This window comes from Arthrobacter sp. ISL-5 (assembly GCF_018613835.1).
Lineage (GTDB): Bacteria > Actinomycetota > Actinomycetes > Actinomycetales > Micrococcaceae > Arthrobacter.
This window is the reverse complement of the sequence record NZ_JAGGPM010000015.1, coordinates 1-56,757: the sequence shown is the minus strand read 5'-3', so window position 1 is coordinate 56,757 and position 56,757 is coordinate 1. Positions and strand designations below refer to the sequence as shown.

At 66.2% G+C, this 56,757-nt stretch carries 52 protein-coding genes and 4 tRNA genes (1 of these 56 only partly in view); 24 read left to right on the top strand and 32 right to left on the bottom strand.

Annotated features, from left to right (window positions below):
- The 3 genes from murA to leuC all read right to left on the bottom strand — a co-directional run.
- Positions 1-751: the 5' portion of a UDP-N-acetylglucosamine 1-carboxyvinyltransferase gene (murA, locus tag J7I89_RS08205; RefSeq protein WP_214968974.1), read on the bottom strand. The gene continues 575 nt to the left of window position 1, outside the view; 751 of the gene's 1,326 nt are visible here — the first part of the coding sequence; its start codon is at positions 749-751; its stop codon lies off the left edge, out of view.
- 191 nt (positions 752-942) lie between these two features.
- Positions 943-1,545, bottom strand: a complete 603-nt coding sequence (gene leuD / locus J7I89_RS08200) for a 3-isopropylmalate dehydratase small subunit (protein ID WP_214968972.1) — start codon at positions 1,543-1,545, stop codon at positions 943-945.
- A gap of 9 nt (positions 1,546-1,554) precedes the next feature.
- On the bottom strand, positions 1,555-3,012 hold the full coding sequence (leuC, locus tag J7I89_RS08195; protein ID WP_214968971.1) for a 3-isopropylmalate dehydratase large subunit: 1,458 nt from the start codon (positions 3,010-3,012) through the stop codon (positions 1,555-1,557).
- A 111-nt stretch (positions 3,013-3,123) separates the two neighbouring features.
- Here leuC and J7I89_RS08190 point away from each other — a divergent pair, with 111 nt between their 5' ends.
- The 4 genes from J7I89_RS08190 (at position 3,124) to J7I89_RS08175 (ending at position 5,509) form a co-directional block, all read left to right on the top strand.
- Positions 3,124-3,843: an IclR family transcriptional regulator gene (locus J7I89_RS08190; protein WP_043420062.1), complete on the top strand. Its 720-nt coding sequence runs from the start codon at positions 3,124-3,126 to the stop codon at positions 3,841-3,843.
- A gap of 435 nt (positions 3,844-4,278) precedes the next feature.
- A complete protein-coding gene (locus J7I89_RS08185) occupies positions 4,279-4,461 on the top strand; it encodes a nuclear transport factor 2 family protein (protein ID WP_214968969.1) in 183 nt (60 codons plus the stop codon).
- A 58-nt stretch (positions 4,462-4,519) separates the two neighbouring features.
- Positions 4,520-4,918 carry a nuclear transport factor 2 family protein gene (locus J7I89_RS08180; protein WP_214968967.1) on the top strand — a complete coding sequence of 133 codons (399 nt, stop codon included), beginning with the start codon at positions 4,520-4,522 and terminating at the stop codon, positions 4,916-4,918.
- Between the two features lie 42 nt (positions 4,919-4,960).
- Complete coding sequence (locus tag J7I89_RS08175; RefSeq protein ID WP_214968965.1) at positions 4,961-5,509, top strand: DUF1697 domain-containing protein; 549 nt, start codon at positions 4,961-4,963, stop codon at positions 5,507-5,509.
- Positions 5,510-5,641: 132 nt separating this feature from the next.
- Here the strand turns inward: J7I89_RS08175 and J7I89_RS08170 are convergent, their stop codons facing one another.
- The 7 genes from J7I89_RS08170 to J7I89_RS08140 form a co-directional block, all read right to left on the bottom strand.
- Positions 5,642-6,040: a DUF805 domain-containing protein gene (locus J7I89_RS08170; protein WP_214968963.1), complete on the bottom strand. Its 399-nt coding sequence runs from the start codon at positions 6,038-6,040 to the stop codon at positions 5,642-5,644.
- A 104-nt stretch (positions 6,041-6,144) separates the two neighbouring features.
- Positions 6,145-6,408, bottom strand: coding sequence for a helix-turn-helix transcriptional regulator (locus J7I89_RS08165; RefSeq protein WP_214968961.1), 264 nt, complete (start codon positions 6,406-6,408; stop codon positions 6,145-6,147).
- The gene (locus tag J7I89_RS08160) at positions 6,408-7,043 is read right to left on the bottom strand and encodes a hypothetical protein (RefSeq protein WP_214968960.1); all 636 of its coding nucleotides are present in this window, start codon (positions 7,041-7,043) and stop codon (positions 6,408-6,410) included. Before J7I89_RS08160 ends, J7I89_RS08165 begins: the two co-directional genes overlap by 1 nt.
- A gap of 114 nt (positions 7,044-7,157) precedes the next feature.
- Complete coding sequence (locus tag J7I89_RS08155) at positions 7,158-8,774, bottom strand: GTPase (RefSeq protein ID WP_214968958.1); 1,617 nt, start codon at positions 8,772-8,774, stop codon at positions 7,158-7,160.
- On the bottom strand, positions 8,771-10,552 hold the full coding sequence (locus J7I89_RS08150) for a dynamin family protein (RefSeq protein ID WP_214968956.1): 1,782 nt from the start codon (positions 10,550-10,552) through the stop codon (positions 8,771-8,773). Before J7I89_RS08150 ends, J7I89_RS08155 begins: the two co-directional genes overlap by 4 nt.
- A 98-nt stretch (positions 10,553-10,650) precedes the next feature.
- Positions 10,651-10,726 (bottom strand) — tRNA-Glu (locus J7I89_RS08145).
- Positions 10,727-10,855: 129 nt separating this feature from the next.
- A tRNA-Gln gene (locus J7I89_RS08140) sits at positions 10,856-10,927 on the bottom strand.
- 478 nt (positions 10,928-11,405) lie between these two features.
- Here J7I89_RS08140 and J7I89_RS08135 point away from each other — a divergent pair.
- On the top strand, positions 11,406-12,779 hold the full coding sequence (locus J7I89_RS08135; protein WP_308159837.1) for a hypothetical protein: 1,374 nt from the start codon (positions 11,406-11,408) through the stop codon (positions 12,777-12,779).
- Positions 12,780-12,864: 85 nt separating this feature from the next.
- Here the strand turns inward: J7I89_RS08135 and J7I89_RS08130 are convergent, their stop codons facing one another.
- The 7 genes from J7I89_RS08130 to J7I89_RS08100 all read right to left on the bottom strand — a co-directional run bounded on the left by J7I89_RS08130 (position 12,865) and on the right by J7I89_RS08100 (position 20,002).
- Positions 12,865-13,623, bottom strand: a complete 759-nt coding sequence (locus J7I89_RS08130) for an HAD family hydrolase (RefSeq protein ID WP_214968952.1) — start codon at positions 13,621-13,623, stop codon at positions 12,865-12,867.
- Positions 13,623-15,158: a glutamate--tRNA ligase gene (gene gltX, locus J7I89_RS08125; protein WP_214968950.1), complete on the bottom strand. Its 1,536-nt coding sequence runs from the start codon at positions 15,156-15,158 to the stop codon at positions 13,623-13,625. The genes J7I89_RS08130 and gltX overlap by 1 nt, the downstream gene beginning before the upstream one ends.
- 115 nt (positions 15,159-15,273) lie before the next feature.
- On the bottom strand, positions 15,274-16,050 hold the full coding sequence (locus tag J7I89_RS08120) for a fumarylacetoacetate hydrolase family protein (protein ID WP_214968947.1): 777 nt from the start codon (positions 16,048-16,050) through the stop codon (positions 15,274-15,276).
- A 45-nt stretch (positions 16,051-16,095) separates the two neighbouring features.
- Positions 16,096-16,893, bottom strand: a complete 798-nt coding sequence (locus J7I89_RS08115) for an MBL fold metallo-hydrolase (RefSeq protein WP_214968945.1) — start codon at positions 16,891-16,893, stop codon at positions 16,096-16,098.
- Positions 16,894-16,996: 103 nt separating this feature from the next.
- A complete protein-coding gene (locus J7I89_RS08110) occupies positions 16,997-18,109 on the bottom strand; it encodes a branched-chain amino acid aminotransferase (protein WP_214968944.1) in 1,113 nt (370 codons plus the stop codon).
- A 100-nt stretch (positions 18,110-18,209) separates the two neighbouring features.
- Complete coding sequence (locus J7I89_RS08105) at positions 18,210-19,262, bottom strand: 3-isopropylmalate dehydrogenase (protein ID WP_214968942.1); 1,053 nt, start codon at positions 19,260-19,262, stop codon at positions 18,210-18,212.
- An 86-nt stretch (positions 19,263-19,348) separates the two neighbouring features.
- Entirely contained in the window at positions 19,349-20,002 is a 654-nt protein-coding gene (locus tag J7I89_RS08100) for a class F sortase (protein WP_374102009.1), read from the bottom strand.
- 75 nt (positions 20,003-20,077) lie between these two features.
- On the opposite strand from J7I89_RS08100, the gene J7I89_RS25915 reads away from it, so the two are divergent.
- Positions 20,078-20,167: a hypothetical protein gene (locus J7I89_RS25915; protein WP_374102008.1), complete on the top strand. Its 90-nt coding sequence runs from the start codon at positions 20,078-20,080 to the stop codon at positions 20,165-20,167.
- Positions 20,168-20,328: 161 nt separating this feature from the next.
- On the opposite strand, the gene J7I89_RS08095 is transcribed toward J7I89_RS25915, so the two are convergent.
- The 10 genes from J7I89_RS08095 to J7I89_RS08050 form a co-directional block, all read right to left on the bottom strand.
- Complete coding sequence (locus J7I89_RS08095; RefSeq protein WP_214968938.1) at positions 20,329-21,006, bottom strand: hypothetical protein; 678 nt, start codon at positions 21,004-21,006, stop codon at positions 20,329-20,331.
- A gap of 367 nt (positions 21,007-21,373) precedes the next feature.
- A complete protein-coding gene (metG, locus tag J7I89_RS08090) occupies positions 21,374-22,933 on the bottom strand; it encodes a methionine--tRNA ligase (RefSeq protein WP_214968936.1) in 1,560 nt (519 codons plus the stop codon).
- 35 nt (positions 22,934-22,968) lie between these two features.
- Positions 22,969-23,724, bottom strand: a complete 756-nt coding sequence (locus J7I89_RS08085; protein WP_214968934.1) for an ABC transporter ATP-binding protein — start codon at positions 23,722-23,724, stop codon at positions 22,969-22,971.
- Positions 23,721-26,516: an ABC transporter permease gene (locus J7I89_RS08080; RefSeq protein ID WP_214968932.1), complete on the bottom strand. Its 2,796-nt coding sequence runs from the start codon at positions 26,514-26,516 to the stop codon at positions 23,721-23,723. The genes J7I89_RS08085 and J7I89_RS08080 overlap by 4 nt, the downstream gene beginning before the upstream one ends.
- Before the next feature lie 206 nt (positions 26,517-26,722).
- Entirely contained in the window at positions 26,723-28,312 is a 1,590-nt protein-coding gene (serA, locus tag J7I89_RS08075) for a phosphoglycerate dehydrogenase (RefSeq protein WP_214968930.1), read from the bottom strand.
- Between the two features lie 141 nt (positions 28,313-28,453).
- Positions 28,454-29,479 (bottom strand): ketol-acid reductoisomerase, encoded by a 1,026-nt coding sequence (gene ilvC, locus J7I89_RS08070; protein ID WP_214968928.1) that lies wholly within the window; start codon positions 29,477-29,479, stop codon positions 28,454-28,456.
- A gap of 85 nt (positions 29,480-29,564) precedes the next feature.
- Positions 29,565-30,077: an acetolactate synthase small subunit gene (ilvN, locus tag J7I89_RS08065; protein WP_055796055.1), complete on the bottom strand. Its 513-nt coding sequence runs from the start codon at positions 30,075-30,077 to the stop codon at positions 29,565-29,567.
- Positions 30,078-30,079: 2 nt separating this feature from the next.
- On the bottom strand, positions 30,080-31,987 hold the full coding sequence (locus J7I89_RS08060) for an acetolactate synthase large subunit (RefSeq protein WP_214968926.1): 1,908 nt from the start codon (positions 31,985-31,987) through the stop codon (positions 30,080-30,082).
- Positions 31,988-32,364: 377 nt separating this feature from the next.
- Positions 32,365-34,086: a dihydroxy-acid dehydratase gene (gene ilvD / locus J7I89_RS08055; RefSeq protein ID WP_214968924.1), complete on the bottom strand. Its 1,722-nt coding sequence runs from the start codon at positions 34,084-34,086 to the stop codon at positions 32,365-32,367.
- Between the two features lie 146 nt (positions 34,087-34,232).
- Positions 34,233-35,153: a LysR family transcriptional regulator gene (locus tag J7I89_RS08050; protein ID WP_214968922.1), complete on the bottom strand. Its 921-nt coding sequence runs from the start codon at positions 35,151-35,153 to the stop codon at positions 34,233-34,235.
- Positions 35,154-35,307: 154 nt separating this feature from the next.
- Between J7I89_RS08050 and J7I89_RS08045 the strand changes: the two genes are divergently transcribed.
- Positions 35,308-36,423 carry a hypothetical protein gene (locus J7I89_RS08045; protein ID WP_214968920.1) on the top strand — a complete coding sequence of 372 codons (1,116 nt, stop codon included), beginning with the start codon at positions 35,308-35,310 and terminating at the stop codon, positions 36,421-36,423.
- Positions 36,424-36,543: 120 nt separating this feature from the next.
- On the opposite strand, the gene J7I89_RS25080 is transcribed toward J7I89_RS08045, so the two are convergent.
- A complete protein-coding gene (locus tag J7I89_RS25080; RefSeq protein WP_251045067.1) occupies positions 36,544-36,855 on the bottom strand; it encodes a hypothetical protein in 312 nt (103 codons plus the stop codon).
- On the opposite strand from J7I89_RS25080, the gene J7I89_RS08040 reads away from it, so the two are divergent.
- The 5 genes from J7I89_RS08040 to J7I89_RS08025 all read left to right on the top strand — a co-directional run bounded on the left by J7I89_RS08040 (position 36,854) and on the right by J7I89_RS08025 (position 40,138).
- The gene (locus J7I89_RS08040; protein WP_251045066.1) at positions 36,854-37,756 is read left to right on the top strand and encodes a sorbosone dehydrogenase family protein; all 903 of its coding nucleotides are present in this window, start codon (positions 36,854-36,856) and stop codon (positions 37,754-37,756) included. The two genes, J7I89_RS25080 and J7I89_RS08040, sit on opposite strands and share 2 nt — an antisense overlap.
- Positions 37,757-37,873: 117 nt before the next feature.
- Positions 37,874-37,946: transfer RNA gene (locus J7I89_RS08035), tRNA-Lys, on the top strand.
- Between the two features lie 193 nt (positions 37,947-38,139).
- Positions 38,140-38,475, top strand: a complete 336-nt coding sequence (locus J7I89_RS08030) for a hypothetical protein (RefSeq protein ID WP_214968918.1) — start codon at positions 38,140-38,142, stop codon at positions 38,473-38,475.
- 245 nt (positions 38,476-38,720) lie between these two features.
- Entirely contained in the window at positions 38,721-38,849 is a 129-nt protein-coding gene (locus tag J7I89_RS25580; RefSeq protein WP_285290193.1) for a hypothetical protein, read from the top strand.
- A 233-nt stretch (positions 38,850-39,082) separates the two neighbouring features.
- On the top strand, positions 39,083-40,138 hold the full coding sequence (locus tag J7I89_RS08025) for a phosphodiester glycosidase family protein (protein WP_308159835.1): 1,056 nt from the start codon (positions 39,083-39,085) through the stop codon (positions 40,136-40,138).
- A gap of 52 nt (positions 40,139-40,190) precedes the next feature.
- Here J7I89_RS08025 and J7I89_RS08020 read toward each other — a convergent pair whose 3' ends face one another.
- Together J7I89_RS08020 and J7I89_RS08015 are read right to left on the bottom strand one after the other, a co-directional pair.
- Positions 40,191-40,712: a hypothetical protein gene (locus tag J7I89_RS08020; protein WP_214968916.1), complete on the bottom strand. Its 522-nt coding sequence runs from the start codon at positions 40,710-40,712 to the stop codon at positions 40,191-40,193.
- A gap of 131 nt (positions 40,713-40,843) precedes the next feature.
- Complete coding sequence (locus J7I89_RS08015) at positions 40,844-41,323, bottom strand: MarR family winged helix-turn-helix transcriptional regulator (protein ID WP_214969012.1); 480 nt, start codon at positions 41,321-41,323, stop codon at positions 40,844-40,846.
- A gap of 95 nt (positions 41,324-41,418) precedes the next feature.
- Between J7I89_RS08015 and bcp the strand changes: the two genes are divergently transcribed.
- The 9 genes from bcp to J7I89_RS07970 all read left to right on the top strand — a co-directional run bounded on the left by bcp (position 41,419) and on the right by J7I89_RS07970 (position 52,797).
- Complete coding sequence (gene bcp / locus J7I89_RS08010) at positions 41,419-41,901, top strand: thioredoxin-dependent thiol peroxidase (RefSeq protein ID WP_214968914.1); 483 nt, start codon at positions 41,419-41,421, stop codon at positions 41,899-41,901.
- Positions 41,902-41,996: 95 nt separating this feature from the next.
- Positions 41,997-42,078, top strand: a tRNA-Leu gene (locus tag J7I89_RS08005).
- A gap of 316 nt (positions 42,079-42,394) precedes the next feature.
- Complete coding sequence (locus tag J7I89_RS08000) at positions 42,395-43,066, top strand: fasciclin domain-containing protein (RefSeq protein ID WP_214968912.1); 672 nt, start codon at positions 42,395-42,397, stop codon at positions 43,064-43,066.
- Between the two features lie 259 nt (positions 43,067-43,325).
- Complete coding sequence (locus J7I89_RS07995) at positions 43,326-44,987, top strand: ABC transporter substrate-binding protein (protein WP_214969010.1); 1,662 nt, start codon at positions 43,326-43,328, stop codon at positions 44,985-44,987.
- A gap of 79 nt (positions 44,988-45,066) precedes the next feature.
- Positions 45,067-46,572, top strand: a complete 1,506-nt coding sequence (locus tag J7I89_RS07990; protein ID WP_214968910.1) for a malate:quinone oxidoreductase — start codon at positions 45,067-45,069, stop codon at positions 46,570-46,572.
- Between the two features lie 66 nt (positions 46,573-46,638).
- Positions 46,639-49,857, top strand: coding sequence for an efflux RND transporter permease subunit (locus tag J7I89_RS07985; protein WP_214968908.1), 3,219 nt, complete (start codon positions 46,639-46,641; stop codon positions 49,855-49,857).
- Positions 49,858-50,049: 192 nt separating this feature from the next.
- Positions 50,050-51,018 (top strand): endonuclease domain-containing protein, encoded by a 969-nt coding sequence (locus J7I89_RS07980; RefSeq protein WP_214968906.1) that lies wholly within the window; start codon positions 50,050-50,052, stop codon positions 51,016-51,018.
- 166 nt (positions 51,019-51,184) lie between these two features.
- On the top strand, positions 51,185-52,330 hold the full coding sequence (locus tag J7I89_RS07975) for an LLM class flavin-dependent oxidoreductase (protein ID WP_214968904.1): 1,146 nt from the start codon (positions 51,185-51,187) through the stop codon (positions 52,328-52,330).
- Positions 52,330-52,797, top strand: a complete 468-nt coding sequence (locus J7I89_RS07970) for a MarR family winged helix-turn-helix transcriptional regulator (protein WP_214968902.1) — start codon at positions 52,330-52,332, stop codon at positions 52,795-52,797. The genes J7I89_RS07975 and J7I89_RS07970 overlap by 1 nt, the downstream gene beginning before the upstream one ends.
- Positions 52,798-52,815: 18 nt before the next feature.
- Here the strand turns inward: J7I89_RS07970 and J7I89_RS07965 are convergent, their stop codons facing one another.
- Positions 52,816-53,622: a transglutaminase family protein gene (locus J7I89_RS07965; protein ID WP_214968901.1), complete on the bottom strand. Its 807-nt coding sequence runs from the start codon at positions 53,620-53,622 to the stop codon at positions 52,816-52,818.
- A 73-nt stretch (positions 53,623-53,695) separates the two neighbouring features.
- Positions 53,696-54,484, bottom strand: coding sequence for a hypothetical protein (locus tag J7I89_RS07960; RefSeq protein ID WP_214968899.1), 789 nt, complete (start codon positions 54,482-54,484; stop codon positions 53,696-53,698).
- Between the two features lie 104 nt (positions 54,485-54,588).
- Between J7I89_RS07960 and J7I89_RS07955 the strand changes: the two genes are divergently transcribed.
- Genes J7I89_RS07955 through J7I89_RS07945 form a run of 3 tightly spaced genes read left to right on the top strand, consistent with a single transcriptional unit; the run spans position 54,589 to position 56,734 of the window.
- On the top strand, positions 54,589-55,251 hold the full coding sequence (locus J7I89_RS07955) for a DUF1684 domain-containing protein (protein ID WP_214968897.1): 663 nt from the start codon (positions 54,589-54,591) through the stop codon (positions 55,249-55,251).
- 45 nt (positions 55,252-55,296) lie between these two features.
- Positions 55,297-56,241 carry a fumarylacetoacetate hydrolase family protein gene (locus tag J7I89_RS07950; RefSeq protein WP_214968895.1) on the top strand — a complete coding sequence of 315 codons (945 nt, stop codon included), beginning with the start codon at positions 55,297-55,299 and terminating at the stop codon, positions 56,239-56,241.
- Positions 56,168-56,734 (top strand): GtrA family protein, encoded by a 567-nt coding sequence (locus tag J7I89_RS07945; RefSeq protein ID WP_214968893.1) that lies wholly within the window; start codon positions 56,168-56,170, stop codon positions 56,732-56,734. The genes J7I89_RS07950 and J7I89_RS07945 overlap by 74 nt, the downstream gene beginning before the upstream one ends.
- Positions 56,735-56,757: the final 23 nt, after the last annotated feature.

Here is a 56,757-nt window from a genome sequence, read left to right as displayed (position 1 = left end):
TCACCAGGGCAGCGGAAGCCCACGACGCCGATTCGTTGCGGTCCGAGAGCGCACGGTGGTTGTAGCCGCCGAGGTCGCGGACGCCCTCGATGCGGATGGTGCGGTCCGTCTGGACGCTGATGATGGCGCCCATTTTCTGCAGCACGGCGATGAGGTCGACGATCTCGGGTTCGGTGGCCGCTCCCGAGAGCTCGGTGATGCCCTCGGCGCGTGTTGCACTGAGCAGGACCTGTTCCGTTGCACCCACAGACGGGTACGGAAGGGAGATCTTCGCGCCGTGCAGGCCGCGCGGGGCCGAGATGTGGATACCGCCCGGCCGCTTTTCCACGACGGCGCCGAACTGGCGGAGCACGTTCAGGTGGTAGTCGATGGGGCGGTCGCCGATTTTGCAGCCGCCTAGATCCGGAATGAACGCTTCGCCGATGGCGTGGATCAGGGGTCCGCACAGCAGGATCGGGATGCGCGAGTCACCGGCGTGGGCATCAATCGCCGTGCTCGGCGCCGTCTTGGCGTCCTTCGGGTCCAGGGTGAGATCGCCGGTCACGGGATCCTTCACCACGGTCACCCCGTGGAGCTGAAGCAGGCTGGTGACAACCTCGACGTCCTTGATTTCCGGAACGTTCCGGAGCACAGAGGGCTCGTTGCCCAGCAGCGCGGCGACCATGGCCTTGGGCACAAGGTTCTTGGCACCACGGACGCTGACACGGCCAGTTAGCGGGACGCCTCCGCGGATTGTCAGAACACTACTCATTTACCGGTTTCCTCACGACTTCTCGCCCCCAAATCCTTACAAAGGCTCCAGCTAAGCATATGAGCTTGCGTTACCGAACCGAAATACGGGCGCTCCGGGCGCGGCCCGGCAGCAGCCTGGAGCGGATTTCCGGTGCAGCAAAAAGGCCCGCCGCAGGTCGCTGCGGCGGGCCTACTGATGGAACTCTGCGGTCAGGACAGCCGGGCGGGCAGCGTTTTGGGCTTGAACGATTGCCGGGTGGCTTCGTAGGCAGTGATGTCTTCCTCATGCTTGAGGGTCAGGCCGATGTCGTCGAGGCCCTCGAGCAGGCGCCAGCGGGTGTAGTCGTCGATCTCGAACGGAGCAACCACGTTGCCGCAGATCACGGTCTTGGACACGAGGTCAACCGTTACCTCGGTGCCGGGCGCGTTCTCCAGCGTCTTCCAGATGAGCTCGATGTCGTCCTGGGCCAGCTCGGCCGCCAGGAGACCCTGCTTGCCCGAGTTGCCGCGGAAGATGTCGGCGAAACGGGACGAGAGCACGGTCTTGAAGCCGTAGTCCTTGAGCGCCCAGACGGCGTGCTCCCGCGAGGAGCCCGTGCCGAAGTCCGGCCCGGCCACCAGAACGGAACCGGCGTTGAACGGTGCCTGGTTCAGGATGAAGGAAGGGTCCTTCCGCCAGGCCGAGAACAGGGCGTCCTCGAAGCCGGTGCGGGTGATCCGCTTGAGGTACACGGCGGGGATGATCTGGTCGGTGTCGACGTTGCTCTGGCGCAGCGGGACGCCGATTCCGGTGTGCGTGGTGAACTTTTCCATGGAGTCTTCCTAGGCTGCGTCGGTCGTCTGGAGGGCTGCGGATTCCGGGGCCGGATCAAGGTCCGACGGCGAGCTGAGCGTTCCGCGCACGGCCGTGGCGGCTGCCACCACCGGCGACACCAGGTGGGTGCGCCCGCCTTTGCCCTGGCGCCCTTCGAAGTTCCGGTTGGACGTCGAGGCGCAGCGCTCCCCCGGCTCCAGCTGGTCCGGGTTCATGCCCAGGCACATGGAGCATCCGGCGAACCGCCATTCCGCGCCGAAGTCCTTGAACACCCGGTCCAGGCCCTCGGCCTCCGCCTCAAGGCGGACGCGGGCGGATCCCGGCACCACCAGCATGCGGACCTTGGGGTCCTTCTGCCGGCCGCGGATGACGTCCGCAGCGGCGCGCAGGTCCTCGATGCGGGAGTTCGTGCAGGAGCCCAGGAAGACGGTGTCCACCCGGATGTCCTTCATCCGCGTTCCGGCCTCGAGGCCCATGTACTGCAGGGCGCGCTCGGCGGCGGCCTTGGCGTTCTCGTCGCCGAAGTCGTTAGGCGAAGGCACCTTGTCGGAGAGCGAGACGCCCTGGCCCGGGTTGGTGCCCCACGTGACGAACGGCTCCAGCGTGTTGGCGTCGAGGTCCACCTGGGCATCAAAGACGGCGTCGTCGTCGCTGCGAAGGGTGTTCCAGTACTCGACGGCGGCATCCCACTCGGCACCCTCCGGCGCGTGCGGGCGTCCGTACATATAGTCGTACGTGGTCTGGTCCGGGGCGACCAGGCCCGCGCGGGCGCCGGCCTCGATGGACATGTTGCAGATGGTCATCCGGGCTTCCATCGACAGGGCGCGGATGGCCGAGCCGCGGTACTCCAGTACATAGCCCTGGCCCCCGCCGGTGCCGATCTTGGCGATGACGGCCAGGATGATGTCTTTGGCAGTGACGCCGGGGCGGAGCGTGCCCTCGACGTTGATGGCCATGGTCTTGAACGGCTTGAGGGACAGCGTCTGGGTGGCCATGACGTGCTCCACCTCGGACGTGCCGATGCCCATGGCCAGCGCGCCGAACGCGCCGTGCGTGGAGGTGTGTGAATCGCCGCAGACCACGGTCATGCCCGGCTGGGTGAGTCCGAGCTGCGGGCCCACCACGTGCACGATGCCCTGCTCGGCGTCGCCCAGGGAGTGCAGGCGGACGCCGAACTCCTGGCAGTTGTTGCGCAGCGTCTGGATCTGCGTCCGGCTGGTGAGATCGGCGATAGGCTTGTCGATGTCCAGCGTCGGAGTGTTGTGGTCCTCGGTGGCGATGGTCAGGTCCGGGCGGCGCAGCTTGCGGCCGGCCAGGCGGAGTCCCTCGAAAGCCTGCGGCGACGTTACCTCGTGGACGAGGTGGAGGTCGATGTAGAGAAGGTCCGGCTGGGCGTTGGCGCCGTCGCCGTCGCCTTTGCGCACCACGTGCGCGTCCCAGACTTTCTCGGCCAATGTGTTCGCCATGGCCATCTCCCTTCACTGCTGTTGACTGTTACTTCCACTGAAACAGCAGAGCCGTGTAATACGCCAGCCAAATGATTTGCATCTCAGATATTGAGACGGCAATATCATTACATGGACAATTCTAGTGGCGTCGGTGTCATTGATAAAGCGGCCCAGGTGCTGGACGCACTCGAGGCGGGGCCCACCACCCTGGCGCAGCTCGTGGCTGCCACCGGACTGGCACGGCCCACGGTGCACAGGCTTGCCCTGGCCCTTGTTCACCACCGGCTCGTGAGCCGTGACATCCAGGGCAGGTTTGTCCTGGGCAGCCGGCTTGTCGAACTCGCTTCTGCCGCGGGTGAGGACAGGCTGATTGCCTCGGCGGGGCCAGTGCTCATGCAGCTCCGCGACGCCACGGGTGAAAGCGCCCAGATCTTCCGGCGCCAGGGCGACTGGCGCGTCTGCGTCGCCTCGGCGGAACGGCCGATCGGCCTCCGCGACACCATCCCCGTGGGGACGCAGCTGTCCATGAAGGCCGGTTCCGCCGCGCAGGTCCTGCTCGCGTGGGAAGACCACGACCGCCTGCTGGAGGGACTGCAGTCCGCGCGCTTCACGCCCACCGTGCTTGCAGGAGTACGACGGCGGGGCTGGGGCCAGAGCCTCGGCGAACGTGAGCCGGGGGTCGCCTCAGTCTCTGCACCCGTGCGCGGACCCTCCGGAAGGGTGATCGCCGCCGTGTCCATTTCCGGGCCCATCGAGCGCCTCACCCGGCAGCCCGGCCGGCTGCATGCCGAAGTTGTCTGCAACGCCGCCCGCGTCCTCACGGAAGCACTCCGCAAGAACAACGACTGACGCTCCCGGAGATCAGAATGGCGGCTCGATCGCGGCTGGGGTTCTGCTCGACGGGTTCTCTCAGTGTGTCGGGAGAGAACTAAAGAACGCCCCGGCGTCCTCCGCCGTGTGCCGCGGCTTGCGAACCGGTGACGGGGGCGAGTTGCGCTGGCACAATCTGTGTTGACAGGCGAAAGGAGCGGGCGATGGGGAATTCAGGATTCGAGGATGCGCTGGCGCAGGCTAGGGCCGCCCTCACCATGATCACCAGAGGTGACCCCAGCGGGTACAAGGAGCTGTACTCCCAGAAGGAGGACATCACCCTCGGGAACCCGTTCGGCGGGTTCGGGCGGGGCAGGGACGCCGTTTACGAGCAGCTTGAGCGGGCGGCTTCCTATTACCGCGACGGAGAGCCATCGACCTGTGAGGCCATCGCGAAGTCGGTGGGCGAGGACCATGGCGTATACGGTCGAGATCGAGAGGCTCCGCGCCAAGGTCGGCGGCCGGGAAGACATGAGCGATGTGGCGCTGCGGGTCACGTGCATCTACCGTCGGGAGTCCGGCGGGTGGAAGCTCTTGCACCGGCACGCTGATCCGGCGGTGGGCAGGCAGACAGCAGATTCGGTGGTCCAGGGCTAGCCGTGCCGGGGAGGTTGGATCTAATGCACAAACCGCGGTGCCAGGAGCATACTGAGGCATGAGCGACCGCGACGACTTCCTCGCCTGGGTCAAGTCCGCGCTTTACCAAGCGGAACTGGCCCTTCACAACGGCGATTCGGCCCCGCGCCGGGCCCTGTGGTCACGCAACGAGCCCGTGAGCATCCTGGGTGCGTGGCGTAACGCCTATGGCCAGCATGAACTGGACGAGGTCTTCGCTGGCCTCGAGAAGAGTTTCTCCGACTGCACGTCGTACGCGTTCGAATTGCAGGCCTATGACGTCGTGGATGACATGGCCTATACCGCCGGCCTTGAGCACACCTCTGCCTCCGTCAACGGTCAGCCGCGAAGTTATACCCTGCGGGCCACTCAGGTGTATCGCCGCGAAGGCGGCGAATGGAAGGTGGCCCATCGGCATGCCGACACCGTGACCGAGTGACGGTGCTCCAGGGCGGGTCACCGTGCACAGTAGGCTGGGCGGATGACGAGCTACGCAGTGTTCCTCCGCGGCATCAACGTGGGCGGCATCAGCATCAAGATGGCGGACCTCAAGGAGGCCCTGAAGTCCCGGCCGTTCGCCGACGTGAAGACGCTCCTGGCCAGCGGCAACGTGGTGCTGGCCAGCGAACTGAAACCGGCAGCGGTCAAGAAGGAATTTGAGGCGTGCCTGCGGGAGACCTTCGGCTACGACGCCTGGGTGGTGGTGCTCACGGCCTCCCGGGTGGCGGAGCTCGTGGAGGCGTGCCACTACCCGGCGGACAACAAGACCACGCATACATACATCACGCTGGCCTCGGACACCGCGGCGCTTGACGAGCTGTTCACCGCCGGGGAGTCGCTCGGCGGGGTGGAGCAGACCCGGCTCGGCCCGGAGGCGTCGGCCTGGCTTGCCCCGGCAGGCTGGACCCTGGACAGCCCCTTCAGCAAGCTCTCGGCCAAGCCGAAGTACAAGGCTTCGACCACGACACGCAACCTGCGGACCATGGTCAAGGTCCGGGACGCCGCGGCGGCCATCGAGTCCGGCGGCTAGTCGCAGCGGCCGGACCAGGCTGAACCGGACACCACCGTCCAACAGAAGGACCCGCCGTCAGTGACGGCGGGTCCTTCTGTTGGTGGTTCGTGCGGTCTCAGTGTAGGTCCGCACTCCGGGCTGCCAATGCGCTTATGCGCCGGGCTGGTCGAACCTCTGACCGGCCGGGTTGGACGGCAAAATCATGAACACCAGCAGTGCAAGTGCGCCCAGGAATGGCACCAGTCCAATAAGCACCAGCCAGCCGCTGAAGTCGCCGTCGTGCAAACGGCGCACGACGAGAGCCAACGACGGAACGATGGTGGCCAGCACCCAGATGACGAGCAGGATGTAGCCGATGGTGGCACCGGGGCCGGGAGCCGGAGCGCTGCTGAGGCTTGAGGCCGTCGTCGTCGCGGCGGCGCCCGCTCCGATGATGATGTTCAGGACGATGCTCACTGCAACGGATACAAGGGTCCACCACCAGTACTCGCTCCGGCTGGCCCGGCCGGAGAACGTGGCGTACTTCTTGAAGAACCGTTTGATGGCCACCGGGAACGGCGCCCCATAATACGGTGCCCAGAGCGGCGGTTCGCCGCCCTGCCAGGACTGCGCTCATTTGGCTGAAACCTTCTGTGACCCGGCTTTCCAGGAAATCAGGGATGCGCTGAAGGACCGTGGACCGGTTGCCCGGACACCGGGCGGGCGGCCACCAGCAGATCCCCCACCTGGCAATCCAGGGCTTCACAGACGGCCGCCAGGGTGGAGAACCGGATGGCCTTCGCCCGGTCATTCTTCAGCACGGACAGGTTCACCAGGCTCACGCCGACGATTCTGCTCAGCTGGGTCAGGGTCATCCCGCGCACGGCCAGCAGTTCATCGAGCCGGCAATGGATTGCCGATGACTCCTCGGCGGGCATCAGACCAGGCCCTCGGTGTCTTTCTGGAGACGCCGCCCGAACTGAAAGACTCCGGCGACAAGCACCAGGACGATGCCGGCCATCAGGGGGCCGACGTTGAAGTCCGCCGAGAAAATGTAGGCCTCATCTGGAGTGCGCTGGTTGGCCCCGATCATCTCTGCCACGCGGCTTCGCGCGATGGAGTCCAGAACCTGCCCGATCGTCCCGGCCAGGGCAAGGACGGCCCCGCAGGCGCCCACAACCCACGCCGACCCGGGGGTGAACAGGTTCTCACCGCGGAGCCGGAAGGCCAGCAGGAACACCAAGGCCAGGACGGCCAGAATGCCCACCTGATTCAGCGCCGTGCCCCACGACAGGAGCGCCCCCGGCCCGGACGGCAGGGAGGGGATGGTCGCCTCAAGAGCCGTGTAGTGACCCCTCGCCCCCAGGTCCAGCCCCGTCGCCGTCAGGTGCGACGTGGCCACCGGAAGGGTGAGCGTCACCGGCTCGGTGAACGATTTGATGATGCCGGATACGGTCAGGACCGTCGTCATGACCGCCGCGGCGGCCGAAGCGATCATGAGCAGGATCGCATCCGTCCTGGAGACAACGTTCTTCGTTCCGGGACCCGGCGGGTTTGTTCTGGTCAGCTTCATCGTTCCCCCAAAATTATCGACAATCGTTAACAACGATACGATAAGCTACCGACGCTGAAGTGGCGTGTCAACGAGGCGGTCGGCATGCCGGCAGGTGCAATAACGAGACACGTCCTAGGCGGCCGCGGCGGCCTTCACGGCAGCGTTGAAGGATTTCAGGCGGCTGATTTCCACCTCCACAGGCTCCACCACAAGCTTCCCGGCGACGTCGGCGACGGCGGACTTGAGCCGTTTCCTCGCCGCCGCGGCCCGCATGCGTGCCGCGGCGGCTGTGATGAACTTCGCGGTGACCGCGAGGAAAATGCCCAGCACCGCTCCCCCGGCAATCATGAGTGTGGGAATCGGCCAGCCCTCCACCCGGGGCACCTCGGGGACCGGAAGCTGAAGGTAGCCGAGGACAGCCAGCACGCCCAGCCACCCGAGCCCGCCCACGGCGGTGAGCAGCGCCAGCCACTGGATCACATTGAACACTCCCCACCACCAGGACTTCTTCCCGGCCTTCAGGTCGGCACCGGCAATGGCTTGGTCCAAAGCGTCCGGCAGGCGCTCTCTACCCTCGCGGGCGGCACCACGGATGGACGCCCGCCACGGGCCGGGAGCGCCGTCGCTCGCGGCATCGGCGAAGTCCCGGACCGCAGCATCGGTCCGGGCCCGCTCCGGCGCTCCGGCGGGAGGCAGCGAGGTCCGGTTGACTTCGGCATTGGAACTGCTGCGCAGATTGAGCCGGCGGAGCGGATCCGGCCGGAAGCGAACGAGCCATCTGGTGACGGGCCAGCCCGTGCGCCGGGTGGACTCGTGCTTGTACGACCGCGCCACGGCCTCAACCACCAGCGGCACGTTGGCCGCACGGGAGAGTTCCTCCGCGAGCCGCGCCCCGGTTCCGCTCTTTACGCCGGCGGGCTCGCCGGCCCCCGAGGCGTCCAGCAGCCGCCCGGCCGCCTGGGACACATCGGCCGATAGCCGCAGGGACAAGGCTTCCCGCTGCGCAACCACCTGGCGGATGGCTGCCCAGACCTTGTCCACCCCGGCCCCGGTCAGCGCCGAGGCCGCCAAGACCTGCACTTTGCCCAGTCCGTCCCGGGCCAGGATGCCCCTGAGCGATTCCATGACAGGCTTCACGTCGGCTTCGGGGAGCCGGTCGATCTGGTTTAGCACCACCAGCGTCACGGCGCCGTGGGATGCCAGCGGCGCCAGGAAGTCATTGTGGACGGCGGCGTCGGCATACTTCTGCGGATCCAGCACCCACACCAGAACGTCCACCATGCCCACGAGGCGCTGCACGGTCTCGCGGTTGGCAGCCCGCGTCGAATCAAAGTCGGGCAGGTCCAGGAGGATGAGGCCGCTGGATTCGTCGGCGAATCCGTCCACGGTGCCGGCATGATGGCGCTGGCGCACGTCCAGCCAGTCCAGCAGCGCTTCGCTGCCGTCCGCTCCCCAGACGCTCGCCAGAGGTTCCGACGTGGTGGGCCGGCGGGCGGCCGCCGTCGCGATTTCGGCTCCGTTGACCGCGTTGAACAGGGTGGATTTGCCGCTTCCCGTGGCGCCGAAAAAGCCCACCACTGTGTGATCCGCGGACAGGGACCGCCGTGAACTGGCCCGCTCCAGCACCTTGAGGACCTCGTCAAGGGTCGCGTCCGGCAGGACGCCTTCGGCAAGCTCCCGGGCGTCATTCAGTGCCTCGAGGCGGAGCTGCAGCCGGGATGCCTCCCTGGCTCCGCCGTGACGGCTCACGCGGCGCCCGCCAGCCTCTTCAGCGCCTCTGCGTGCCCTGCGAGGACTTCCGCCCCGGCGCCCGTGTCCGGGTCCAGCCGGTCCAGGAAGCGCAGCTGCTCGGCCTGCAACAGGTTCTGGCAACGGGTGTGCAGGTCTTCACGGGCCGTCCGCGCAAGCCGCCGCACGGCGTCTTCGCCGAAGACCGCCTCCAGCAGTTTTTGGCCGACGACGGCGGTGCCTCCTGCGACTCCGATCTCAAGACCCGTCAGGCCGGCAGTCATCGAGAACACCACGATCATGAGTGCGGCACCGAGGCCGTTGATACCGAAGGACAGCCACCTTGCCTGCGCCCGTTTGCCCTGCCCCTCCGTCCGGATGAGCTCCATGAGGCTCCCCTGCCAGACGCGGATCTCCGCGGCTACGGCCTCGGCGAACCCCGGGCTGGTTCCTGAAAGGTCCTCGGTGCCCAGGAGTTGGCGGCCTGCGGGGTCCGAGCGCCAGCGCTGGTCCGCGTCCTCCGCCGCGTTGGCGGCTTCGTCGACGATGACTGCCTGCAGTCCCGTTTCAATGGCAGTTTCCACCCTGATCGCCGGCGTTGGTTCGCCGCGGAAGAAGGCGCCTACGCGGTCCCGAAAACGGCCGATGTTCTGCTCCAGGCTCCGGAAGAACTCCCCGGTGCCGACGAAATCCTGCCAGCGGGCCAGCACCTCACCGCGCAGCAGGGCGCCGTCCTTGGTGGCATTGAGGATCCTGGCGACGGCGTCCTGATAGGCGTTCCGTGCGTCCTCACCCAGGAGCCCGGCGGCCCGCCTTTGCTCCTTCGACGCCGCCGCCACGAGCTGCACCCTCTGACTCAGCGCCTTGACTGTCCCGTTGAGCGTTCGCCGGGCGATGTCAGCCCTCCCCGCGGCGTCCGCGGCGAGGTTCCGCAGCCACGTTCCAAGTTCTTCGGTGGCGTCGGTTGGCAGCATGCCTAGCCTGTCCAGGGTCACCTCAGGGATGACGAACAGGCCGGCGTCACCCAGTCCTTCCCGTCCCAGCATGGCGCGGAGGTCCTCACTCACCTCAGCTTCCGCCGCGGGCGGGACCCGGTCGAGGACCACGGCGACCATGATGTCCCGCGACGCCGCGTCCAGCAGCAGCTTCCAGGGAACGGCGTCAGCGTAGCGGTTGGCGGTGGTGACAAAGACCCAGAGATCGGCGGCCGCCAGGAGCTGGCCGGCGAGCTTCCGGTTGTCATCGGAGATGGAGTCGACGTCGGGGGCATCCAGCAGGGCAATCCCTTCCGGCACGGCCGGGTCCCCCACCAGCACCAGCGATGAAATCGGAGCCGCATCGGGAGCCGGCCCGGCCTGGTTGGCCGGCACGGGGGCAGCAACCACGGTGCCCCTGATGCGGCTCAGGCTCGGCAGGACGCGTTGGTCCTCGAACCAGGGGGCATCCGCGGGATGGTGCAGGAGGATAGGCTGGCGGGTGGTGGGCCGGATGGCACCGGCCCGGGTCACCGGGTGGCCTACGAGCGCGTTCACGAGTGTTGATTTGCCGGCCCCGGTGGAGCCGCCGACGACGGCCAGCAGCGGAGCCTCCAGGCTGCGGTACCGCGGAAGGATGTAGTCATCAAGCTGGGCCACGCAGTTGCGGATGTCCAGCCGGGCCCGCTCGACGCCGGGAAGCTCCAGCGGCAGCGATACGGAGGACAGATCCCGGCGGACGGCTTCCAGGAGGGCGACGGCGGCAGCAGACTGCGCTTCCTTCTTCTGTCCGTTGGCCGGTGGGCGCTCGTTGGAGGAGGTCACAGCATCATCATGCCAGTTCAGGATCTGCTGCGGCTCAGGCAGGCCGTAGCCGCCGACAAAGAAAACCGGCCCCGGGCTGATGCCCGGAGCCGGTTCGTTGGTGACCCCAGCGGGATTCGAACCCGCGTTACCGCCGTGAGAGGGCGGCGTACTAGGCCGCTATACGATGGGGCCGTGTACTTTACAACCGGCCATTCAGCCGGTCAGGCTAAGTGATTGTTTCACACACTCAGCACGTGTTTCAAATCGAAAAGCTTGACTTGAAACTCCCGATAATCAGCGGAATTCCGCGGATTTTCAGAGCTGGGATACCAGGACTCGAACCTAGAATGACGGTACCAGAAACCGTAGTGTTGCCAATTACACCATATCCCAATGAAACTTTCGGGCCGGTCGAAAAGGCCTAAACCTTCGCTCTCAGCGCCTCAGCACGAGTAATTACTTTACCCGAGACTTTTGCGTCGCACAAATCGACCGCGGTGGCCCTCTGGAATCCCCAGCGCCTGACTGACTTTGGCCACCCGCACCCCACCGAACAACGAAAAACCTTGCAAATCCGGCCTCGATAAGTTTACGCTCGGTAAGTTACCAGCAAGTAACTACCTCCTCCCCCACGTTCTTGCGGGCCGAACTGCGAGCATTCGCGGTTGTTAGCCGCATCACAGTTGCGGGGAATGACCGGCGGCAAAGCCGCCGCCGGCAGGACCGTCGAGAGGAACAATCTGTGTTGGAACCATCTGTGTGGGAACCATCTGTGCCGGAATCGCTTCGGCCGGAATCGCTTGAGCCTGAATCACCTGCCTCGCGGAGTCGCACCGTCGTTGCAGGCAGAACCTGGCCCCGGACGCAACAGGTGGCCATCGCGATCCTTGCTCTGCTGCTCGTGGCACTGCTGGCGTTCTATACGCTCGTGACCGGCCGCGTCACGGACGGCTCGGCCAGGCTGAAGGACGGGGCAGGCCTGGCCTCCACGGGTGCCGAACAGTTGAAGACAGGCGCCGGCCAACTGGCCAGCGGGGCCAGCCAGGCGGATGCAGGGGCAACAAAGCTCGCGGAAGGCGCGGACCGGATCCATTCAGGAATCAGCAGCAAACTCGCTCCGGGGGCTGACAAGCTTGAGGCTGGCGCTGCCCGGCTTGCCGCTGGCGCCGTGAAAATCGAAAACGACGTCAACGGCAAACTCGCCCCCGGTGTCTACAAAGTCGACGACGGCGCCCACAAACTCGCTTCCGGAGCCGTCCGGCTATCCGCCGCCCTGACACCGACGGCGGCAGGCAACGTCCCGAACAACCTGGCGGACGGCGCCACCCAGCTCGACGGCGGGGCGGCGCGACTGGCGGACGGAACCGCTGAACTGGCCGCCGGCACAAACCGCCTGGCGGCTGGCGCAGTCCAGCTCAAGGGCTACCGCGGCGCGAACAATGACCCCGCGGCAGGCACCGGAACCGCTGCGATCGCACAGGCGCTGGAATTGTTGGAGGCAGCTGCCTCAGATCCCGTGCAGGGCCTGGTTCCCCTGTCCGTGGTCAAAGACAAGATCGCAAAGATCAGGGCTGGTGCGCAGAAGCTGGACGCCGGCGCTTCCCAGCTGCAGTCCGGAGCGGCACGGCTCAACGCTGGCGCGGCACGGCTGGACTCGGGCGCCGGACAGCTCCATGCAGGAACAGGGAGGCTGACAGCAGGATTCGCCACCCTGGCAGGCAAGCTCAACAGCCGGGACCCGAACAGCCCTGGCGTTGTAATGGGCACAGAACTCCTGGCCGAGGGCACGTCCAAGCTCCGGGTGGGCATGGACGGCGTGCCGGGGAATCCCGCGCGCCCGGGACTACTCAAGGCCACTGCGGGGATGACCGAGGGCAGCCAGCGCCTGGCCGACGGCACGGTGTCGCTGAATGCGGGCATCAAGGGAGATCCTGCAAATCCGGGCAGCCCCGGCCTGCTCGGCGGTTCCCAGGCCCTCGCTGCCGGCGCATCCAAGCTGTCGGACGGCAGCACCAGGCTTGCAGCGGGTTCCACGCAGCTCGCCACCGGCGCGGGCAGGCTCGCTGACGGCAACGCCCGGATCGCCGAAGGCACCGGCACCCTGTATTCGGCAGTCTCTGCGGTGTCCCCTGCAAGCATGGTCCGGCAGTCCGATGCCGTCATGGCCCTGGGCCTCGTGGGCGTCCTGGGCCTCGGCTCGGTGGGTGCGTTCCTCGCCATGAGGTCAAGGCGGCCGTTACGGTAAGCCCCTAAGCCGCCCGAGGCCGGGCCGGGACACAACCGTGTCCAGGCCCGGTCCCATCGCGGGCCGCGCAGATCCGAGGGGCGCCTTACTCCGGCAGTGCCAGCCACCCCAGCAGCTCCAGCAGGGAGCCGATCTCGTGTCCCTCAAAACCCGGGTCCGGCTCCCCGCCGCGGTTCAGCCAGACGCCCAGGAGGCCTGCCGCCGTCGAGCCTTCAGCGTCGAGCAGCCGGTTGTCCCCGACGTAAAGCGTCGTGTCCGCGGAACTGCCAAGAAGCCGGACACCTTCCAGGTAGATGGCGGGGTCAGGTTTTGGCACACCCACGGTGTCCGTCCCCACGAGGATGCCAATGCGTTCCAGCCCGGCGCTGTCCAGCTTAACGCGCTGGTAGTCGTGGACGTTGTTGCTCACTGCACCGTAGGGAATGTCTGCCGAGTCCAGTGCGTCCAGGAGCGGGACAACGTCCTCGAACGCCCTCACGTAACTGGGCTGGAGGCGCGAATACGAACTGAGCCAGTGCCGGGATTCCTCACCTTCGCCGAGTTCAACGCCGAAGTGGCCCAGCGCCGCCCGGCCACGGAGCAGCCGTTGCTCGTTGAACGTCAGCTCGCCGGCGAGGTAGCGGTCGTAGTAGTGAGTGGTTTCGTGGGTGAAGATCCTGCCGAACTTCTCCCACCCCGTCTGGTCCAGGCGGGGCAGGAGGTGTTCGCTGACATCGCGCAACGCCGTGGTCATGGCGTACGCAAGGTCCACAAGGGTGTCGTCGATGTCGAACAGGACACCGTTGACGGCACCGGGCGGCCGGCGGTGGAGGGCGCCAGCGGTTTCCGCGGCCGGACGGGTCATCAGCCGCGGAAGGCGCGGATGCGCGCCAGGGACGAGTCTTTGCCCAGGATCACCATGGATTCGAACAGCGGCGGAGAGATCCGGCGCCCGGAGATCGCAGTGCGGACGGGTCCGAACGCCAGCCGCGGCTTGATCCCAAGATCCTCCACGAGCGCCTGCTTCAGGGCAGACTGGATGTTTTCCGCGTTCCAGTCCGCGACGGGCTCGAGGGCGGCCAGCGCCGCGTCCAGCACCTCAGCCAGGTTTGCCGGCAGGCCCTTGCGTGCGTCATCGGCGATGTCGATGGCGTCGTCGTCCTTGAACAGGAAGGCGAGCATCTCCGGGGCCTCGCCCAGCAGGGAGATGCGCTCCTGGATCAGCGGCGCTGCCTCGGCGAGGACCTCTTCCTGCCGTGCGGTGAGGTTCTCGCCCACGAATCCAGCGGCCTGCAGGTACGGGACGAGCCGCCCGCGGAAGTCCTCCGGCTCAAGCATGCGGATGTGCGTGCCGTTGATGGCCTCGGCCTTCTTGATGTCGAAGCGGGCCGGGTTGGCGAGGACGTCGTTGACGTCGAAGTGCTCGATGAGCTGCTCCACCGTGAAGATGTCCTCGTCGGCGGACAGGCTCCAGCCAAGCAGGGAGAGGTAGTTCAGCAGGCCTTCGGGGATGAAACCGCGGTCCCGGAGCAGGAACAGGTTGGACTGCGGGTCGCGCTTGGAGAGCTTCTTGTTCCCCTCGCCCATGACGTACGGCAGGTGGCCGAAGACGGGCATGTAGCTGGCCACACCGATTTCCATCAGCGCGCGGATCAGCACCACCTGGCGGGGCGTGGAGGAGAGCAGGTCCTCGCCGCGGAGGACGTGCGTGATGCCCATGAGCGCATCGTCGACGGGGTTGACCAGGGTGTACAGCGGAGAGCCGTCGGCACGGACAATGACGTAGTCCGGAATGCTGCCGGCCTTGAATGTGATGTCGCCGCGGACCATGTCGGCGAAGGTGACGTCCTCGTCCGGCATCCGCACGCGGAGCACGGGCTGGCGGCCCTCGGCCTTGAACGCGGCAATCTGTTCGGCCGAGAGGTTCCGGTCGAAGTTGTCATAGCCCAGCTTGGGGTCCCGGCCGGCGGCGCGGTGGCGTGCCTCGACTTCCTCCGGCGTGGAGTACGCCTCGTAGGCGTGGCCGGCGTCTATCAGCTTGGCGACCACGTCCTTGTAGAGGTCCAGGCGCTGCGACTGGCGGTACGGTTCGTGCGGCCCGCCGACTTCCACGCCCTCTTCCCAGGTGATTCCGAGCCACTTGAGGGCCTCCAGCAGCTGCTGGTAGCTCTCCTCCGAGTCGCGGGCTGCGTCCGTGTCCTCGATCCGGAAGACGAAGGTGCCGTTGGTGTGCCGCGCATGGGCCCAGTTGAAGAGGGCCGTGCGGATCAGGCCGACGTGCGGGGTGCCGGTCGGCGAGGGGCAAAACCGGACACGCACCGGGGTTTCGGCGGTGACTTCGCGGCTCATTTCAAGGGGGGCGGAGCTGGAGACGGGGTTGGGCGCAGAGGGAGTAGTCATAGTGACACCAACTTTACCGCGTGCGCCATGCCGGGCTGGCGGCTGAACCCCGCTGCGAAACAGGACAGCCGCCACGTGGATCCCACGTGGCGGCTGTCCGGAATAGTCGCGACGGTCAGCGGCGGACCACCGGGTTCGACAGGCGGCCGATGCCCTCGATCTCGACCTCGTACCGGTCTCCGGCCTGCACCAGGTCCACGCCGGCCGGCGTTCCCGTCATGATGACGTCACCGGGCAGGAGCGTGAAGGCGCTCGAGACGATGGAGACGAGTTCCCGGACGCCGCGGATCATCTGGTTGGTGCTGCCGTCTTGACGGAGCTCCCCGTTGAGCCAGCCCTTGATGGACAGGTCCTCGGGGTCCAGTTCGGTTTCGATCCACGGGCCCAGCGGGGCCGAGGTGTCGAAGCCCTTGGCGCGGGCCCACTGGAGGTCGGTTTTCTGGACGTCGCGGGCGGTGAGGTCGTTGCCGCAGGTGTAGCCGAAGATGACGTCATCCACGCGCTCCTCGGGAACGTCCTTGCAGATGCGGCCTATCACCACGCAGAGTTCGGCCTCGTAGGAGACCTCGTCGGAAAACTCCGGCAGCACGATGGGATCGTTGGGACCCACCACCGAGGTGTTCGGCTTCAGGAACAGGAGCGGCTGCTGCGGCACTTCGTTGCCGAGTTCGCGGGCGTGTTCCACGAAGTTCCGCCCCACCCCGATCACTTTGCTGCGCGGAATGATCGGCGCCAGCAGGCGCACGTCCTCCAGCTTGTGGCGGACGTGCGTGCGCTCCACGCCGTGGAAGAAGGGGTCGCCGTTGATGACAGTGATTTCCTCACTGCCGGGCTGGCCTTCAACAATGCCGTAGAGGGGATCAGAATCGACTACAAACCGGGCAATACGCATGGTTCCAAGCCTACAGTCTCGGCCCGGCTCCCCTGCCGCACCGTCTCAGGTCCGGTCACGGAGCGTGCGCAGGTATTCCAGCTGGGCTGCAACGGAATTCTCGGCTGCGCGCCGCACGGAGGGATCGACGTCGGAATAGACAACGTTGGTGACCTCAGTGACGCCGGCGTCCCCGCCGAGCTCCGAGAGCGCCGCCCTGATCTGGGCCAGCCGGTCCAGCCGGTGGTCGCGGTAGGCGCGGACCACGGCGTCGAGGGCCGGCAGGACGGGCCCGTGGGCCGGCAGGACGGTGGCTGGCCCGAGCAGTTCCAGCCGGTCCAGCGAGGACAGATAGTCGCTCAGCCTGCCGTCCGGATGGTCCAGCACGGTGGTTCCGCGGCCCAGGATGGTGTCGCCGGTGAGCACCGAGCCGGCCGGGCCGTCGAGGGGAAGGTGGAAGCAGACGGAATCGGAGGTGTGCCCCGGGGTGGCCACCACCCGGATTTCGGTCCCCCCGGCCGCGACGGTCTCGCCGGGAAGCAGCGGCGCCCCCGCAAGGCAGTGCGCCGGATCGGCGGCGCGGACGGGAGCTCCGGTGATTTCGTGCAGCCGGGCCGCCCCCGCGGTGTGGTCCGCATGCCGGTGCGTAATCAGGATGAGCTCCACCGAGCCGGTGGCAGCCAACTCCTGCAGGTGCCGCTCATCGGCAGGCCCGGGGTCCACGACGACGGCAGCCACATGACCGGCCTCGGCGATGACGTAGGAGTTAGTGCCGTCCAGGCTCATCGGCCCCGGATTGGGGGCCAGGCGGTACCTGGTCAGCGGGCTGCTGGCGGTTAAGGCTGGCGTGGTGTCCGGATTCACACTTTTATTCTTGCATTTCCGCTAACAGCACTCCGCCAATGCGACGGCGGTGGCCGGCATAGCAGCACCGCCGGGCACCCGCCGTCGTACTTATGAGGGATTCTCAGGCCAGCCGGGTCAGCCAGCCGTGCGTGTCCGCGACCTTGCCGGTCTGGATTCCCAGGAGGTGCTCCCGGATGGCCATGGTGGTTTCGCCCGCCTTGGCATCCTCCGAACCGATGAACTCGGTGGCGTCCTTGAGCACGCCGATGGGCGTGATGACGGCGGCAGTACCGCAGGCGAAGACCTCAGCGATGTCGCCGGAGGCCACGCCGTCACGCCATTCATCCAGCGTGATCTTGCGTTCGGTGACCTCGCGGCCCATGTCCCTCGCCACCTGCATGACCGAGGAGCGGGTGACGCCCTCCAGGATGGTCCCGGTCAGTGCCGGGGTGACGAGCGAGCCGTCCTTCATCACGAAGAAGACGTTCATGCCGCCCAGTTCCTCAACCGCGTTGTCGTTGAACTGGTCCAGGAACAGCACCTGCTTGCAGCCGTGGGACTCGGCTTCCTGCTGGGCGATCAGCGAGGCCGCGTAGTTGCCGCCGCACTTCGCAGCACCCGTGCCGCCGCGCCCTGCCCGGGCGTACTCGCGGGAGATCCAGATGGAAACCGGCTTCAGCTCGCCGCCGAAGTAGTTTCCGGCCGGTGAGGCAATGACCCGGAAGGAAACCTCACGCGCTGCGCGCACACCCAGGAACGCCTCTGTGGCAATCATGAACGGACGCAGGTACAGGGCTTCGCCGTCGCCGGACGGGACCCACTCCTTGTCGGCGGTCACGAGTTCACGGATGGCGCCGAGGAAGTACTCCGCGGGAATCTCGGGAAGGGCCAGGCGGCGGGCGGACTTATTCATGCGCGCGGCGTTGGCCTCCGGCCGGAACGTCCAGATGGAACCGTCAGCGTGGCGGTAGGCCTTGAGGCCCTCGAAGATCTCCTGGCCGTAGTGCAGGACAGCGGCCGACGGATCCAGCATGATGGGTCCGTAGGCCTCGACCCGGGCATCATGCCAGCCGCCCTTGCCCTCGGCGTCGACGCTGTAGTCGACGATGGCGGTGTGGTCGGTGAAATAGTTGCCGAATCCCGGGTTCGCCAGGATGGCAGCACGTTCTTCAGCGGACTTCGGGGTTGCCGAGGGCTGCTGGGTGAATTCGACGCCATGGGCAGTCTGAGTCATGGTTCCTCCACGGTCGGCTGCCTGGTATCTGAATGTGGTTCAGCGTCGGACCACGGCAGCAATTGGTGATTCAGGTCAAGCTTACGCTTGCTGGCAGGGCCTAAACGGCCGCGGCGATGGCATCGCCAATGGCGCTTGTGCTCCGCGACTCCCCGTTGCGGCTCTCGACGTCGGCCACCACCGCGGACTCGATCCGGCGGGCCGCAGCGGAGTAGCCCAGGTGTTCCAGCAGCAGCGCAGCGGAGAGGATGGCGGCTGTGGGATCCGCCTTCTGCTGGCCCGCAATGTCCGGCGCCGAGCCGTGGACCGGCTCGAACATGGAGGGAGCCGTCCGGTCCATGTTGATGTTGCCGGAGGCTGCCAGTCCGATGCCGCCGGTCACCGCCGCCGCGAGGTCCGTGATGATGTCCCCGAAGAGGTTGTCCGTGACGATCACGTCGAAGCGGGCAGGATCGGTGACCATGAAGATCGTGGCGGCGTCGATGTGCAGGTAGTCGTGCGTGACTTCCGGGAACTCCTTCGCCACGGCTTCGACCGTGCGCTTCCACAGGTGGCCTGCGTAGACGAGGACATTGTGCTTGTGGACGAGCGTCAGCTTCTTGCGGGGCCGTTCGTTGGCGCGCCGGAACGCGTCGCGGACGACGCGCTCCACGCCGTACGCGGTGTTCAGCGATACTTCCGTGGCCACTTCGTGGGGCGTTCCGCCGCGCAGGGTCCCGCCGTTACCGACGTAGGGGCCCTCGGTTCCTTCGCGGACCACGATGAAATCAATGGTTCCCGGATTGGCCAGCGGGCTGCCCACGCCGCCGAAGAGCCTGGAGGGCCGCAGGTTGACGAAGTGGTCGAGGCTGAAGCGCAGCTTGAGGAGCATCTCGCGCTCGATGATTCCGGAGGGAATGCGGGTGTCCCCCGGTGCCGCGCCGACAGCGCCGAAGAGGATGGCGTCGCGGGTCCTCAGGTCGTCGAGGACTGCGTCGGGGAGCGTTTCGCCCGTCTCCAGCCAGTGCTGGGCGCCCAGCTTGTAGCGGGTCTGTTCAAGCGTGACGCCTTCGGCGGCAACAACCTTTTCCAGGACCTTAAGGGCTTCTGCGATGACCTCGGGGCCAATGCCGTCGCCCGGGATGACAGCAAGATTAATGGTGGATGCGCTCATGTTTTTCAGCGTAGCCAAAGCATCCACATTCTGGTCAAACTGTCTCATTATTCGAACACGGCCTTGGCCCCGCGGCTGCCCGCCAACTACCGGCGCGGAACCGGCGATGCGACCACCGCCACGTTCTTGCCCCACAGATCTCCGGTGTAGCAGCTGATCAGGACGAGGCGGTTGGGAACGACCGACCAGATGGCGCTGTCCTTCAAAGCCGACTTTGTGTACGTCGTGACTGAATCGACCTTGTACTTCAGCACGCCGGCGGACGTTGTCACGGTGAATTCCTGGCCCGGAGCCGCAGCGGTGCTCAGGTGGTTGAACGGCGCGTCCAGCCCCTCCCAGCTGTGCCCGAAGACATAGGTGGTGTTGACCGACCCTGGACCCAGCTTGCCGAAAGGCGTGAGCCAGTAGCCGTCCATCGTCTCCGGCGGCACGATGGTCTGGCTCTTCTTGTCTCCGCTGCTCGGCTTCAGGGGATGCACCACGACGTCAAAGTCCGCGGCCGGATATGAGATGTGTACGGGAGCATAGGCCGGCCGCGGAGGAGCCACCGGGGCAGCGGGGGCCACGGTCTTACCAGAAGGAGTCGCCAGGGCTGTTGCCGTCGGCGCCGGAAGGCCTTGACCTTCCTCGTCGGATATTACTGCCGATGCCTCCTCGGGGGGCCTTTCGTGGTGTCCCCCGGAACCGGCGCCGTAAACAAGCCAGGCCGCCACGAGCCCCAGTCCGCAGATCGCCAGCACAATCAGATCTGCAAATTGCAGCAACCGCCCGCGCGTTCCGGTGGCGCCCGATTCGGTGGCGCGCGATTCCGCGGCATGCGGTTCGGTGGCGCGCGATTCGGTGGCATGCGGTTCGGTGGCGCGCGATTCGGTGGCATGCGTGCCGGCGGAACTCGTGGCATGTGAGCTCAGCCGCCAGCTTCGCGGCCACCGGTACCGGCGGTTACTGGCCATGCGATGACTCCTTGAATCAGCAACCGGGCGGATCAACAACAGGCTCAACAGGGTCAACAACAGGCGGCGGGTGCCGCGTTCCGACGCGCGGCACCCGCCAGGCATGGTGCTGCTCAGCCTTCAGCCTTGTTGGCGCCCTCTCTCCTTCTCCACAGCACCAGCACGGAGAAGCCCATGAACAGGCCTGTTGCGGCGCCCAGCCATACCGGGGTTTCCGCGTCCGTCCTGCCTACTGCTGTTTCGAGGTTGTATCCAACGTTCGGCGCCGCGGGAGCGGCAACGGGGACGCGGACTGCCGCCGCGGGCTGGGCCGCCGGCTTGGCTGCCGGCTTCACCACCGGAGCCTTGACTACTGGCTTGACCACGGGATTGACCACCGGCTCTTCGGCCGGCGGCTCTTCGGCTGGCGGTTCTTCGGCCGGCGGCTCCTCGTAACATTCCTCGCCGGCGCCGTTGCCGCCGCCGTTGCCGCCGGCGTTGCCGTTCTCGCCGCCGTTGCCGTTCTCGCCGCCGTTGCCTCCGGCATTGCCGTTTTCGCCGCCGTTGCCGCCGGCATTGCCGTTCTCGCCGCCGTTGCCGCCGGCATTGCCGTTCTCGCCGCCGTTACCGCCGTTAAGAGCGTTCTCATTGACGTCATGCTCAATGACCGGGTTCTTGTCTGAGCCCGTTTCGTGGCAGATGGTGGTCGAATCGGGACCGCCCTGCCCGTTGCCCGGCGCGGCACCCGCCGGAATCGTGGTGCCCAGGAGTCCAAGACCCAAAAGCCCCACAGCCGCTATAGTTCGTCTCATTTCGTGTCCCTCCATACTTCTGGTTCAAACCGACCAGACCACGGGGTATTTCTGCCTTCCAAGGGACCACTGTTCGAACGTCAAACGGTGGGATCAAGGGTGATGGATACTCCCAAGGGTGTGGTTAGTCTGCTTGCCTTTTCAGCGTAGGATGTGGCTCTGCGTCAGTCCCGAGTAGCCAGTACGCCTTCTTTGACGGCCAAGTACTTGGTAGTGGCGGGTTTGTCACCCACTTGTACTTGGCCACCACTTGGAAACCGGCCGAAAAGGCATGCGGACGAAGAAAAAAAGCCCCCTTGCCCAGGTGAACCGAGGCAAGGGGGCGAGGGGCGGCGCAGCGGCGGAAATCCGCCGCAGCCTGGCACGGTCAGGAGTCGGCCGGTTCCTCGTATTTCGGGAACACCGGGGCGGGTGCCGGCAGTTCGGTGCCCGCGGCGATCGGCGTCGGGATGGCGCCGAACTGGCGGGCATCACCCTCCGGCTGGCCGAGCGTCGCCAGCAGGGCGGACGTCGCCGTCGGCATCACCGGCTGCGCGAGGATGGCCACGATGCGCAGCACCTCAAGGGTCACGTACAGCACCGTCTGCATGCGTTCGACGTCGGTCTTCCGCAGGACCCAGGGGGCCTGCTCGGCGAAGTAGGCGTTGGTGTCCCCCAGCACGCCCCAGATCGCTTCGAGGGCGCGGCTGAATTCCTGCTTGTCGAAGGCGGTGCGTGCCTGGTCCAGGAGAGCGTTGGCCTGGGCCAGGATGGCAGTGTCCTCAGGCGTGAACGCTCCGGGAACGGGAACGCGGCCTTCGCAATTCTTCGCCACCATGGACAGAGACCGCTGGGCGAGGTTTCCGAAATTGTTTGCCAGGTCAGAGTTCATCCGCCCCACGATCGCTTCGTGGTTGTAGCTGCCGTCGGCGCCGAAGGGAACCTCGCGCAGGAAGAAGAACCGGACCTGGTCGAGGCCGTACTGGGCCACGAAGTCGGACGGCGCCACCACGTTGCCCAGCGACTTGGACATCTTGACCCCGTTGTTCTGCAGGAACCCGTGGATCATGATCCGCTTGGGCAGCTCGAGGCCCGCGCTCATCAGGAACGCCGGCCAGTAAATGGCGTGGAAGCGAGAGATGTCCTTACCGATCACGTGCACGTCGGCGGGCCAGTACTTCTTGAACGATTCCGAATCGACGTCAGGGTAGCCGACTCCTGTGAGGTAGTTCGTCAGGGCGTCGACCCAGACGTACATGACGTGCTTTTCGTCCCCGGGAACGGGCACGCCCCAATCGAACGTGGTGCGGCTGATGGACAGGTCTTCCAGGCCGCGCCGCACGAAGCTGATGACCTCGTTGAAGCGGGACTGCGGGGCGCCGAATTCAGGCTGTGCCTCGTACAGTGCCAGCAGCTTGTCCTGGTAGGCCGACAGCCGGAAGAAGTAGCTCTCCTCGGCGGTCCAGGTCACGGGGGTGTCCGACTCCTTGGTGTACCGGGCGCCGTCCTCCTTGACCACGGTGTCGTCTTCCACGTAGTAAGCCTCGTCGCGGACGGAGTACCAGCCCTCGTATTTGCTCAGGTAGATGTCGCCGTTGGCTTCCATCCGGCGCCAGATTTCCTGGCACGCGGCGTAGTGGTCCTCGTCCGTGGTGCGGATGAAGCGGTCATGGGAGATGCCCAGGTCCTGCTCCATCTGCTGAAACGCAGCGGAGTTCCGGTCCGCCAGTTCCTTCGCCGTCAGGCCTTCCTTCTCCGCCGACTGCTGCATCTTCAGGCCGTGCTCATCAGTGCCGGTCATGAAGAAGACATCGTGGCCGTCCAGCCGTTTGAACCGCGCCATGGCATCGGTGGCAATGACCTCGTAGGCGTGGCCGATGTGCGGCACGCCGTTGGGGTAGCTGATGGCCGTGGTGATGTAGAACGGGCGCTTTTCTGAAGAAGTCACGGGCGGGAAATTACCTTTAGTACGGAGGGATGAATCTAGATCAGTTCGGTCAGGGTATCGCTCAGCCGGACCAGTTCGTGGTCATGTGACGCCACCAGCACGGCAATGCCGTCGGACGTCGTGTCCTTCAGAATGCTGATGATGCGGTTGGCCGAGGCCCGGTCAAGGCTCGCGGTGGGCTCGTCAACCACCAGCACGCGCGTACCGAGGATCAGGGCGCGGGCAATGGCGACGCGCTGCCGCTCGCCGCCGGACAGCTGCGCGGGGCGGTGCCGCATCCGCCGGCCGAGGCCCACGAGGTCCAGCAGGTCCTTGGCCATGTCGCGGCGCTGGTCCACTTCGCCGTCCGGGACTGCCGGCAGAAGGACATTTTCGAGGGCGCTCATGCCGTCGATCAGTGCCCCGCCCTGGTCAACGTAGCCGATCAGTGCACGCCGCCGGTCGGCGATCTCGTCGTCGCCCATGCTTTCGAGGGACTCACCCTCCCACATCACCCGGCCCGACGTCGGCAGGGTGAGCCCCGCGCCGACGGTCAGGATGCTGGTCTTGCCTGAGCCGCTCCGGCCGGCAACGCAGTGCATCTCGCCGGCGTGGAGGGTCAGGTCGAAGCCCTCCACCACGCTCACGGCCTCGGCGCCGCCTTTTCCGCCGCCGTAGCGGATGGTGATATTGCTCAGCTCGAGCGGGGTAGCATGATCGGCGGCCTTGACGAGGGTGTTGGCGCGCGTCTGGTGCGAGCCCCCGCCGTCGTTGTTCCCGCGCTCCCGGCGAAGGTTCAGGTCGTTAGTCATTGGACCACTTTCGTTGCAATCGGAATCCAGCAAAGTACAGCCACGAGCCCGGCCACGGCGGCCCAGAGTGCGGCATAGGGGGCAAGGAGCAGGCCGACGCCGAGGGCACCGAGCACCCCCAGCGGAACCGCGACCGCTCCCACCAGGGCATTTTCGAAGAACCGGACCTGGCCGAGCATGTCGGGGTTCCAGCCCATGGCCTCCAGCGTTCCGAGGTACTGGCGCTTGGCCTGCAGCTCGAAGCGGCCGGTCACGAGTGTCAGCACGAGCCCCACGGCAACTCCGGAGAGGCCCAGGACGATGCTCGGCAGGGCCACGCTTGCGGCGGCAAGGCCGCTGAGCGCGCTGGCCCCTGCGGCCCGCGGGATGTCGATCAGCAGGGCGACCAGGCCTCCCACCGCGGCACCGAACACGCCGACCGCTACGGCGAGGGAAATCGCGTTGAAGCGGTTGGTGCTCAGCTGGCGGTTGGCGAAGGTCAGTGGAGAGTCGACGGCGATGAGCCGTTCGTCATGCTGCGGTTCCTGGTCAACTTCCTCGCGGTGGCGCAGCATCTGGGCGGCGAAGAAGGCCGCAGCCAGATAGAGGACCAGCACGGATGCCGAGACAATCACGGTGGCGAGGTTCCAGCTGAGCATGCTCAGGACGACCCCAGCGACGGCGAGCAGACCTGCGCCCACGGCGAATTCCTCCAGCACCCACGAGCGGATGCGCCGCTGCGTCCACCCCATGGCCCGCAGGGTTCCCGCCTCGCGGCGCCGCTGCCGGATGTAGCTCACGGTCGATGCGCCGGTGAGCAGCGCGGCACCGCAGAGAGTCAGGAAGAGCAGGGTGAGGTTCGTTGCGGTCAGCGAGCCGGACACGGCATCGGCGGCATCCTGCCTGACCCACGACTGCTGGACGGTGCCCAGCGCAGACTCCTTGCCGGCGTCGTCCTTGGAGTAGCCGGGAACGAAGATGCTGGCGTCCTCGCGTGAGGAGCCGGCCACAATCGTGGCTTCCAGTCCCATGTCCCGGATCTCGTTGGCGAGCTTCTCCACGTCCGGCTGGGCCTGCTTCCAGCTGCCGGGGGCGCTGGCGCGAACGCGCACGGCGTCAATGACTGACGCGTTCTTCTCGTAGCCGCGGGCTGCCGCCAGGCCGTAGTAATCCGTGATTGCCCCGGCGGACTGGCTGACCAGCCCCGTGGCGCTCAGGGACGGCTTGAGTGCGGCATCCTGGACGTCCTTGCCCTCGGCGTCCTTGGTAAGGGTCATCGGCGTCGGGTCGTAGCCGCCCAGCGGAAGCCGGTTGACGTCCCCGGCCGCTGCCTGCACGGCGGCGGGATCGAACGTGCCGTAAACCATGGCGAGGGGCGTCGCCAGCTTCTTGCCCGTTTCGAGGTTCTCCCGGTAGGAGCGCTCGTCCACAGGGTTGCGCTGGGTCTGGTCAACGGGTTCCCCGCTGGCCGTCTTCTCCGGAAGGCGGTTGACGGTGACCCACTCACCGGGGGTGGCGGTCTTGTCGGTGGCGCCGTTGCCTGCGGTGGAGCCGTCGGTGTACTTGGGCGCGGAGGCGAAGTTGGTACTCCACGTTGCGGGGCTGTAGAGCCCGCGGCTGAAGTTCGCGGAGTTGCCGAGCAGCTCGGAGTAGTCCGTGGAGCCGGGCCAGGAAAGCGCGAAGGGCGACTTGGACACGAACGGAAGGTAGTCCTTGTCCAGGGAGCGGTCCGCCGTCCCGATCTCCTTGACCACGTTCCCTGAATCATCGATTTCCTCGATCTTCACGGAGTACTTCAGGTCAAGGGACGTGCCGGAGCGGACAATCAGCGGAATGGCCTGGGAATCCTCGGTCAGCTCGCCGCTGCGCTTCGCCTGCTGGTACTGGGTCATCAGCGGTGCCCAGTACTTGAGCTTGACGCCCAGGAAGTCCGGCCCCTCCTCGAGCTCTTTCATGCCGATGCCGTTGGTGAAGAGGCTTTCGAAATGGCGGCCGATCGCCGCGGCGCTGCGGGCATCCGCCGGCGGCGCCTTCTCCAGCGGGGCCAGGAAGTCTCCCGAGGTCCCCAGCAGAGCGCGCTCCGAAACGGGGTCGACGGCGACCACGGACTCCGTGACCTCCGGCGCCAAGGGCAGGGCAACGGACAGATTGAAGAGGTTGTGCTCGGAGCCTCCGGCAGGTGCGGGGAATTTGATGCCCGTCTCCCCTTCGGGGCCGGCGATGCGGATGCTCTTGCCGCCCTCGACCTCTTCCTCCACGAGCCGGGCCTTGCCGAGTGATCCTTCGGCCGTCGACTTGAAGAGGGTCTGCTCGGAGGCGCCATCGGAGCTCGTGGCGCTGGCAGTCAGGCGGTACTTCTTGGGGGTCTCGCTCAGCACGGACTGCGCGGCGGGCCACTTGCTGGGGTCGGTGCCGCCGGGCTGGCCGGCCGTCGCCGTGCCCACGAGGCCTTCGTTGAAGCCGAGGTAGTCCATCGCTTCCAGCCTGGGGGCTTCCAGGTTCTGCGTGACACGGGAGACCAGGCTGATGGGCGCCGCCACCGAAGTGCCGGACAGGTCACGGATGCCCTGAAGCTGGTCAAATCTGATCCCGCCCTGGCCGTTGGCGATCTCGGGCTGCACCAGGGCACCGCCGGACCCCGCCTTGGCCTGGACCAGGATGTCATAGAGCCCGCGCGAGTTCTCGTCCACGGTCCGATTCAGCGCTGCCTGCGACTGATTCTGGATGAGGACGGACAGGCACATGGCGACGATCAAAATGGCAGCGGTCAGCAGCAGCACTTTGCTTCTGATGAACCTCTGGACGGCGTTCATTGAGCTCCCTGAAACCTGGATTGCGTGTGCACGCCACGATCACCGGTGGATGTGGAGGGGTTTCCCTTGCGGGCGTGCAAAAAGTATTGGCCGGCCTGCCGGCGAGATCCTGAAATTTCGAACCTAGCCATTGTACGCAGACCGGCCAATCATACTGGTCCAAGGTGGACTCCAAGCGACGCGGAGTTCACCTTGGGGAAAGGACCCTAGTCTTCGAGGTCCACTTCACGCACCATTTCGGCACCGATGCCGGCCTTGATGGCGTCAAGCACCTGCTGCGGAACGGAGGTGTCGATGGTGAGCAGCGCGAGCACCTGGCCGCCCTCAGCCTGCCGTGCGACCTGCATCCCGCCGATGTTGATGTTGTTCATGCCAAGGATGTGTCCGATGGTGCCGATGACGCCAGGCCGGTCAGCGTAGGAGACCACCACGAGGTGTTCGCTGATGGGGATTTCGACGTCATAACCGTTGACGCCGACCAGCTTCTGCACCTGCTTGGGGCCCGTCAGGGTGCCGGCGACGGAGATCTGCGAGCCGTCGCTCAGCGCACCGCGCAGGGTCAGGACGTTGCGGTAGTCCTCTGCCTCCGGAGTGGTGATCAGGCGGGTGTTGATGCCGCGCTGCTCGGCGATCACGGGGGCGTTGACGTAGGAGACCTGTTCGGTGACGACGTCGGCGAAGATTCCCTTGAGGGCCGCCAGTTCCAGGACCTTGACGTCCAGGGCGGCGATTTCACCGGCGACCTCGACGTCGATCTGGGTCAGGGAGGCGTGGGTCAGCGCGGTGAAGATCCGGCCCAGCTTCTCGATCAGCGGGATGCCCGGGCGGACGTCGGGGGCGATCACGCCGCCGGCAACGTTCACGGCGTCGGGGACCAGTTCGCCGGCCAGGGCGAGCCGGACCGACTTGGCCACGGATACACCGGCCTTTTCCTGGGCCTCGTCCGTGGAGGCGCCCAGGTGCGGGGTCACCACGACGTTGTCCAGCTTGAAGAACGGCAGGTCCGTGCTGGGCTCCTGGACGAAAACGTCCACGGCGGCGCCGGCGATCTGGCCGTCCTGAAGGGCGGTGTAGAGGGCCTCCTCGTCAACGAGGCCGCCGCGGGCGACGTTGATGACGTAGGCGGTGGGCTTCATCTTGGTGAAGGCGTCGGCGCCGAGCATGCCAACGGTTTCCGGGGTCTTGGGCATGTGGATGGTGACGAAGTCCGAGTGGGCCAGCAGTTCGTCGAGGCTCACGAGCTTCACGCCGAGCTGCGCCGCCCGGGCGGAGGTGATGTACGGATCGTAGGCCAGGATCTCCGTGTCGAAGCCCTGCAGGCGTGCGGCCACGAGGGCGCCGATGCGGCCCAGGCCGATGATGCCGACCTTCTTCTCGAACAGCTCGATGCCCGTGTACTTGGAGCGCTTCCATTCGCCGTCCTTGAGGGCGGCGCTGGCCTGCGGGATGTGGCGGGCCAGGCTCAGGATGTGGCCCACGGTGAGTTCGGCGGCGGAGACGATGTTCGACGTCGGGGCGTTGACCACCATGACGCCGGCCTGCGTGGCGGCCTTGATGTCAACGTTGTCCAGGCCGACGCCGGCGCGGGCGATCACCTTCAGGTTCTTGGCCGCGGCGATGGCTTCGGCGTCCACCTTGGTGGCGGACCGGACCAGGATGGCATCCACATCCGCAATGGCAGAGAGCAGCTGGGAACGGTCGGCGCCGTCGGTCTGGCGGATTTCGAAGTCCGGGCCAAGGGCCTCGACTGTGGCGGGCGAAAGTTCTTCGGCGAGCAGTACTACGGGTTTTGACACGGCTGATCCTCTGCGTTGCAGTCCTGGGGATGAATCAAGTCTAGGCTGACGGAAAGGCCGGGCTCACATTGTTAAGTGTGAACCCGGCCTCACTGTCGTGTTCTGAAGGGCCCCTAGCCGGTGGTCTAGGAACCCTCAGCCTTAGCGGGCTGCAGAGCCTTCAACATAGTCCTGGTCCTGCTGCTGCCAGGAGAACAGGGAGCGCAGCTCGCGGCCAACAGCCTCGATCGGGTGCGACTCTGCCTTGGCACGCAGTTCCTTGAACTCGACGCCGCCGTTGTCCTGGTCTTCAATGAAGCGCTTGGCGAAGGCGCCGTTCTGGATGTCGGCGAGGACAGCCTTCATGTTTTCCTTCACCTCGGGGGTGATGACGCGCGGGCCGGAGACGTAGTCGCCGTACTCTGCGGTGTCGGAAACGCTCCAGCGCTGCTTGGCAATGCCACCTTCCCACATGAGGTCAACGATGAGCTTCAGCTCGTGAAGCACCTCGAAGTAGGCGATCTGCGGCTGGTAGCCGGCCTCGGTCAGGGTCTCGAAGCCGTACTGGACCAGCTGGGACACGCCGCCGCACAGGACGGACTGCTCGCCGAAGAGGTCCGTTTCGGTCTCTTCGGTGAAGGTGGTCTTGATGACACCGGCGCGGGTGCCGCCAATGGCCTTGGCGTAGGACTTGGCCAGCTCCCAGGCGGAACCGGAAGCGTCCTGCTCCACGGCAATGATGTCGGGGATGCCGCGGCCGGCTTCGAACTCGCGGCGTACCGTGTGGCCCGGAGCCTTCGGAGCGATCAGGATGACATCAACGCCCTCCGGAGCCTGGATGTAGCCGAAGCGGATGTTGAAGCCGTGGGCGAAGGCGAGCGCCTTGCCGGCGGTCAGCTTGTCCTTGATGGAGTCGTTGTAGATCGAGCGCTGGTGCTGGTCCGGTGCCAGGATCATGATGACGTCGGCCCATTCGGCGGCGTCGGCAACGTTCTTGACCGTGAAGCCTGCTTCCTCGGCCTTGGCGATCGACGTCGAGCCTTCCTTGAGGGCGATGACAACCTCGACGCCGGAATCGCGCAGGTTCAGCGCGTGGGCGTGGCCCTGGGAGCCGTAGCCGACAATGGCCACCTTGCGACCCTGGATGATCGACAGGTCGGCGTCGTCGTCGTAGAACATTTCAGTCACTTGGGTGTCTCCTTTGAGTGGATTCTTTGTAGTTAGGTGTCTCTGGTGCTGCGGTTACGGGCGGAGCGTGCTGCTTGGGCAATGCCTAAGCGGAGCGCAGCGCCCGGTCACTCATGGAGCGGGATCCCCGTCCAACGGCCAAGGTGCCGGACTGCACAATTTCGCGGATACCGAACGGCTCCAGCACTGAAAGCAGTGCCGTGAGCTTTTCGGGATGGCCGGTTGCTTCAATAACCACGGAGTCGGTGGAGACGTCGACCACTGAAGCGCGGAACAGGTCTGCAGCCTGGGTCACCTGCAGACGAGTTGCGGCATCCGCACGTACCTTGACCAGGATGTGGTCGCGCTGTACGGAAGATTCGGAAGTCAGTTCAACAATCTTGATCACGTTGACCAGCTTGTTCAACTGCTTGGTGACCTGTTCGATCAGGTCACCGTCGGCGTCGACGACGACGGTCATCCGGGACATGCCCGGAACTTCGGTCGGGCCGACGGCCAGGGAATTGATGTTGAAGGCCCGGCGGGCGAAAAGGCTTGCCACGCGGGTCAGCACACCGGGCTTGTCTTCGACCAGAACGGACAGTGTATGGCGGCTCATGATCAGTCCTCCTCTTCCCATTCCGGGGTCATGTTGCGGGCAACCTGGATCTGGTCGTTGCTGACCCCTGCGGGCACCATCGGCCACACCATGGAGTTGGGGCTGACAACGAAATCAATGACCACGGGGCGGTCATTGATTTCCAGGGCCTTCTGGATAGTGGCGTCGATGTCCTCATCGCGTTCGCAGCGGAAGGATGCGCAGCCGTAGGCTTCGCCCAGTTTGACGAAGTCCGGGATGCGGACGGTGTCGTGGCCGGTGTTCAGGTCCGTGTTCGAGTAGCGCCCTTCGTAGAAGAGCGTCTGCCACTGCCGCACCATGCCCAGCGAGGAGTTGTTGATGACGGCAACCTTGATGGGGATGTTGTTGATGGTGCACGTGGCCAGTTCCTGGTTGGTCATCTGGAAGCAGCCGTCACCATCAATGGCCCAGACCACGCGGTCCGGCTCCCCCACCTTTGCGCCCATTGCGGCCGGAACAGCGTAGCCCATGGTGCCGGCGCCGCCGGAGTTCAGCCAGGCGTGCGGGCGCTCGTACTTGATGAACTGCGCGGCCCACATCTGGTGCTGGCCCACGCCTGCGACGTAGATGCCTTCGGGGCCGGTGAGGGCGCCGATACGCTCGATGACGCGCTGGGGTGCGCTGAGTCCGTCTTCGGGCTCGGTCCATCCCAGCGGATAGGTTTCCTTCAGGTTGTTCAGGAAGGCCCACCAGCTGGTCAGGTCCGGCGTGCCCGAGGTTGTGAACTGGGTGCGCACGGCTTCGGTCAGTTCCGGAATGATTTCCTTGACCGATCCGACAATCGGGACGTCCGCCGTGCGGTTCTTGGAAATCTCGGCGGGGTCGATGTCTGCGTGGATCACCTTGGCGTTGGGCGCGAAGGTCTTCAGGATGCCGGTGACGCGGTCATCAAACCGGGCCCCCAGGGTGATGAGGAGGTCCGACTGCTGCAGGGCCGTCACGGCGGACACCGTGCCGTGCATGCCGGGCATGCCGACGTGCTGGGGGTGCGAGTCCGGGAAGACGCCGCGGGCCATCAGTGTGGTCACCACGGGCGCGCCGGTCACTTCCGCCAGCTCTCGGAGCTCGGCCGCGGCGTGGGCCTTGACCACGCCGCCGCCGACGTACAGCACCGGCTTGCTGGCGGCGGCGATCAGCTTTGCCGCCTCACGGACCTGCTTGTTGTGGCCGCGGACCACCGGCCGGTAGCCGGGCAGGTCGATCTTCGGCGGCCAGGAGAACGTCATCTGTCCCTGCTGGGCGTCCTTGGCAACATCAACAAGGACAGGACCCGGGCGGCCCGTCGAGGCGAGGTGGAACGCCTCGGCCATGACATGGGGGATGTCGTTGGGGTCCGTCACCAGGAAGGAATGCTTGGTGATGGGCATGGTGATGCCCACGATGTCCGCTTCCTGGAAGGCGTCGGTGCCGATCACTCCGCTGGAGACCTGGCCGGTGATGGCCACAAGCGGAACGGAGTCCATGTGCGCATCCATGATGGCGGTGACGAGGTTGGTGGCACCGGGACCCGAGGTGGCGATGCAGACGCCCACCCGCCCGGTAACCATGGCGTAGCCTTGCGCGGCGTGGCCGGCTCCCTGCTCGTGACGGACCAGAACGTGGTTCATTTTGGAGGCCATCAGAGGGTCGTAGGTGGGCAGGATCGCGCCACCGGGCAAACCGAAAATATCGTCGACGCCGAGTTCTTCGAGCGAACGGACAATTGCTTGCGAGCCGGTCATCACCGTCGGGGGTACGACGTTGTTCGGCCCAAGTACAGGAGAGGCGGTTGCAGCAGTGTCGACGCCGACGGCGGTTTCAGCCGTCCGGTCGGCGCGTTCCGGAGCCTTGGGGGCTCCAGCGGACTTAGTAGCCATCAGCGAGGGGCTGATCGGCGATCCTTTGCTCATCGGACTCTTCCTTAGTGGATCTTGAATTGGGGCGGTGCTGGGTGAAGCTGAACGTTGCCACGCTGGAAAATAAAAAAACCCCTCAGCCTGGCGGCTCTTCGAGGGGTTGCGCGTGACAGTTCGTTACCAGTCGGGCTATGGAGCCACGCGCTTGGTAAGGACGACGACGGCGCCGACGGTAACGAATGCGATCATGCGTTCAGTTTTCCCTCTAGGTCAGACGCGTGTCAACGAAGCGACTAGCGATCTCACCATTTGGACATCATTGTCCACCAAATGGCCGCCTCCCCCAACTGGGTCGCAGTAGATGTCGTTTTCAGAGCTCATAACGACATCTACTGCGACTCAGGTGGGTTCAGCCGCCGGACTGCGTGGCGCTACCCGCAGTATGCGCCCGTGGAGGCGCTGTGCACCAGCTTGGCGTACTTGGCCAGGACGCCCTTGGTGAACTTGGCCGGCAGGGGCTGCCAGCCGACCTTGCGGGACTCGAGCTCCGCGTCGTCCACCAGCAGGTCGAAGCTGCGGGCGGCGATGTCGACGCGGATCCGGTCGCCGTCCTTGACGAAGGCGATGGGCCCGCCGTCGACGGCTTCCGGCGCCACGTGGCCAATGCACAGACCGGTGGTCCCGCCGGAGAAGCGGCCGTCGGTCAGCAGCAGGACGTCCTTGCCCAGTCCCGCACCCTTGATGGCGCCGGTGATGGCGAGCATTTCGCGCATGCCCGGGCCGCCCTTCGGGCCTTCGTAGCGGATGACCACGACATCGCCCTTATTGATTTGGCCCTTGTCGAGTGCGTCAAGAGCACCCTGTTCGCGTTCGAACACGCGGGCGGTGCCTTCGAAGACGTCGGCGTCGAAGCCCGCACTCTTCACGACGGCGCCTTCCGGCGCCATGGAACCGTGCAGGATGGTGATTCCGCCGGTTTTGTGGATCGGGTTGTCCAGGGCGCGGAGGATCTTGCCGTCAAGGTCCGGCGGGTTGATGGACGCAAGGTTTTCCGCCAGGGTCTTGCCGGTGACGGTGAGGCAATCACCGTGCAGCAGCCCGGCGTCGAGCAGTGCCTTCATGATCACCGGAACGCCGCCGATCTTGTCGACGTCGGTCATCACGTAGCGGCCGAACGGCTTCAGGTCGCCCAGGTGCGGGATCTTGTCGCCGATGCGGTTGAAGTCATCGAGGGTCAGCTCGACCTCGGCTTCGCGGGCAATCGCGAGGAGGTGCAGGACTGCGTTGGTGGATCCACCGAACGCCATGGTGACGGCGATGGCGTTTTCGAACGCCTTCTTGGTCATGATGTCGCGGGCGGTGATGCCGAGACGAAGCAGGTTGACCACGGCTTCGCCGGACTTGCGGGCGAACTCGTCGCGGCGGCGGTCAGCGGAGGGCGGAGCGGCCGAACCGGGCAGGGACATGCCCAGGGCCTCACCGATGCAGGCCATGGTGTTCGCCGTGTACATGCCGCCGCAGGCGCCTTCGCCGGGGCAGATGGCGCGTTCGATGCGGTCGAGGTCGCCCATGCTCATCTTGCCTGCCGCGCACGCGCCCACGGCCTCGAACGCGTCAATCAGGGTGACTTCCTTTTCGGAGCCGTCCTCCAGCTTGACCCAGCCGGGCATGATGGAGCCTGCGTAGAGGAAGACGCTGGCCAGGTCCAGGCGCGCGGCTGCCATCAGCATGCCCGGAAGGGACTTGTCGCAGCCGGCCAGCAGCACGGAGCCGTCAATGCGCTCGGCCTGCATTACCGTTTCCACGGAGTCGGCGATGACCTCGCGGGAGACGAGGGAAAAGTGCATGCCCTCGTGGCCCATGGAAATGCCGTCGGAGACTGAGATGGTTCCGAACTGCATCGGGAAGCCGCCGCCGGCGTGGACGCCTTCCTTGGCGCCCTGGGCCAGCCGGTTGAGGGAAAGGTTGCAGGGAGTGATTTCATTCCAGGAACTCGCAACGCCGATCTGGGGCTTCGCGAAGTCGTCATCGCCCATGCCGACTGCGCGGAACATACCGCGCGCGGGGGCGGCATGGATCCCGTCGGTGACGACCCGGCTGCGGGGCTTGATGTCAATCTTGTTCTCGGTTGCGATCACGGTGTCCTCACTCATGGGTCAAAGTCTATGACTCCGGCGAGGGAGCCAACGACCGGGGGCGGCCCGTTAAGCGGAAATCCGGGAATATTTCGATCAGATAGTGGACTCTTATCTCATATAGTGGACCGCCGCTGGGGAATGCCGCGCTTTCGTGGCCGGGATCACGTCCGCTCCACGCTGTCCGTCAGGGTCCTGGCCTCATCGCTCAGCATGCCCAGGACCTGCTGGATCGTGGACCGCGCCGCCACCTCCGGCCGTGCCAGCGCCACGATACTGCGGCGCGCGGTGACTCCGGTCAGCGGACGGAGGACGAATCCGTGCCCCTGGTTTCCCAGTGAGGTGTAGCGAGGGAGCAGCGACAGCCCGTGGCCCGAACTGACGAGGGCCTCCAGTACACGCAGGTCGGCAAAGAGCTGGGCGCGCACGGCGGTGGCGCCCGCTTGCGCCTCGATCTGCTGAAGCACACTGTCGAACGGGAACCCTTCAGGGACTCCCATCCAGGGAAATCCGACCACATCCTGGGCCGTCAGGCTCGTCTTCGAAGCCAGGACGTGGCCGGCCGGAATGGCCACGTCCAGCGGCTCGTTCAGCAGCGGCACCACCACGAGGCCACGCCGCGCAAAGACGTCCGGCCCGTCGACGCTGTGGGCCAGGACGATGTCGTAGTCCGCCGCGAGGCTTGCGAATCCCGCCACCATGGGATCCTCCAGGTGCGCCTCGAAGTGCAGCCCGTCGATGGCTTTCACCCTGTGCAGCAGCCCGGGCAGGAGCATTTCCGCGGCGCTCGGGAAGAAGGCGGCCTTGACCCGCGTCTGCCAGCCTCGGCGGTAGGTGTCCACCGTCGCCTCGGCCCGGGCCATGGCGACCGCGACCTCCGCGGCCGCGCGGGCCATCGCGGCCCCCGCCTCCGTGAGCCTCACGCCCCGGCCGGACTTCTCCACCAGCACGACGCCAAGTTCGTCCTGCAGGGTCTTCAGCTGTTGTGAGACGGCGGAGGGCGTTACGCCTAACGCCTCAGCCGTGGCACCGACTGATCCCCTATCGGCCAGTTCCCTGAGTATGCGGAGCCGCTTGAAGTCCATGAAGCGAGGCTACGTCACGGACGGAGGACTCTTGAATGCTCCTTATCCATACCGACCGGTGCCCGCCGGGCATTGACAAACCTAGACAGCCGTATTGACAGCGACGTACCGTCAAGCAACGGCAACCTCGCCTCGTGGACAGAAGGGCTTTGCTATGGAGTGGATTATCTGGGTCATCGTCATCGTATTGATCATCGCCGTCGTCTGGTGGCTGCTGAACCGCAATTCGGGCAATACGGCGGCAGCCCAGGATTCGGCCCGCACTGACCAGGTAACTTCCGCGGCTTCCACCGGCGCCCAGGGTGACGTCACGGCCTCTGAGCGGCCGCAGGCCGGCGGCACGGCCGCGTCCGCCGCCGCAGCGTCGGCTGCTGCTGCCACCACCGGCATGGCCACCGGCGCGGGCAGGACGACCGAGCCGGACGCCGGCCCGGCAGCCGCGGAAGCGCCGGCGCGGCAGGGCTCCCCCGCGGCCACCCAGGCCGAGCCTGAGGACCTTGAGCCGGACATCGAGTCGTGGGACGCCGCTACGCCGCGCCCCTCGGCGGAAGAGCCGGACGTTGGCACGCCCGGTTCTGCTGCGACGGGACAGGCACCGTCCGCTGCGGCCGCCGACACCTGGGATAGCCCGTCTTCGGCTCCGGGCCACTCCCCTGCCGGCGGAGATGTCGATGATTGGGATGATGACGAGGACAAGGCCGAATGGGACGCCCAGTGGTCCGAAGCCGGCGGCACGTCCGCGGCTACTGCAGCGCAAGGAACCGGCGGCACGTCCTCCGCAGCGACGCCACCCGCCCCGGCGGCCCAGACCGCCGCTCCCACACATCACGCCGAGTACACGGTACCGCACGCCCCCACGCTGCCCGGGGCCGAATCTGCCGCGGCCGAGGCGTTCGATGCCGAGGCAGAAACCCAGCAGCGGATCGCGTCTTCCGCCGCCACGGAGGCCGCCGCGAGCCATGAGGCCGAGCCGTCCGGCCAGGAGGCCCAGGGTCCGGGAGGCGCCGCGGACTTGGATCGGGAAACCGGCCAAGGCGGGGAACCGGTCCTGGGCGGGGAACCGGGCCAGCCCTACGGCGAAGGATCGGCGGCAGCGGCGGCGGACGGCAGCGGGCCCGATGGCTACGTTGTGAAGGGCGACGTCAGTTCCATGACCTACTACGACGAAGACAGCTCCGGTTATGTGGAGGCCAGGGCCGAAGTGTGGTTCCTGACTGCGGCGCATGCCGAGGCTGCCGGATTCCGCGCACCGCGCCGCTCGCGGCGCTGAAGACGGTCGCGGCCCTGAACACGAGCGGCTGCCAGCTGACAAAGAGACAGTAATGACGGGCACCAGCACCACGGCGGAATAAAGAGTGACGACGGCAAGAGTGAGAAGGACCGGAGCAGGTCAAGGCAGCGCGCGTGGTTCTGCCGTTGCCGACGGCCGGCCGTCCGGCTTCTTGCTCCGGATTGCCTCAGGGCGTGCCGCCGCCGCGGCTGTGGCATTGGCGCTCATGGTTGCCGGATGCACCGGAGACGGCGGCGGCGCACCGACGGCCGGGAGCACCAGCTCGCCGGCCTCAAGCCCCGCTGGCAGCGGGACCGGCCCCGGTGGAAGCCCGTCGGCCAGCCCCGGGCGGTCCACACCCAGCGAACCCGCGGCTCCGGTGGTCCGAACCAGGATTGACGGCCTGCAACTGCCTTGGTCAACCGTGTTCATGCCTGACGGGTCCGCAGTCATATCGGAACGGGATTCCGCGCTCCTCAAATCCGTGAAGGGCAGCGAAATCCGCACCATCGGCAAGGTCCCGGACGTAGTGCCAGGTGGTGAGGGCGGCTTGATGGGCCTGGCTTTGTCGCCCGACTTCGCGTCGGACCGGCTTCTTTACGTCTACTTCACCGCGGCCGATGACAACCGGATCGCCCGCGTGCGGCTCGACGAAGCCGGGACTGGGACAGATCTCAGGTTGGGCGCCCCCGAAGTCATCTTCTCCGGCATCCCGAAGGCCTCCACGCATAACGGCGGCAGGCTCCGCTTCGGCCCCGACGGTTTCCTTTACGTGGGGACGGGCGACTCCCAGCGACGGGAACAGCCCCAGGACCGGAATGCGCTGGGCGGGAAAATCCTGCGCCTTACCAGGGACGGCGAGCCGGCACCGGGCAACCCGTTCCCGGGCAATCCCGTTTACAGCCTGGGGCACCGGAATGTGCAGGGACTGGCGTGGGACAGCGATGGCCGGCTGTGGGCCAGCGAGTTCGGTCCCGACGTCAATGATGAACTTAATCTGATCCAGGCCGGAGGCAACTACGGCTGGCCTGACGTGACCGGCGCGCCTCACCGTGAGGGATTCATCGATGCAAAGGTTGTCTGGCCGTCCACGGCCGAGTCATCCCCGAGCGGCCTGGAGATCGTGGGCGGCACGGCCTATCTGGGCGCGCTCAGGGGCCGGCGAATCTGGGCCGTTCCGCTCCAAGGCGAAAGCGCGGGCACCCCTGTGGCCTATTTCACACGGCAGTACGGCCGCATCCGGAGCGTTTCCCTCGCCCCGAACGGGGAGTTGTGGGTTCTGAGCAACAACGAAAACCCTGATTTTGTGCTGATTTTGGGCCTTCCGAACTAACGCGCGGGCCCTCCTGCCGGCCCGATTTCACACTGGCCAAAAGTTCGTGTAGAGTTTCATGTCGTTGCGGAGATCAACGAGGGAAAGAAAAGCCCACGATTGAACGAAACAGCAGATGCACCTCTAGCTCAATTGGCAGAGCAATTGACTCTTAATCAATGGGTTCCGGGTTCAAGTCCCGGGGGGTGCACAGGTGAGAAACCCCGTCTTCATAGGCCACAAGCCATGAAGGCGGGGTTTCGTTTTGCCCGCGATAATCCGACGGGCCAGAGCCGTCGAGGCCGCGCAGCAGGTTCTTGAGTCCGCCTCCATGGAGCGCGCGCCACCCCGGCGCTCAGGAACGTCTGCTTACAATCGAACGTCATCAACTACTGAGGGAACCCATGAAGAAACTCACCACCGCCCTGCTCGCCGCCGGACTCGTCCTCTCCGCTTCGGCCTGCGCGTCACCCCAACTGACCACGGCAGAAACCTGCGACCGGATCAAGACCGTGGTGTCGAACCCCGCAAACAGCGTGGGCAAGACAGGAATGACGCGCCTTGCCAACCAGATCCGGCCGATCGAGGCCGTGTCCTCGGATGACCTGAAGCCGGCGCTGCGGGCGATCCTCGATTACACGGACGAGTCCATCAGGGACAGCCCGGACACCGAAAAGCTCAACGCCCTGAAGGCCGACTACGAGCAGGCAGGCAGCACGTACACCAAGTTCTGCAGCTAAGGGCTGCACCTGCGCCCACGGAAAGGATCTCAGAAGCCGCGGATCCCGAAGCTCGGTCGCGACGCTGCGCGGCAGCCGACAGCGACCAGCTTTGATGCACCTTTCCCTCAGTGAGCCTCGTCCGGGTAGCCCCGGACGAGGCTCACTTCATGACTGCCAAACGCCTTGTGAACACTCCGCCAAGACATCCTGAACGCCGGCGTTTGGACCCGTCCAACGGCATCTCACGCGGCTAGGGTCGCAGCATGAAAATCCCCAACAGGCGCCTCAGCAGGGCCGCCATCGTGGCCCTGGCCCTCGGCCTCCCCGCGGCCTTCCTCACGCCGGCCGGCCCCTCGGCCGCAGCCCCTCCCTCCCGGCAACCCCCGGTGTAGCGGCAGCAGCCCCCAGCGCGGCGGACCGTGCCGAAACTCTGCAACTCGGCGCGCCGGACCTCCCCGAGTCACGGACCGTCACCGAGCTGGCTCCGGGGCTGACCCGGACCTCGATCACCCGGGGAGCCGCAGACCCCTCCCTGGTATGGACCGCCGAAGTCGCCATCCCGTCAGCCTCGCCCGATCCGGACGCACCAGCCTCCGCGCTTTCCGACGAATCCCGCGCCCGCGCCGTGGCAGGCAAGCTCGAAGCCGCGGGTATCCAGGCCCGGGTTGAACACGTTCAGTCCCCTCAGCTCGCCGACGCCGGCGGTGACCTGGGATACAGGGTCCGTGCCGGGCAGTTCGCTTCGAAGGCCGACGGTGCACCCGCCGTCGAGCAGATCAAAGCCGCCAGCTACGCATCATCTGTTCTGTACACGGGCTGGGACGGCGACGCCGGGACCAGCCGAACGACCCGGGGTCCCTGGAAACTGGAGGTCCTCACCATTGATCCGAAGCAGTTCCGTGGCCAGCTCACGTCCGGCTTCGGTCCGAACCTGCAGGATCGGGAAACCACCAGCCAGCTTGCCGCCGGCGCCGGAGCCCTGGCGGCAACCAACGGCGGCTACTTCGACGCCACCTGCACCGATCCCGACGAGATCGTGGCCTTTACCCAGGACTTCGGACCCTCTACGCCGTCCGGCCCTGGCCTGGAAGTTGTGCTCGATGAACACGGCACCGTCAAAGCCGTCAACTCCTCGCGCGGCATCCCGGTTCCTGCCCGCGGACGCACCGTGCAGGCTATCGGTACGGACGTCCAGAAACTCGGCAGCCTGGCCAAGATCGGCACACGGCTGAAGATCGACGCAGAACTCGTCAACGAAGCCGGTAGGCCGCTACAAGCAGGCTCCACGACGGACGTCGTCAACGGGGGTCCCGTCCTGGTGTCCAATGGCGCCGAGAACATCACCGCTAAACGGGACGGCATGGTCCGCCAGGGCGACAGCAACAGCTTCTATTACGGCTGGGTCCACAAGCGCAATCCCCGTACCATCGCCGGCGTCGATGCCCAGGGGCGCACGCTGCTGGTCACCGCCGACGGACGCCAGACGACAGCGCTCGGGCTCAGCATCAAGGAGTCAGCAGACGTTGCCCGATCCCTGGGAATGGTGGACGCCATCAACCTGGACGGCGGCGGCTCCACCACCATGGTGGTCAATGGCCAAGTGGTCAACTCACCCTCCGACGCCGCCGGACAACGGCCTGTGGGCGACGCCCTTCTGGTGCTTCCGCGTCGGAGGGACTGACCCGTCAGCGAACAGGAAGGACTCGAGGGGCGCCGGTCACGCCCGGGCGGGATTAGCGCTGGTCCTTTTCTGTTGCACTCTGCTCTTGAACGGCAGGCTCACCGGCCCAGGGTGGCTTCGGTGACCACTTGCTGGCCGCCGCGGTGGAGACGAAATAAAAAGCGATGACGACGCCGGTGACAGTGGTCAGTGACGCAAGGAGCTGGTCCGGCAGGAGACCCCGGGGGCCCGGCGCGAAGAAGGTTGCCCACGAGACCAGCACCAGGTACAGGAGAACCACAGTGGCAGCAATGGCGTCGCGCATGGCCTCAGCCGGGGGAAGCTTCCGGTCGTCCCGCTGGTGGATCCAGATGCCATAGAACGTGATGACGATGAGGAGGCCCGCGCCGAGCATGTAGCCCAGATCCTGAAAGAGCCACGTCTGCCTGCCTTGGGTTGCGAGCTTGTACGTAACGTTCTCCGCGATGGGTGCCAGCGACACAACGATGAAATCGGGAAGGATGACACGGCGTACGAGGGGGCTCCGGCTTCGTCCGGAGTTGGGGCCGCGGCCAGCAGTTTGGTCTTCAGGCATGCCTTGTCCGCCCATCTCCAGGACTCACAAATATGTGGCCAGTGTGCCCCTCCCTTGACGCGCCGTCAACCAGGGCGAATGAGGAGGATTCAGGCGGCGTCGCCCGGGGGCGTCAACGAACGTTGCTTCTGTCAGTCGAAGGAGCGGGCCTCGGCCAGCCCTGAATCGGCGCTCGCCACGATGGCGGTCGTCTCCGGGGATGCGAATCGGGTGGCAAGCTCCCGGACCACGGCCTTAAGTTCCTGCCGGAGGACATCCGGATCGATGGATGCTGCGGCAAGCACGGACCGCTCCATGTCCGCTGCGGCAGCCACTGCCTCGGTGCCACGCTCAGTCAGTGAAACGACGTGGCTGCGGCGATCAGATGTGCTGCGCTGGCGCACGATGTGTCCGTGCGCTTCGAGCCGGCTGAGCGTTTTGCCCATGGTCTGGGCCTGGACGCGCACCAGCTGAGCCAGCTGGGCCTGCGTCATGGGACCGTTGTTGTAGAGAACCTCGATGGCAATCACACCGGCGTGGGTCAAGCCGATGGCACCCAGCTTTTCATTCCAGGAGTGTTCAACGAGACGTGCCGCCGTGGACAAGAGGCGCCCAGTGGGCCAGCGATCCATATCAGGCATACCAACAAGTATAGCCAGTGTGGATTGGTGACCGCCCGCAAGCCTTACTAAGCTTAAATGTCCCGCACGCAAACAAGGAGAATACTTTGGCTGAAAGACTCATCCCGGGCGACACCGCACCCGGATTTACATTGAAGGACTCGGCCGGAGCAGACGTCAGCCTCAACGACTACCGGGGCCGGAACACCATCATTTACTTTTATCCGGCCGCCGCTACCCCGGGGTGCACGAAACAGGCGTGCGACTTCCGGGACAGCCTCGCCTCGCTGCAGGCCGCGGGCTACGACGTACTGGGAATCTCGCCTGACCCCGTCAGCAAGCTGGCGGCATTTGCTGAGTCCGAAGGCCTGACGTTCCCGCTCCTGTCCGACGACACCCATGCCGTTGCCGAGGCCTACGCTGCGTGGGGCGAGAAGAAGAACTACGGGCGGACCTACGACGGCCTCATCCGTTCGACCGTTGTGGTGGATCCGGACGGCAAGGTCGCCGTGGCCCAGTACAACGTCCGGGCGACAGGCCATGTCGCGAAGCTTCGCAAGGACCTGAAGCTGGCGGAAGCCGGCAACTGACGGCACACGCGGCTGACGGTACAATAAAGGCTGGCATCCGCCGTCGTACGTTTTTCTGCCGGTCACAGCAGGCAGAAGGCGCCAGGTGGAGCCGGGCGCGAGTGGTGAAATTGGCAGACACGCAGGATTTAGGTTCCTGTGCCTTCGGGCGTGGGGGTTCAAGTCCCCCCTTGCGCACAAAGCCAAACCGCGGTGCACAACACTGCAACACGAATGCTGCACAGCACGGAATCCCGGGCCCCTCGGCCCGGGATTCCGGCGTTTAACCCGGGATTCCGGCGTTTAAGCAGCGGATCCTCCGGCGCGGCTGCAGCGAAAGCCGGCCCGCTCAAAAAAGTTCTTTCCGGTTCACCCATCCGTGGCCGCCCATTGGCCGAATACCCATTGAGACACCAACCAAGGGTCGGTGCCCCACAGTCGGAATAGGGCCAATGGACGGGGGACGGAAACCGTTCTCCGCAGGCAATGATCGGCACAACCAAGGAGAATCGAAATGCAGTCATTCAAGCGCACAACTTTCACCGTTGCAGGTGTTGCAGCCGCAGCCCTGCTCAGCCTGACCGCTTGCGGCGGTTCGGCCACGACGGCTCCCAGCTCCTCCGCCGCAGCTGAACCGTCCGCCTCCAGCATGGCGCCGTCGCCGTCGGAAACTTCCGCGGCAGCCATGGACCCCGCAGCCAACCTGGCTGGCCCCGGCTGCGCCGGCTACGCGGAGAAGGTCCCCAGCGGTGCGGGTTCAGTCTCGGGCATGGCACTTGACCCGGTGGCCGTGGCCGCCTCGAACAACCCGCTCCTGAAGACGCTCACGGCCGCAGTTTCCGGCAAACTCAACCCGAAGGTTGACCTGGTGGACACGCTGAACGGCAGCGAGTTCACTGTCTTCGCACCGGTTGACGACGCCTTCGCCAAGATCGACGCCGCCACGATCGAAACGCTCAAGAAGGACGACGCCCTGCTGAGCAAGATCCTCACCTACCACGTTGTCCCTGGCCAGATCACTCCTGACAAGATCGTGGGCACCCACAAGACGGTCCAGGGCGGTTCGGTAACCGTGACCGGCAGCAAGGATGCCCTCAAGGTTGACGGTGCCAACGTGATCTGCGGCGGCGTACAGACGGCCAACGCCACTGTTTACCTGGTCGACTCGGTGCTGATGCCCAAGTAGTCCCTGCTGATACTCCGGCCCGGAGGAGAACTGGGACTCCATCCGGCAAAGGAAAGGCCGTGGTCCGCACCCGCGAGGTGCGGGCCACGGCTTTGCTGTGCCCGCCATGTCCGTTCGCGTTTGCGTGTCCTGAGCGCCGGGTCCGTCAAGGGGAGCCTGCCCGTCAACTAGAATGGGGGTCGGGGCCAGCAGACCGTAGCCGCCCACGTGCAGCCCAGCAGTCCAGCAGCCCAGAGGTGATAATTCAGTGCCCAGCAGTATGACGCGCCGTACGGCCATCAAAACCGGTGCAGTTCTTCTGGGCTTGACGCTCACTTCCTGCACCGGCGAGCCGGATCCCGCGCCCTCCACCGCGGCCGTGAGCGCTACCCCCACGCCGACGAGCCCCTCGGCCACCTTCGCGTTCGGTACCGCCTCCCAGCCGCTGGGCCTGGACCCTGCCCTGGCCAACGACGTCGAGTCCCAGCGCGTCACCCGCCAGGTCCTTGAGGGACTCGTGGGCGTCAACCAGACCACGGGCGAACCGACGCCCCTGCTCGCCACCGAATGGACTGCGTCAGCGGACGGCCGCTCCTATACCTTTACTCTGCGCTCCGGCATCACGTTCCACGACGGCTCCCTGTTCAACGCCGAGGCCGTCTGCACCAACTTTGAGCGCTGGTTCAACTTCTCCGAAGCGATCCGGAACCAGGCTCCGGGCACCACCTTCAAGGGCGTCTTCAAGGAACACGCCGATCAAGCGGGCCTCTCCGTCTTCAAGGCCTGCACGGCGCTGTCGCCGCTGCGCGTGCGGATCGACCTCACGGAACGCTTCACGGGATTTCTCCAGGCCCTGACCCTGCCTGCGTTCGCCATCTCCTCCCCCAAGGCACTCGCCGCGGGACGGGCCGATGTCCTCAACCGCACCCGCGGCGGCCAGGTCCTCTCCGACTACGCCAGGCACCCCGTAGGCACGGGGCCGTTCCGGTTCTCCGCCTGGGACAGCACGAGCGTCACCCTGGTCACCAACAAGGACTACTGGGGCGACAGGGGCCAGATCGGCACCATCAGGTTCGTCACCTACGACCATCCGCAGACCCGGCTCCAGGCCCTGCTCGACGGCAAGATCGACGGCTATGACGCCGTGACGGTGGGAAACTTCGACCAGCTCGTCAAGCGCGGACAGCAGATCATCCAGCGTGACCCGTTTTCGGTGATGTACCTGGGCATGAACCAGGAGGTTCCGGCCCTGCAGGACCTCAAGATCAGGCAGGCAGTCGAGCTGGCCATCGACAAAGACACCCTCATCCGGCGCTTCTTCATCGACAACACCGCCCAGGCTTCGCAGTTCGTGCCGCCCAAGCTGAGCGGGTTCAACAACAATGCACCCGCCCTGGGACACAACCCTGCCAAGGCCCAGGAACTCCTGGCGGAGGCAGGCTACAAGGGCGAGCCGCTCAAGTTCTATTACCCCATGAACGCGACCCGGCCTTATCTGCCCACGCCGGAGAAGGTCTATGCCGAGATCAGCCGGCAGCTCACGGCCGTGGGCTTCAACATCAGGCCCGTTCCCGTCGACTGGTCCGACGGCTATCTGCAGAAGGTGCAGTCCCCCGGCGACCATGCCTTCCACCTGCTCGGCTGGAACGGCTCCTATTCGGACGCGGACAACTTCCTGGCGCCGCTGTTCGGCGAGAAGAACGGCGAGTTCGGATACCAGGACCCCCAGGTCTTCTCCAAGATCGACCGGGCGCGCGGCCTGCCCGACGGCAAGGAACGCACCGAGCAGTACCAGACCATCAATGCCCAGATCGCCGAGACCGTTCCGGCCGTCCCCATCGCGTTCCCCATTTCGGCGCTGGCGCTGTCCGACCGGGTCATCAGCTACCCCGCCTCGCCGGTATTAAATGAAGTTTTCACCAAGGTCCAGCTAAGGCCTTGACGGGCGGGACCAATTTCAGTTAGTGGGCGGTGCAGGGATATTCTGTGACAGCCAGAGCCGCTGCTATCGGAGACTGATTGTGACCTTCATTTCCAAGACCCAACATGCCGACGTCGTCCTGATTGGCGGCGGCATCATGAGCGCCACGCTGGGTGCGTTCATCAAGCAGCTTGAACCCAACTGGACCGTTTCCCTCTTTGAGCGCCTCGACGAAGCCGGCCTCGAGAGCTCGGGACCGTGGAACAACGCCGGCACCGGACATGCTGCCCTGTGTGAGCTTAATTACTCCCCCGCAGCCAAAGACGGCTCGGTGGACCCCTCCAAGGCACTGCACATCAACGAGCAGTTCCAGCTGTCCCGCCAGTTCTGGTCGCACCTCGTGACCAACTCCCTGATCGGATCGCCCAAGGGCTTCATCAACACGGTCCCGCATATGAGTTTCGTCATTGGGCAGGACAACTCCAACTTCCTCAAGACACGCTATGACGCGCTCAAGCAGCACCCGCTGTTCCACAGCATGGAGTACTCCGAGGATTTCGCCCAGATCGGCAAGTGGGCTCCGCTCATCGTCAAGGGCCGCGACCCCAAGGAGCGCATCGCCGCGACGCGCGCCGCGGAGGGCACCGACGTCGACTTCGGGGCACTGACCCGGGAGCTGACCACCTACCTTGGCAACAACGGCGTCGAGATCAACTACGGCCATGACGTCACCGACGTCAAGCGGGCGTCCGACGGCGGCTGGGACCTTTCGCTCAAGCACCCGGCTTCCGGGGAACGCGGCAGCATCCGCGCCAAGTTTGTGTTCGTCGGGGCGGGCGGCGGCGCACTGCGCCTGCTGCAGGCTTCCGGCATCCCGGAGAGCAAGGGTTATGGCGGGTTCCCCGTTTCAGGCCAGTTCTTCCGCTGCACGGACCCGTCCCTCGCGTCCCAGCACAACGCCAAGGTCTATGGCCAGGCCTCGGTCGGCGCGCCGCCCATGTCCGTTCCGCACCTGGACACCCGCTACGTCGGCGGCAAGCGCTCGCTCCTGTTCGGCCCGTACGCCGGCTTCTCCACGAACTTCCTGAAGACCAGCAGCTACCTCGACCTCCCGCTGTCTATCCGTCCCGGCAACATCATTCCCATGCTGGCCGTGGCCAAGGACAACATGGACCTCACGGCGTACCTGGTCAAGGAAGTGGCCAAGCGCCACGGGGACAAGGTTGAGGCACTGCGCGAGTACTACCCCGAAGCCAAGGACGGCGACTGGGAACTTATCACCGCCGGCCAGCGTGTGCAGATCATCAAGAAGGATCCGAAGAAGGGCGGTGTCCTGCAGTTCGGCACCGAGGTGATCGCCGCCCGCGACGGCTCCATCGGCGCCCTGCTCGGCGCGTCGCCGGGCGCTTCCACCGCCGTTCCGATCATGATCGAGGTGCTGCAGAAGTCCTTCCCGAAGAATTTCAAGGGCTGGCAGTCCAAGCTCAAGGAGATGATGCCCGGCTACGGCGTCAAGCTCAACGACAACCCTGAGCTGGCGTCGGAGCTTGAAAAGGCCACGGCCAAGGCCCTCCAGCTGGAGGCCTCGCCGGCCGTCAATCGCTAATACCCTGTCCGGGTTGCGGCAGGCTCCACCAAGCAATTGTCCGTCGACCCACCAGGAGACCAAGCGATGTTCCGGCTGGCCAGTCTTTCCCTCGGGAACCGTGCGCTGATCGCGCTGATCACCATCTTTGCCTCGGTGTTCGGCGTGATCACCATGTCCTCGCTTAAGCAGGAGCTCATTCCGTCCATCGAGTTCCCGCGGATCACCGTCATCACGTCGATGCCCGGGGCATCTCCAGAGGTGGTGGACAAGCAGGTGAGCCGTCCGCTGGAAACGGCTTTGAACGGCGTCGAGGGGCTGGAGTCGACGTCGTCGACGTCGCGCAACGGCGTCTCCCAGATCAGTATGGTGTTCACCTACGGGTCCAACCTGGACCGCGCCCGGAACCAGATCGACCGCGCGATTTCCAACGCCAAGCGCACCCTTCCGGAGGACGTCCAGCCGCAGGCCATCGCGGGCAGCATCAGCGACTTCCCGATCGTATTCCTCGCCGTGTCCTCTGACAAGACGCTCAGCGAGCTGAACACCGACCTCCAGCGGCTGACGGTCCCGAGGCTGCTAAAGCTCGACGGCGTCCGCGGCGCCGACGTGACCGGCGGCGCCAGCCGGCACATCCTCATCCTGCCTCGCCCGGCCAAGATGGCCGCCAGCGGAGCGACGATCCAGTCGATCCGGAGCGCCCTGACGAACAATGGCGACCTTGTCCCCGCCGGCACGATCGAGGACAAGGGCCAGAGCCTGTCCCTGCAGATCGGCAGCCCGGTGGACTCGACCGCTGCGGTGAAGGCCCTGCCTCTCGGCGGAGCGAAGGGCGGTGCGACGATCGGCTCGGTGGCCGATGTCAGCATTAAGGACGATGCCCGGACGTCCATCACGCGGACCAACGGCAAGGAAACCCTGGCCGTGTCCGTCACCAAGAAGCCCGAGGGCGACACCGTGGCCATCTCCCACGCCGTCAAGGACTCGCTGGCGCAGCTGGAGGCCGAGCTCGGTTCCAACGCAAAGTTCACGCCGGTCTTCGACCAGGCGCCGTTCATCGAGAAATCCATCAAGGACCTCACCACGGAGGGCTTGCTGGGGCTGGGCTTCGCCGTGGCCGTCATCCTCGTCTTCCTGATGTCCGTCCGCTCCACCCTCGTCACCGCCGTCTCCATCCCGCTGTCGCTCCTGATCACCTTCATCGGCCTCGCGGGCACCGGGTATTCGCTTAATATCCTCACCCTGGGCGCGCTCACCATCGCGATCGGCAGGGTGGTGGATGACTCGATCGTGGTGATCGAAAACATCAAGCGGCACCTCAGCTACGGCGAGCCCAAGCTGACCGCCATCCTGGCGTCCATCCGCGAGGTGGCCGGCGCCATCACCGCCTCGACGCTCACCACCGTGGCCGTCTTCCTGCCCATTGCGTTCGTGGGTGACCTCGCCGGCGAGCTGTTCCGCCCGTTCGCCCTGACGGTCACCATTGCGCTGCTGTCATCGCTCCTGGTGTCGCTGACCATCGTTCCCGTCCTGGCCTACTGGTTCCTCAAGTCACCCAAGGATGCGGGCGCCGCCGGGACTGCCCCCGAATCACCTCGAGCCATCGAAGCCAGGGCCCACGAGGCGGAGCAGCGCAGCCTGCTCCAGCGCGGGTATCTCCCCGTCCTCACCAAGACCCAGAAGCACCCCGTGGTGACGTTGATCGCGGCCGTCCTGGTGCTGGGCGGGACCGCGGCCATGACACCCCTGCTCGCCACCGACCTGCTGGGGAGGTCCGGCGAAAACAGCATGACCGTCAAGCAGGAGCTGCCGGCCGGCACGAGCCTCGACGACACCAGCGCGGCAGCAGAAAAACTCGAGGACGTGCTGCGCGGCATCGAGGGCATCCGGGACGTCCAGGTGACATCCGGCAATGCGCAGGCTGGCTTTACGGCACTGACCTCCACGGGGTCCTCCAACTCCACCTTCACCGTGGTCACGGAAGAGAAAGCCAACCAGGCGAAGCTGCAGGAGACTGTCCGCACTGAACTGGCCAAGGTCGGCGGCGCCGGCAAGATTTCCGTCGGATCCCAGCAGGGCGGCTTCGGCACCTCCTCCACGGTGGACATCACCCTCAAGGCCGCCACCACGGAAGACCTCCGGACGGCCAGTGACGCCATGGTCCGGGCCATGGCGGGCGTCCCCGGAAGCACGGAGGTGACCACCAACCTGGCCGCAAGCCAGCCCGTGGTGCAGGTCAAGGTGGACCGGGCCAAGGCGGTGGCGGCCGGCCTGACGGAAGAGCAGGTGGCAGGCGTGCTGGCCTCAACCATCAGTCCCGTCCCCGCGGGCACCGTGCGCATCGACACGGACGACTTCCCCGTCCGGATCGGCGAGGGGACCCGCTTCACGAGCATCGCGGCTGTGCGCAACATCCCGCTTCCCACCGCGTCCGGTGCCGTACCACTAGACAAGATAGCCGCCGTCGAACGGGTGGACGTCCCCGTCTCCATCACCTCAAGCAACGGCCAGCGGACCGCGCAAGTCTCCGTAACGCCGTCGGGCGCCAACCTGGGTGCCGTCAGCACCGAGGTGCAGAACCGCCTCAAATCCGTGGAGCTTCCGGCCGGCGTCACCGCGCAGATCGGCGGGGCCACCACCCAGCAGGCTGAGTCCTTCCGGCAGCTCGGACTCGCGCTGCTCGCCGCCATCGCCATCGTGTATGTGATCATGGTGGCCGCCTTCAAGTCGCTCATCCAGCCGCTGATCCTCCTCGTCTCGGTGCCGTTCGCGGCCACGGGCGCCGTTGCCCTGCTGCTGATCACCAAGGTGCCGCTGGGGCTGCCGTCCCTGATCGGCATGCTGATGCTCGTCGGGATTGTGGTGACCAACGCGATCGTGCTCATCGACCTGATCAACCAGTACCGCAAGCCGCGCGGCGGCAGGCCCGGCATGAGGGTGGCCGATGCCATCACCCACGGGGCGCGGCAGCGCCTGCGCCCCATCCTCATGACGGCGCTGGCGACCGTGTTTGCCCTGACGCCCATGGCCCTCGGCATGACCGGCGGCGGCGGGTTCATTTCCCAGCCGCTGGCCATCGTGGTGATCGGCGGCCTGGTGTCCTCCACCGCGCTGACCCTGGTGCTGGTCCCCGTGCTGTACCGGCTGGTGGAGGGGCGCAAGGAGAAGAAATCACTGCTCCGGCAGCTGAAGGAACGCCCGGGCATTGCGCCGGCAGACGACGTCGACGACGAGCTCGCGGATTGGACCACCGGCATGGTCCCCAAGGTCACCGGCAGGCGCGCCGCACCGGGCGCCCCCGAGTAACGTCCGCGCCTCTCGCCTGCCCCCGTTCCTCCCCACCCAGCCCTCCCCACCCAGCCCTCCTCACCCCAACTGGGTAGCAGCACACGTCGTTTTCAGGGCTCAGAACGGCGCGAGCTGCTACCTGGTTGGGTTCGGCCCCGGAACCTGTGGATAACTTCCACGCGGCCGGTTCGTTTTTGCAACCATGGGGCCATGAAGCATCCGCGGCCCCTGCCAGACCAGCTGGCAGCCATCCCTTTCACCGTAAGCGAGGCGTTAGGCGCCGGGGTGGCCCGTGGCCGGCTGCAGAACCGCTCGCTCATCACGCCCAGTCGCGGCATCCGCGTACCGGCAGGCGGCAGGACTCCCGACGCCGGCCCTCTCCCTGGTGCCCTCCTGCAGCTTTCGCAGCTGGCCAGGCCCGTCACGCGTGTCACAGGCCTTTCGGCGGCGTCCCACGCCACGGCCTTCCGGCTGTGGGAGTACCCGGGTTTCCTTCCGGGCGCAGACGCCCCGGGCGTTCACATTTCCCGCCCGGACACCGTGGCCATCTCGAGACGGCGCGGCGTCATTGGCCATCGCGGGCAATTCTTTCCGGATGAGATCGTGGACCTGAACGGGATCCTGGTGACCAGCCGGGCCCGCACCTGGTTGGATAATGCCCGGCGGATGAGCGTCGATGAACTCACCGTGGTAGCTGACCACCTGCTTCGGCTTCCGCGCCCGGAATTCGAAGGTCGGAGCGAAGCTCATGCAACCCTCGAGCAACTGGCGGACATGCTGGACCGCCACAAGGGCACACCGGGAATCCGCAAGGCACGGCTAGCCCTGGAGCAGGCGAGGATCGGCGCGGACTCCGCTCCCGAAACGCGCCTTCGCCTGGCGCTGGACCGCGCGGGCCTGCCCGAAGCGCAACTCAATGTGGCCGCGGTGCTGAGTTCCGGCGTCGTGCGTCAACCCGATCTGGCCTACGCGGAATACCGCGTGGCCGTGGAGTACGACGGCCAAGGGCATTCGGACCCGGCCCAGATCGTCAGGGACATCGCCCGGGACGAGGACTTCGCCCTGGCCGGCTGGACGCTGGTTCGGATATCCAGGCGGCACATGGAAAACGACGCCAAGGCAGCGGTCCGCAAGGTTCGTGCCGCGCTCCGGGCGAGCGGCTGGTCCCCCACTAGGTAGCAGCTCGCGCCGTTTTCAGGGCTCAGAACGGCGCGAGCTGCTACCCAGTGGGGTCACGGGAATAACTTGCCGTGCTGAACGTTACAACATGCGATAGATGCAAATGCATGTAAATAGGATATAGTTGTAACAGGCCCGGACACCCCGGCGAACGGAAAGGCTCATCATGCAGATCGGCGTATTCAGCGTCAGCGACATCACCACGGACCCCACCACGGGCCGGACCCCCACCGAGCACGAGCGCATCAAGGCGTCGGTGGCGATCGCCAAGAAGGTCGAAGAAATTGGCATGGATGTCTACGCCCTCGGCGAGCACCACAACCGGCCCTTCTTCTCCTCCTCGCCCACCACCACGCTGGCGTACATCGCCGCCCAGACGGAGCGCATCACGCTCTCCACGGCCACCACGCTCATCACCACGAACGATCCGGTGAAGATCGCCGAGGACTTTGCCATGCTGCAGCACCTCGCCGACGGCCGCGTGGACCTCGTGCTGGGACGCGGCAACACGGCGCCGGTCTACCCCTGGTTCGGCAAGAACATCCAGGACGGGATCGAGCTGGCGATCGAAAACTACAGCCTGCTGCGCCGGCTGTGGGACGAGGACACCGTCAACTGGTCCGGGAAGTTCCGCACGCCGCTGCAGAACTTCACCTCCACGCCGCGCCTGCTCGACGGCGTCGCCCCCTTCGTCTGGCACGGGTCCATCCGGACGCCGCAGATCGCGGAAGTGGCGGCGTACTACGGCGACGGCTTCTTCGCGAACAACATCTTCTGGCCCAAGGAGCACTACCAGCAGCTGATCGGCCTGTACCGCGAGCGCTACGAGCACTACGGGCACGGCAAGGCGGACCAGGCGATCGTGGGCCTGGGCGGGCAGTTCTTCATGCGCAAGAACTCCCAGGACGCCGTCAAGGAGTTCCGGCCCTACTTCGACAACGCCCCCGTCTACGGCCACGGCCCCTCGCTCGAGGACTTCACGTCGCAGACGCCGCTGACGGTCGGCAGCCCGCAGGAGGTCATCGAAAAGACGCTCACGTTCCGCGAATTCTTCGGCGACTACCAGCGCCAGCTGTTCCTCATCGACCATGCAGGCCTGCCGCTGAAGACCGTTCTGGAGCAGCTGGACCTGTTCGGCGAAGAGGTCCTGCCCGTGCTGCGCAAGGAGTACGCCGCGCTCAAGCCGGCGCACGTGCCGGATCCGCCCACGCACGCCGGGCGCGTAGCGGCAAGGATCGCCGCCGAGAACGCCGCTGAGACTGAAGCCGGCCAGGCTGAACCCTCCGCCGCTCCCGCCGCACGGGAGGCATGATGACCGCCCGGACAGCCCCGGCAGCGTCTCCGGTACGCCTGGCCGCCGAAACCTGGGAATCACTCTTCCGGGCGCAGGTTGCCGTGATGCGCCGGCTGCAGTCCGGACCGGCCTTCAAGGACCTGGCGGTGAACGAGTATGACGTTCTGTTCACCCTGTCCCGGTGCCCGTCCGGCCGGCTGCGCCTGAATGAGCTCAACGACCACGTCCTCCTGAGCCAGTCCAGCCTCAGCAGGCTGGTTGACCGGCTGGAGAAGCGCGGCCTGGTGGAACGGTCGCCCGCACCGAATGACGGCCGCGGGGTGCTGCTGAAGCTGACGGACGCGGGCGTTGAACTGCAAAAACAGATCGGCCGCGAGCATGTCAGGGACATCGCTGCACTCGTCGGCCCGGCGCTGACAGCGGCGGAGCAGAGGGAGCTCCTGAGGCTGACGGAGAAGCTGCGCGCTTCCTTGCCGCCGCGTTAGCTAGCGGATCACGGCCAGCTAGTGGATCACGGCCAGCTTGTCGGGATCCTCTGCCGGCAGCTCACCGTTGACCACGGCGGTGACGCGCATCTCCCGGAGGGACAGGCTGCCGCCCACGGTGGACAGGAACGCCGTGTCGGAGGAATCGCGTCCGGCCGTGATCCGCAGCATCGATTCCCGCGGCGCCAGCCCCGTGGGGTCGATCACGTGCCAGGCCCCGTTGATGTGGGCCTCGGCCACGGCGTGGAAATCCATCGGCGAAAGGCCCGGAGCGTACACGGCGGCCAGCCGCGCGGGAACGTTCTTGGCCCGCAGCAGGGAAATGGCCAGGTGCGCATAGTCCCTGCACACCCCGCGCCGGTTCAGTAGTGTTTCCACGGCGCCGTCAATGCCGCGCGAGGAACCGCTGACGTAGCGGAGTTCGCTGAATACCCAGTTGCGCACCGCGTGCAGGAGTTCCTCGCCCTGGAGTCCGCCGAACTCCGCATAGGACGTGGGCAGCAGCCGATCGGATTCCGCGTAGCGGCTCGGCCGGACGTAGCGGATGAGCTCCATGAGGGAGGCCTCCTCCGGCTCGGCGAACCCGGCAACGGTGGCCGTGTAGTCGACGGTGACCTCGGTCGGGTCGGCAAACTCCATGTAGTGGAACCTGCCCCCGTGGTGGTCGGAAAGCTCCGTCAACGGAACCGGGCCGTCCGGGGCGGTCACCGAAAGAGTCTCGTCAAGGGAGGCGTAGCCGCGGTTCCTGGCCACGGAAATGGCCAATGCCACCTTCGTATCGGCCACGGTCTTGAAGACCAGGCGGGCACCGACAGTGCGTTCCAATGTAACTCCGGGGTGTGAGGTAGCGTCAGCCAGTCACGGCTGTGGACCCGGGGGGTGTGCCGAGGCAGCGGGACTAGTTCTTGATCTCCAGAGACATTAGCATCCGCTGGACGTTCGCGAACTCGGAGCCTTTGTTGACGTAGGCGGCAGCCTGGTCAAGGGTGTCGAAGGCCTTCGCCGGCGCAACTTTCTCGTCCGGCGCGAACGGCTTCAGCGAGCGCACATCACTGAAGGAGTAGTTCCCCTTGCCCGGGAGTCCGCGGACCACGTTCTGCAGCTGGCATGCCTTGGAGTCGGCTCCGCCCACGAGGTTGGTGATCCCGTAGGATCCGAAGAAGCGGTAGCCCTGGATAACCCTGAACACCACGTGCGGGGCGATGGTCCCTTCGCCGGCGCTCTGGGGCAGCTCCACCGGCACGCTGCTGACCACAACGTAGGGCTTCCTGGCGGCTGTGGCGCACTTGGCCGCAGCGGCGTCCGGCAGGCCCGTCTGCAGCGTGGCCAGGTAAGTCCCCTCCGCGTCCTTGACTTCGACCTTCACGGCGCCGGGCAGTGTCCCCTTGTCCGGATCCACCGACTGCGCGATCCAGCCCCGCGGCAATTCGAAGCTGACGGACTTGGCGGGGTCGGAAAAGACTTTCCACGCCGACGCCGTTGCCCCGGGAGTCTCGGTCGGTCCCGTAGCGGTGGCAGAGGGAGTTGACGTTCCGCTGGTTGCCCCGGGCGTCGCGCTGCTGCTGCCGGGCTCTGCAGTCCAGGCCGGTGTCCCCTTGCCGTCGCTGCTGCAGCCGGCCATGAGTCCCGCCGCCAGCAGAGCGACGGTGGCGATGCTTACCCCTCGGGAAGGTGTGATCCCTGTCATGCCTCCAGCCTAGCCGCGACGCCGCCCGCCCCTGGCTGACCGCTTCCGCGTTTCGCAATCGGCCCCGGGCTTTCGGAACCTGAAAGAGGGCTAGGCTGGGGGACATGGCGGATGACGAGCTGGACGCGGCGGAGAAGACCTTGGCGGGCATGTCCGCCGTCGACATTGCGGACTGGCGACTGCGTACCTTTGCCCTCTATGACACTGTCCGCAAAATCGCCGCCGACAGCCCGGCTGAAGCCCATGCGTACTGGCGCCAGGAACGGGACCGCATGTTCGCCACCCATCCGGCGTCGGCCCTCACTGCCGAGGCCAAGGCGAGCTTCTACGGACTCAAGACGGCCGACTACGATCCCATCTATCGTTTCCACGTGCCCCTGACCAAGGAAGGCGCAGGGCGCGAAATGAACGTCGAAACCGGCACGGACGGACTGATCAGATTCGTCCGGCTGGGAACCTTTGACCTGCCGGAGATGGGACAGCTGGCGGTCTGGAAGCTCCATGGCTACGGCGGCGGAATCTTCGTGCCGTTCCGCGACGCCACGGCCGGCCAGCCCGGGGGCAGCTACGGCGCAGGCCGGTACCTTCTGGACACCATCAAGGGCGCCTTCCACGGCGTGCGCGGATCCGGTTCCGACGCGCAGTTCGTGCTCGACTTCAACTTCGCCTACAACCCGTCATGCGCGTACAACGAGGCCTGGGCGTGCCCGCTCGCCGGCCCCGCCAACAGGCTCGCCGTCGAAATCCCCGTGGGCGAGCTCTACTGACGTCACGCTTTCCCGGGCGTTCCCGGCGGCGCATACGATGGCTGAATGACCCCAGCTGCCCCGCGGCGGATCGCCCGCGTCCACCCGTTCGCCCCCGAGCCCTCCGCCGCCGCCGAGCAGTTCTTTGTCGCCAACAGCGCCCCTGATTTCGGGAGCGACGCCGGCCGGCTCTGGACCGTGGTCGACTCACCGTTCCCGGGCTCGCCCGCCAACGCGAACGGCGCGCCGCGCAGCGGCTGGGAACCGGGCGACACCGTGAGCCAGGACGACTTCACGTTCCTGGCCCCCAGCGCGCCGGCCAACGTTCTCGGCATGGCCCACAACACCGGGCAGGCCGGCCGCGACCTGCCGGCGCAGGCCTTCCACAAGGCCGCCACCAGCGTCATCGGCCCCGGCGAGGCGATCGAACTGACTGCCGACGTCGGGCTGGTGGAGCCGGAAGCGGAACTGGCCGTCGTCGTCGCCCGCACGGCGAGGCGGCTGACGCTCGACAACGCGCGGACCGCGGTGCTGGGTTACACGATCGCCAACGATGTCACGGCCCGGGACCTGCAGAAATCGGACGAGCTGTGGCTCAGCGCCAAGAGCCAGGACACGTTTACGCCCGCCGGCCCCTGGATCGTCACCGGCCTGGATGAGGCCGACCTGCCCGTTGGCATCGTCCACAACGGCTCCGAACTGGCCACGGCGAGCACCGCGGACCTGGGCTGGAAAGTGGACGAGATCCTCGTTTACCTGAGCGCGTTCATGACCCTTCACCCCGGAGACCTCGTCCTCACGGGCTTCCCGGCGGCCACTGCGCCCATTCAGCCCGGCGACACCGTCACGTGCCGCGTGGGCGGAATCGGCGAACTCACCAATCCGGTCACGGCGGCTCGACAGGCGGATCCCCCGCCTGATGTGAAAGGCTGGGGCAATGGAATCGCCTGCCGCGCCCGTTGCCGAGCCGACGCAGCGGACGCAGCAGCAGGCGGTACCGCAGCAGGCTGAGCCCGACTCGACTGTTCGGCAGACGGAGCCGGTCCCGGAGCCCGGACCCGCGCGATTCCCCGCCACCCGGCACTACCGCGGCGTCCTGCGTTTCCCGGTAATCCGCCAGCTCATCCGGTTCACCGGAGTGGGCATCGTGTGCACGGCCACCTCGCTGGCGCTGTATGCGCTGCTCCGGCCGTGGCTGGGGCCGCAGCTTGCCAACGCCGCCGCGCTGATCATCACGTCCGTCATGAACACCGCGCTCAACCGGCGGCTCACGTTCAAGATCACGGACCAGCGCAGGGCGGCCCGGGACCACCTTAAGGGCCTGGTCTTGATCCTCGTGGCCCTCGTCATCACCGGCGGCAGCCTTGGAGTACTCCACTGGCTCCGGCCGGACGCCACTGTGGCCGACGAGCTCCTGACCACCACGCTGTCCGGGTTCCTCGCCACGGCGGCCCGGTTCACGCTGCTCCGGCACTGGATCTTCCGGCGCGCCCGGCACCGCTAGTCCGAAGTTACGTTGCTGGTGAC

Coding starts and splice junctions, on each gene's coding strand:
- J7I89_RS07950 (WP_214968895.1), top strand. CDS start 55,297: ATGACCCCAGCTGCCCCGCGGCGGATCGCCCGCGTCCACCCGTTCGCC.
- J7I89_RS08130 (WP_214968952.1), bottom strand. CDS start 13,623: ATGACCCGTCCGGCCGCGGAAACCGCTGGCGCCCTCCACCGCCGGCCG.
- gltX (WP_214968950.1), bottom strand. CDS start 15,158: ATGACTACTCCCTCTGCGCCCAACCCCGTCTCCAGCTCCGCCCCCCTT.
- J7I89_RS25915 (WP_374102008.1), top strand. CDS start 20,078: ATGCGGTTCGGTGGCGCGCGATTCGGTGGCATGCGGTTCGGTGGCGCG.
- J7I89_RS08165 (WP_214968961.1), bottom strand. CDS start 6,408: ATGCCCGCCGAGGAGTCATCGGCAATCCATTGCCGGCTCGATGAACTG.
- J7I89_RS07995 (WP_214969010.1), top strand. CDS start 43,326: ATGACGCGCCGTACGGCCATCAAAACCGGTGCAGTTCTTCTGGGCTTG.
- J7I89_RS07985 (WP_214968908.1), top strand. CDS start 46,639: ATGTTCCGGCTGGCCAGTCTTTCCCTCGGGAACCGTGCGCTGATCGCG.
- J7I89_RS07975 (WP_214968904.1), top strand. CDS start 51,185: ATGCAGATCGGCGTATTCAGCGTCAGCGACATCACCACGGACCCCACC.
- J7I89_RS08015 (WP_214969012.1), bottom strand. CDS start 41,323: ATGGATCGCTGGCCCACTGGGCGCCTCTTGTCCACGGCGGCACGTCTC.
- J7I89_RS25080 (WP_251045067.1), bottom strand. CDS start 36,855: ATGAACACGGTTGACCAAGGCAGTTGCAGGCCGTCAATCCTGGTTCGG.
- J7I89_RS08185 (WP_214968969.1), top strand. CDS start 4,279: ATGGCGTATACGGTCGAGATCGAGAGGCTCCGCGCCAAGGTCGGCGGC.
- J7I89_RS08030 (WP_214968918.1), top strand. CDS start 38,140: ATGAAGAAACTCACCACCGCCCTGCTCGCCGCCGGACTCGTCCTCTCC.
- J7I89_RS08020 (WP_214968916.1), bottom strand. CDS start 40,712: ATGCCTGAAGACCAAACTGCTGGCCGCGGCCCCAACTCCGGACGAAGC.
- J7I89_RS08190 (WP_043420062.1), top strand. CDS start 3,124: ATGGACAATTCTAGTGGCGTCGGTGTCATTGATAAAGCGGCCCAGGTG.
- leuC (WP_214968971.1), bottom strand. CDS start 3,012: ATGGCGAACACATTGGCCGAGAAAGTCTGGGACGCGCACGTGGTGCGC.
- J7I89_RS08045 (WP_214968920.1), top strand. CDS start 35,308: ATGGAGTGGATTATCTGGGTCATCGTCATCGTATTGATCATCGCCGTC.
- J7I89_RS08060 (WP_214968926.1), bottom strand. CDS start 31,987: ATGAGCAAAGGATCGCCGATCAGCCCCTCGCTGATGGCTACTAAGTCC.
- J7I89_RS08040 (WP_251045066.1), top strand. CDS start 36,854: ATGCCTGACGGGTCCGCAGTCATATCGGAACGGGATTCCGCGCTCCTC.
- J7I89_RS08105 (WP_214968942.1), bottom strand. CDS start 19,262: ATGAGCGCATCCACCATTAATCTTGCTGTCATCCCGGGCGACGGCATT.
- J7I89_RS08160 (WP_214968960.1), bottom strand. CDS start 7,043: ATGAAGCTGACCAGAACAAACCCGCCGGGTCCCGGAACGAAGAACGTT.
- J7I89_RS08085 (WP_214968934.1), bottom strand. CDS start 23,724: ATGACTAACGACCTGAACCTTCGCCGGGAGCGCGGGAACAACGACGGC.
- J7I89_RS25580 (WP_285290193.1), top strand. CDS start 38,721: ATGAAAATCCCCAACAGGCGCCTCAGCAGGGCCGCCATCGTGGCCCTG.
- J7I89_RS08110 (WP_214968944.1), bottom strand. CDS start 18,109: ATGACTCAGACTGCCCATGGCGTCGAATTCACCCAGCAGCCCTCGGCA.
- J7I89_RS08080 (WP_214968932.1), bottom strand. CDS start 26,516: ATGAACGCCGTCCAGAGGTTCATCAGAAGCAAAGTGCTGCTGCTGACC.
- J7I89_RS07955 (WP_214968897.1), top strand. CDS start 54,589: ATGGCGGATGACGAGCTGGACGCGGCGGAGAAGACCTTGGCGGGCATG.
- J7I89_RS08095 (WP_214968938.1), bottom strand. CDS start 21,006: ATGAGACGAACTATAGCGGCTGTGGGGCTTTTGGGTCTTGGACTCCTG.
- ilvN (WP_055796055.1), bottom strand. CDS start 30,077: ATGAGCCGCCATACACTGTCCGTTCTGGTCGAAGACAAGCCCGGTGTG.
- J7I89_RS07960 (WP_214968899.1), bottom strand. CDS start 54,484: ATGACAGGGATCACACCTTCCCGAGGGGTAAGCATCGCCACCGTCGCT.
- ilvD (WP_214968924.1), bottom strand. CDS start 34,086: ATGAGTGAGGACACCGTGATCGCAACCGAGAACAAGATTGACATCAAG.
- J7I89_RS07970 (WP_214968902.1), top strand. CDS start 52,330: ATGACCGCCCGGACAGCCCCGGCAGCGTCTCCGGTACGCCTGGCCGCC.
- J7I89_RS07945 (WP_214968893.1), top strand. CDS start 56,168: ATGGAATCGCCTGCCGCGCCCGTTGCCGAGCCGACGCAGCGGACGCAG.
- J7I89_RS08120 (WP_214968947.1), bottom strand. CDS start 16,050: ATGCGTATTGCCCGGTTTGTAGTCGATTCTGATCCCCTCTACGGCATT.
- J7I89_RS08000 (WP_214968912.1), top strand. CDS start 42,395: ATGCAGTCATTCAAGCGCACAACTTTCACCGTTGCAGGTGTTGCAGCC.
- J7I89_RS08175 (WP_214968965.1), top strand. CDS start 4,961: ATGACGAGCTACGCAGTGTTCCTCCGCGGCATCAACGTGGGCGGCATC.
- J7I89_RS07980 (WP_214968906.1), top strand. CDS start 50,050: ATGAAGCATCCGCGGCCCCTGCCAGACCAGCTGGCAGCCATCCCTTTC.
- leuD (WP_214968972.1), bottom strand. CDS start 1,545: ATGGAAAAGTTCACCACGCACACCGGAATCGGCGTCCCGCTGCGCCAG.
- J7I89_RS08050 (WP_214968922.1), bottom strand. CDS start 35,153: ATGGACTTCAAGCGGCTCCGCATACTCAGGGAACTGGCCGATAGGGGA.
- J7I89_RS08180 (WP_214968967.1), top strand. CDS start 4,520: ATGAGCGACCGCGACGACTTCCTCGCCTGGGTCAAGTCCGCGCTTTAC.